The organism is Treponema sp. UBA6852 (assembly GCA_002449305.1).
In the GTDB taxonomy this organism is placed as follows: domain Bacteria; phylum Spirochaetota; class Spirochaetia; order Treponematales; family Treponemataceae; genus Treponema_D.
Genome location: DKDI01000039.1, coordinates 1 through 43,736 on the forward strand (window position 1 = coordinate 1; position 43,736 = coordinate 43,736).

Below are 43,736 nucleotides of genomic sequence, written 5' to 3' on the forward strand. Positions count from 1 at the left end.
AAACTCGAATTTTGACCTAATACTTCCTAAGAGGCTGAGAGAGTATCCCTAAGAGCCTAAGTGAGTATTCCTACGGGTCTTAGGAAGTATTACTTCAGGTCTTAGGGATATTCACTTAGGGAGTTAGGAAGTATTCCTTTTGGGCAAACATTCTATTCACGCCACTTTTCATCTTCTTCCTCTTCTTTTACGGAATCTGGAAGAACTGTTTTTCTTGCGGCGGCCGCATTTTCAGAAAAATCTTTTGACTTTTTAGGTGAACCGCCGAATTTTTCATCAAGTGAATATTTTTTTACAATTTTTGTCGTAATCTTTGAATACAAAAAAAAGCTTAATACAAGTCCGATTGTAAAACTTCCAAACAGCGCGTTTCCGTATGCTTCAAAACTAGTCGCATGAAAAACAAATTTCAAAAAGACAAAGCAAATTCCAAAAAGCGAGCCTATTATCAGCGCGGTAAAAAGAATATTCACAACACTTGAAATCAATATATATAGAAGATAAAAAACTTTTTTGTTCATGTTTTATTCCTTTTTGTTGTTTTCACGGTCAGATTTTACCTGAAACACAAACGTTATTACAAAAATAATTCCAAAGACAACCACAGCAGCGTCTGCAACATTGAATGTAGGCCAGCGTTCCATTCCAAAAAGCCCAAAGAAATAGCAATCAACAAAATCAACAACTCCTTCCGGCCGGAAAAAACGGTCAATCAAATTTCCAATTCCTCCGCCAAGAATTCCGCAGACAGCCCAACGCTGAAGCTTTGTAAATTCATTGTTTCTAAAATAAATCACATAAACTGCAATAATAACAAGAAGCGGAAGCAATGCAAAAAGGATTCCCCTAAGACCATCGGAAAGCCCCGAACCCATGCTGAACGCAATAGCATTGTTGCGGACATGAATTAAGCGCAGATATTTTCCAAAAATTTCAATTACGGCATCATCTGCAAAAACTGTAAGACGCGGAATAAATTTCACAACAAGGCACTTTGTAATCTGGTCAAGAAGAATCACCGCAAAAGAAAGTGTAAGCGGCAAAAGTTTATTTTTTGTGTTCTGATTCATAAAACGATTATAGTATAAAAACGCTAGACTTTACAACAATTCAAAATGCACTTGAAGCGGATTCGCATTTTCTCTATTATTTTGGCATGAAATGGCTGATTGCTTCTGACATACATGGCTCATCTTTTTACTGCAAAAAACTTCTTGAAAAATTCACCGAAGAAAAGGCGGACAGGCTTTTGCTTTTAGGCGATATTCTTTATCACGGTCCAAGAAATGAATTGCCAAAAGACTACAATCCAAAAATTGTAACTGCGCTTTTAAATGAAGTTTCAGAAAAAATAACTTGCGTAAGAGGAAACTGCGACTCGGAAGTAGACCAAATGGTTTTAAGTTTTCCAATCATGGCAGAATATACAATACTTGATGTTGGAAACAAGCTTATTTTTGCAACCCACGGACACATTTTTAATGAGGATAACCCTTTAAAAATGCCAAGCGGAAACGTTTTGCTCTGCGGCCATTTCCATGTGCCAAAAATTGTTAAGCACGAAAAATATCTGTACCTAAACACAGGGTCAATTTCGCTGCCAAAAGAAAATTCCTGGCACAGTTATATAGTTTTTGATGGGGACAGATTCTGCTGGAAAGACTTAGAAAGCAATGAAGAAAAGCTTAGTATCCGCTTATCATCTGAGTATTGATAAAATCTGTTAGAACTGTACCCAAATGATTTGACATATATCCGCTTCTGTCCGGCTGTACCCCAAGAACTGCACCCAAAACTGGCTCTGTATTTTCAACAGGGCCAAATCCTTTTGTAGTGTAGTCGTCTATGTAAGCCAAATCAAAACTGCCGAATATTTTCATAAAACTTTTTTGACTTATATATTGCATTGAGCCAGACAAATCTTCATCTGTAACCAAGAAAATTGTATCTTTTTCTGTAGGTTTGCATAAAGAAAGTAAAATCCAAAACTTTTCGCTTATAACATCAGAACTTTTTTGCGTCTGTTCATATTTGTCAGAATCAAAAATCTTTTGCCGTATTGCCAAAAATCGCTTTATCCACTTTAAATCTGCACCCTTTTTTGAGGCCAGATTAATTTCACTGTAAAAATCCAAGGAATAAACAGAAAACCCATTGTATGCAAGCTTGCAGAAAAATGACTTGTAAATTTCAGAATTGGCAGTTTCTGGCGGAGCAAAAAGAATTATTTTTCTTCCTGCAGGACTTTCTGTTTCCGGCTCAAAGTTATAAAGCTTTGCAGAAGGAACTGTAAAGGGCTCTTTTAGCTTAGAAAATCCTTTTTGAAAGTTGCCTGAATACAAAACTGTTTTTTGCTTTACCGGCAGCTGATTTTTCTTTGGACTCATCGGGCAAAAATAAATAACTGCAAAAATCATCAGCGCGGCAAAAAGAGCATTCAGCGAGCAAATCAAAATAAGTTTTAATTCATACTGATCCAAAATAACATCAGAGAACATTCTTAAAACGGAGCGAAAATTCCAAACAGCAGACAAAAATGCAAGCGCAAAAACAAAAAAATTTTCAACAGAAAGCGTAAAAACAAAAATGTTTACAATCGCAATAAAAAGCCCCACAAAAGGCGCAATCGACAGAGAATCTTTTTTTGAATGATTTACAAAAACAAATCTGGCGTTTCCTATAAAAAGCAGTGCAAGAACAAGCAAGTCTGCCAAAGTCTGGTTTGTCATTTTAACTTTTCCTGTGTTTCCTTGATTATTTTCTGAAACTGCTCCAGCGATTTTTCTATGCTGAACTGGCGCGCATGGCTGATAATTTTTTCCTTTTTGAAAGTGCCTTTTGAATCAAGCTGCTCAAATTCAAGAATTGAAGATGCAACGCTGTCTGTTTCCTGCTTGTCAAAGAAAATGCCGGTCTTTCCATCAACAACAGTTTCCAAAGCGCCGCCTTTTCCAAATGCAATTACCGGCCGGCCGCAAGTCTGAGCTTCCAAAGGTGTAAGCCCCAAATCTTCTTCCGCGCAAAAAATAAGAGCTCGGCAACGCTGAAGATATGAGCGGACTTCTGAATCCTCTGCTCTTCCTGCAAAAAGAATATTCTTGTCGTTTCCTGCAAGTTTTTTTAAGTTTTCCATTTCAGAGCCAGCGCCAACAACAACAAGTTTACGTCCAAGTTTTTTACAGGCGCTTACAGCCAAATCAATGCGCTTGTAAGGCACAAGACGCGAAAAGGCAACATAAAAATCTTCCGGCTCAACATCAGCAGGAAAAAATCGTTCAGTATTTATAGGGCAATAAACGACTTTAGCATCCAAATTCCAGAATTTTTTTATACGCCGGGCAATGTAATTTGAATTTGCAACAACAGCGTCAATTCTCTGGCTGGAAATAAAATCCCATTGCCGCAAAGCAGGAATCCAGCGGTTCATAAAAAAGCGAGTCAGTTTTCCGCTTCTCTTTCTGTAGTCAAAAAACAAATCCCAGGCATAACGCATTGGAGAATGAATATATGCAATATGTGGAACAGAAGGCGGCGTAATTACACCTTTTGCACAGCAAGACGAAGAGCAAAGCACCAAGTCATATCCTGAAAAATCAAACGCTTCAAATGCATTCGGCATGAACTTTAAAAGCTTTGTATAAATCCGTGAAGCAAAAGGAAGCTTTTGTATATATGAAGTGTATATTTTATTATTGGCAAAATGACTGCCCATCTTCTTTTTATTGTACACAAGAGTGTAAATATCAGCATCTGGATAAAGACGAAGCATATATTCAACCCAAGTTTCAGCTCCACCATAATTTACAAGCCAGTCATGTACAATTGCAACTTTCATTTTTTGTTTTCCTATGAGCGAATTTTAATGTAAATCTGAATTGTTTTCAATGAATTTTAATCTGAAAGCGACTGAACCCAAGCCTGCATAAGAATTCCAAAAGCAACGCCAACATTTAAAGACGCTTTTAATCCTGTCATCGGAATCGAAACCCTTCCGTAATCAGCTCTTTTTAACGCTTCAGGGCTTACGCCAAGTTCCTCTGAGCCAATAATTACAATTCCTTCTTTTGGAAAAGAAAATTCAGTTATTGGAGTTCCGCCTGTTTCCAAAACAAAAACCGGCTTGTCTTGCGGAAGTTCTTCTAGTGAACATCTTTTGTAGCCTAAAGTTTCTATGCAGCCCATTCCGCTTCTTAATGCACGAGGCTGATTTGGATCTGTGCAGTTCGGGGAAATAAAAACATTTTCACAGCCCATCGCTTCTGCAGTTCTAAAAATAGAGCCTATGTTAAACGGGGAGCGAATATCTTCTGCATAAACACTCACGCCTTTAAAAAATTTTCTGCTTTGGACACAAAGATTCGCATTTGAATGCGGCGCAATAACTAAATCCCATTCAGCAGGAAAAGTTCCTATGATAGCAAGCAAAGAATTCCGGGCAAAATTACAAACCCTTCGCTCATCAAAGTCTTTTGCTTCAATAAGTTTTTTTAGCTCTTCTGCGGCATTTTCTGGAAGCTTAGGATCATCCAGAACAATCTGCGCAACAGCTTTTGTATATTCTGCGCGTGTCATCCCCGGAAAATTATATTCAGTTCCGTGTTCCGCAATGCCGGCAATATCTCGTTCAAGCTCGCCAAAAGTAAGAGCAAGTTTTCGTCTTTTTTGTCCCGGTTCAAGCTGAAAAAGTTTTCCAGGGTTTATCATCAGTAAGCCTTTTTTATGATTTCAAACAAATCATCCGTTGTCATGCTGCGCTGAAGGCTGTTCATAAGCTCAAGCTCGCCTGCATCTTCCGCCGCAACAGAAAGCTGCTCTATAGAAAGCGAAAGGTCTTTTAAACGTGCCGGAATATTTATCTTCGCAATTTTTTGCCTTACATAGTCCGCAAGAGAAGCAACAGCCGAAGAAACTGAATCTTCCGGACGGGAAGCATTTAAAAGACGCGAAAGAACCGCAAGTTTTTCAGCCTTGAAAGAAGCCGCATCTTCAATAATATACGGAAGCAAAATTGCAGAAATCAGCGAGCGGGAAATTTTATATCTTGAATTTATTGCAAGCGAAAGAAGATTTGCAGCACCAAAAGAACTTGAAGCGGCTCCCAAAGAAGCCATGCAGCCGCCCTGAGCCAAAAGAACTTCCTGCGGAGTTGTAACAGAAAGATTCGGCGCGCCATCTTCGGCATAGCTCAAAAGCTGAACAGCTTTTTCAATAATCATATCGCTGAAAAATGTAGATTTCTGGCTCAAATATCCTTCAACCGCAAAAGACAAGGCTTCAATTGACATACAGGAAATTTGCTTTTCTGTCAAAGCCATCTGAAGATTCGGATCCCAAATAACAAGCTTGCAAAGTCCGTTTTGCGTTTTTATAAGCTTTACTTTTGTTGAACGCGCATCAGTTATAAAAGCTCTGTCTGTAAAAATAAAATTATCTCTGTTCGTTGAAGGCAGACAGATAAGCGGAAGATTTTTTTTAGGCGGAACTAAATTTTCATCAATGTAATCATAGATGCTCTTGGAATCTTCGTAATAAAGAGCACAGACAATGCGGGCAAGCGAAAGTGTTTTTCCGCCGCCAACAGCAATAACTCCATGAACTTTTGCATCCTGAGCAAGCTTTAAAACAACTTTTGCAGTTTCTGAGTCAGCTCCAAGCGGAATTTCGTCAAAAACAAAATAATCAACATTTCTTTCTTTAAGAGATGCCGTAACTTTTGAAGCTGTTCCAGACTCCTTTAGAACAGGATCCATTAAAACTAAAAAATTAGAGCCATACTCCAACGCATACTGACCAAGCCGAGTCGCAGTATAAGAACCAAGAACAATATTAGGTGAAATTTTGAATATAAAATCTGCCATATCAGAAAAAAACTCCTGCAAAAAAAAAGAGCGGAACTATTCCGCCCTAATTTATCCCCTGCAAAAAAATACGGAAATTACAAACCGTAAGCGCTAAGAATTTGATCCGCAGTAGCTGCAATCGTAGCTTCATTGAGGTAATTTGGATCTTGAATCTTGAGCTTTATCTGCTCCACTAGCTCTGAACGAACATCTGGAGTTTCCTCTGCCACTTTATTCATAAACATAGCTTCTGCCATAGCTTTGGCTTCATCGGAAACACTGATTTCATCAGACGCATACTGAGAACCTGCAACATTATTTGAACGCTTTGTGTTCTGCAATGTGTTTAGAGCATTAACCTCTGAAATCTTGTTTATCATCATATCTTGCCTCTCTTATTTTATCGGAAGATTCTTCTGAAATCTTGACATTTTTATTTCCTGAAATAAAAACAGCAAATTCCCCAAGAATCTTCTGACGGGAACTGTAATCTTCAAAAACTTCCTGCGCCGTGCCTTCTGTTATTTCCTCATGAAGCTTTGTAAGCTCCCTGCCCACAACAACATGACGGCTGCTTTCAATATCGGCAATATCCGCCAAAAGTTTTACAATTCTAAACGGACTTTCATACAAAATAACTGCATCGCCAGTTTCCAAAAGCTCTTTTACACGGCTTCTTCTTCTGCCAGGCTTTGGTGAAAGAAAGCCCTCAAAAATCAAAGTTTTTCCACCAGCACCTGCAACACTTGCCAACGCCGCAAAAGCACTTGCCCCTGGAATCGGAATAACGGAATGGCCCGCTTTGCGTGCAAGACCAGCAAGAACTGCACCCGGATCACTTATTCCAGGAGTTCCCGCATCGCTTGCATAAGCAACTTTCTGGCCTTCGTCAAGCAGCTTTATAATTTTTTCAGACGCAAACTGCTCGTTCTGCGCCCTGCAGCTAACCAAAGGCTTTCGAATTTCAAAATGATTCAATAATTGAAGCGTGTGGCGAGTATCTTCTGCCGCAACAACATCAACGCTTTTTAAAATCTCAACAGCCCTAAAAGTCATATCGCCCAAATTTCCAATAGGCGTAGCTACAATATATAATTCCGACACCGTATTTATAGTATACAATTACTAATATTTTTTTGCAATGTTTAAAAAGCAGCTTTGGAATTTTTATTAAAGCATCACGGCTTAACTTCGCAGAAAAAAAACCGATAATCAAACGAGGACTAGTTTTAAAATCTGCTTCTGCTAGAAACTAGCTCTTAAACTTATCAAAGCAAAATTAGAAGGTAAAAATACAATGACAAAAAAAGAAAGAATTGCCGCAACTCTTACAGGAATTGCCTTGTATTGCGTGGCGGCTTTATTTTCTATAGGTCTTTTTCTTGGCGCGCTGGACTTTGGACTTTCTTCAGGAAAAAATATTCTTTTTAAAATGGGAGAAATGCTCGTTTCTGTTTATGGAATTTGCTCCATTTTAATTCCTGCGTTTTTCTTTGTGGCAGGCTCTTTTTGTTTAAGCGCAAAATGGTCAGTTCAAAGAGCTTTTATCCTTTTAATAAGTATTGTTCCTTTTTTTACACTTGTAATCGCCGAGCGGACTTCCAAGGCTATTGCAGCTCAGGACACAAGCCCGATTGCCTTTGCTAAAATTTTCACATTGGTAGCCATTGCGTTTCTCCTTGTTGCGCTTGAGTATCTGCTTGCCGTAACTGCCGCAACTTACCTTGAAAAAGCAGTAGAACAAAAAATTTCCATCGACATAAAAAAAATCAAGATTAATCCCAAAAAAATAAAAACAATTATCAAGAGCAAACTGAATTTTCCAAAGCAAAAAATTTCTGTGCAAAAAGAAAAAATGCAGGAAGAGAAAGAAGAGGAAAAAATTCCTGAAGAAGAGCTTGATTTTGAAATTCCGCAAAAAAAAGTTCGCGGCGTCTGGTCAATTGATTCAGAAGGAAATGTAAAAGGCAAAGTTTCCGCGCCAGAAGAAAAACACGATGAAACTGTTCAGGAAGAAATTCAAATTCCTGAAAACGAAGATTCCGCCGAAAAAAATGAAGAAGACATAATCGATTTGTTTGAAAAAAATTCAATGGATTTGACAGAAGAAATTTCAAAAGCTGAGCAGGAAGAATTGGAAACTTCTGAGCAAATTGATTACGACATTGATTTTGAAGAGCCAGAAGATTTTTTAGAAGAACAAGACAACGAATATTTTGACATTCAAGATGAAAACGAGCCAGAGGAATCAGAATTTTCTGAAACAGAAACTCAAGCTGATGAAACAGAACTTTCGGAAGACGACTTTGAAATAAAAGACGAAACCGAAGAATATCCAGGCGAAAATGAAAACCATGAAACTGAAAACGATTTTGAAATAGAAGATTTTGATTCTGAAGAAAATTTTAAAGAGCCAGAAGAAACTCAAGAAATCTCTTTTGAAAATGCAGATTGCCAAGAAAATATTCCAGCTGAAAATTTCAATGCTGAAATAAATGAAGAGAATACTTTAGAAGAAAAATCCGAACCTTCAAATCTTGAAAGTGTTTTTTCAAAAATGGAAGAAGACGCTCGCATTCAAGTTGAAAAGGAAAATATTCCATCTCAAGAAAAAAATTCCGCGCCAATCGCATTTACAACAACAGAAGACGGCAACACAAAGCCAATTCCGCTTCCACCGAAAAAGAAAAACAACGGTCCTTATAAAATTTCCACAGACTTGCTCACAGCTTATGACGAAAACAAATACTGGATTATCGACGAAGAAACCGAGCAGGCTGCAAAAAGCCTAAAAGACACTTTAAGTGAATTTAAAATCGATGCAGAAGTTACAGGAATAAGAAAAGGTCCGGTTGTAACAATGTTTGAGCTTCTTCCTGCTCCTGGAGTAAAACTAAGCAGAATTGTAGCACTTTCAGACAACATTGCATTGCGTCTTGCGGCAAGTTCAGTCCGCATTGTCGCTCCAATTCCTGGAAAACGCGCTGTAGGAATTGAAGTTCCAAACAGAAACCGTGCGATTGTTTCGTTCAGGGAATGCATTGAGCAGCAAAGAAATGAATGGAAAAAAATGGCAGTTCCTGTTGTTCTTGGAAAAGATATTCAAGGCGAAACTCAAATAATGGATCTTGTAAAAACTCCGCATCTTTTGATTGCTGGTTCAACAGGAGCCGGAAAATCAGTCTGCGTAAACAGCATGATTCTAAGCATTTTGTACAAACGGAATCCGCATGAAGTAAAGATGATTCTTATTGACCCGAAAATAGTCGAGCTTAAACTTTACAATGGGATTCCGCATCTTTTAACTCCGGTCATAACGGAACCAAAAAAAGCAATGCAAGCACTTCAATATTGCCTTTGCGAAATGGAACGCCGTTACGCAGTTTTAGACAGCATGGGATGCCGCGACATAGCAAACTACAATCGGAAAATTGTTGAGCAGCACATAGCAACTGAAAAACTTCCGTATTTAATTGTAATAATCGATGAGTTTGCGGACTTGATGGCAACAACAGGAAAAGCTCTTGAAGGCGTTGTAGCTCGACTTGCAGCAATGAGCCGCGCAGTTGGAATTCACCTCGTTCTTGCAACACAGCGTCCTTCCGTAGATGTAATTACAGGTCTCATAAAGGCAAATATTCCAAGCCGAATTGCATTCATGGTTGCCGCAAAAATGGACAGCCGAATAATTATCGACCAAGTTGGAGCAGAAAAACTTCTTGGAAAAGGCGATATGCTTTATGCCAGCGCAACAGATCCTTTCCCAGTAAGAATCCAAGGAGCATTTGTAAGCGATCAGGAAGTTGAAAATGTTGTTGAAGCCGTAAAAGCCTGGGGCGAGCCGGAATACATTGACGATGAAATTTTCGTTGATGATGAAGATGACGAAAACGCAGACCAGCTTTCTCTTTTTGGAGAAGGCGCAGAAGATCCTCTTTATGAAAAAGCTCTGGACATTGTAGTTCAAGCTGGAAAAGCAAGCGCAAGCTATATTCAGCGCAGACTGAGCATTGGATATAACCGGGCAGCCCGGCTTGTAGAAGAAATGGAAGAGCGCGGAATTGTAGGACCTGCAAACGGCTCCAAACCACGCGAAATTATTCATATGCCATAAAAAGGCTAAATAAAATGAAAAAGATTATAACATTTATCGCATTGACAATTTTTGCAGTTCGCGCATTTTCTCAAAATAAAATCAAATTCAATGAAACTTGGAGCTACGTTCTTACAGGATATGAAAACGAATTTTCCGCGGACTTGCCGATAACTGACATTTGCTACTTTAGCGCAGAAATAAATGAGTACGGAGAAATTCCTTCAATCCCAAACCGGGAAACAATTCCGCCTGAATTCAACGGAAGAGTTCATCTTGTTGCAATTTGTGAAAGCCGTTCACTAAGCCACTTTGTAATCGACCCGAAATACAAAGTTTCGAAAAAAATAATTAAAACTCTGGCAGAAGCAACAAAAAATTTCGATGGCCTTCAAATTGACTTCGAGCTTGTTCCAAAACGCGATGCTGAAAATTTTAAGGCTTTTCTTAAAAAACTGAAAAAAGCAATCGGCAAAGACAAAATGCTTTCTGTATGTGTTCCTGCAAGAACAAAGTCAATTCAAGATGATGTCTATGATTACACAGAACTTGCATCTTGCGCAGACAGAATTTTTATAATGGCTTACGATCAGCACTGGGCAAAAAGTACGCCAGGACCTGTTTCCGGAATGGACTGGTGCAAAAAAATTGCGGATCACGCTTTAAATTCAATTCCTTCTGAAAAAATAATAATGGGCTTGCCTTTTTATGGAAGAAGCTGGGCTGAACCAAATTTTTCCAAAGCATGGTATAACAGCGGAATCAATAGAATCCTCAATGAAAATTCTGCATTGGAAAAAATTCAAAGAACTGAGGATATTCCGCACTTTGAATTTAAAACAGAAATCACTGTAAAAGGCTGGTTCGATGACAAGGAATCCTTAACAGCAAGATGCCTTATGCTTTCTGAAAAAAACATTGCAAATGCCGGATTCTGGAGAATTGGTCAAGAAGACAAAGAATTCTGGCAAATTCTTTCTGTTTCAGATTAATTTTTATCAATACCCATCACTCATGCTTCTGTTTATATCGCGCTGATAAAGTTCCTGATAAACAAGGCTGCGTTTCTTTAAATCTTCTTTTGTTTCCTGCGGGAAAGGAATATAACGCCAGAAAATTCCGCGGACTTCTTTTTCAAGTTTCTGTGTTCCCATAGATTCTTTTGTCATCCAAAGAATATAGTCCTCTATAAAGAACTGCTTTATGTCGCCCTTCATTTTGTGCTCTTCAAGATACTGATAATAATGTCCAGTAAGTCCGTCGCTCATCCAGTCAAAAGAAGCTTTTTCTTTAGCAACTTGCCATCTTAAATCAGCAACCGCAGTAAGGCACGCAATCTTTAAATCGCGCGGATACATTGGAATCGCAATACGCCCGCGGCTAGAAAGTCTATTGTAACGGTCAAACGGTTCCCAGCAAAATCCAACATCACCATAAGTTGGAACAAGCAAAACATAAGGAACAATTCTATGCGGAACATTCTTATGTATGCGACAAAAGCACTGCGGGTCAATCGATTCTATCCAAGACAGCTCGCGGATTACATTCTCGCGGAATCCAGTTCCTTTTTCTGTACAGTGAAAAAATTCCCTTGTAAAAATCGGATACTGATTTCCTTGGCGGCCACAAGTCATTTTTGCCATCTGGCGGATTGTGCTCATTTCACCAAGAATTTCTTCTTTTCCAACATTGACTTCTTCCACAAAATCAGTTGACTTGTCATTGAGGCTCTGCTCCGTCTGTTTTGCTTCCTTAAAATCCTCAAGATGCTTTGAAAGCTCTTTGTCTATTTTTTGAAGCTGCCGGAAATCATTTATAACATCAGAAAAAAGTTTTCTCTGTAAATCTGTATAAGGATTTTTATGAGGCTCAAGTCCAGGCAGTGAATCATGCTGAAAAATATCGCGGATTTTGCCTTCAACTGAATTTTCCAAATTAGCCCTTTCAGCTTCTTTTGCATTCAAAAGACTTTCTGAAGTCTGGATTTTTCCATTGTTCTTGCTTTTTAAAGCCATGATATGCTGTTGTTCTGCAACAGGTCCTTTTGCAACACCTCTTGTTGGAACTTCGTCAGTCGTACTAGGCTTCATGTGTCCAAGCGCAACAGAACGAATCCATTCATCCATATAAAGAATCGGCTCATAAGTATTGTTCTTGTCTATCGCACGGGCAAACATATTTTTTTGCTCTGGAGTTGCCAAGGACGGAAGCAAAATGCCAAATCTCATAGCCATTCTCTTGCAGTCTTCAATAGAAGAACTTGCCATTTTTGGAGCAAGATTTCTTAAAAATTCCCAATAAGCCGTGATTATCTGCTGGCGGTAAACTGTTCGGTCTTTTTTATCCTGGCAATTAAGATACTTTACCAAAAGTGAATGAAGCCTCTGGGAACTTGCGCCTTCTCCTGTAAGGCATTTTTTATAATACGCAGGATCATCATAGCATTTGCTCGGAGTATCTTCAAAATATTTTTCAATTGGAGCAAATGATTTTATATTTAAATCAACTTCAGGAACACAACCGTTCATTTTGGGCTTGCCTGATGCTTTTTCAGCTACAAAATTTTCAAAGTCTTTATTCTGCGGTCCGCTAAAAGAAGAAATTCCGTCTTTTTTAGGCACATTTAATTCCACTTCTGGAATTTCATCTTGAGTGTCAGCAAGCAAGGCAGCAATACTTGGATCAATATCATCATCAAAAGCCATGTTGTTCTCCAACTTTATTTAAATGCATTTTATAAAAACAAATCTTCATCTTATTATAACATGACTATCTTAGTATTGCAAAGCAATAAATGTTATAAACAAAATCTATAGCCAAATATAAAAATATAATAATTGACAGTTCAAGCAAGAAAAGATATTTTTAGTTTATCTTAAATATTTTTGGAGGAAGAAAAATGAAAAAAATATTAACATTGACTGCAGCAGTTTTTGCAGCAGCGCTTTTGTCTGCACAGGCAAAATTAAAAGTTGGGGCAACTCCTGTTCCTCACGCAGAAATGCTCAATCTTGTAAAAGATGATTTAAAAGCTCAGGGCGTTGACATTCAGGTTATTGAAATGACAGATTATGTTATTCTTAACGATGCACTTGAAAGCGGCGAGCTTGACGCAAACTTTGACCAACACATTCCTTACATGGAATCCACAAACAAGGAAAAAGGCTATCATCTTGTAAACGCAGGTGGAATCCACATCGAGCCAATCGCACTTTATTCAAAAAAAGTTTCAAAACTTTCAGACTTGAAGAAAAAGGCGACAATTGCAATTCCAAACGATCCTACAAACGGAGGACGCGCGCTTTTGCTTCTTCAGGCAGCAGGACTTATTGAGCTTAAAAAAGACGCAGGAATAACAGCGACAACTCTCGACATAGCAAAAAATCCGCTTAAACTTAAATTCAAAGAGCTTGACGCAGCTTCAATTCCACGCACTTTAAATGATGTTGATGCGGCTGTTATCAACGGAAACTACGCAATTCCAGCAGGACTTTCTGCAACAAAAGACGGACTTTTTGTAGAAGGAAAAGATTCGCCTTATGTTAATATTATCGTTGTAAAAGACGGAAATCAGAATGATCCTCGCGTAAAAGCACTTGTAAAGGCATTGCAGAGCGATAAAATCAAGAATTACATTTCTGAAAAATTCAAAGACGGCGAAGTTGTAGCCGCATTCTAAATCTACATTGAACAAAAAGGGCTTGCATTAACTGTAAGTCCTTTTTTATTTTAAATTGAAATCTGCTTTAATATTTTTGTAAGTTCTGTTTTTTCTATTAAATCAATTGGGCGGCCCTCAATGTATTTTTTGCTTTCCTCTGAAAAAATTCCTGCGGAAACACAAAATCCGCGTTCAGCATTTACATCGCTCATGTGCTCATGGAATTCCCTTATGTAAATTTCTCCGACAGAACCTGTTGTCCTAAAAAACCTGAACAAAACAACATCTTGCCAAGTTGCTGCAAAAATTTCAGTTAAAATATCAGTATAAAGCGAGTCGTTTTCTATGTTTTGAATTTTTACGTTTGAATTTTTATACTTAGTCAAAATAAATTTCCGGCAAAGCGTTACAAAATCATTGCTATTCGCGGAAATATAAATTTGCAAATTGCTGTTCTGGCTTAGCTCCTGATAACGGTTTATAAGTGAATTTACATCCTTGTAATTCTGAACAGAATTTCGAATTGACTTTAAAAGCGCAAGGCCTTTTGCAATCTGCTTCTTTTCAAAATAGCAGCGTGCAAGATTGTATTCAATTTCAACTCTTATGTCAGAAGGCTCGTTTTCGTGCTTAAGTCCGATTTCATAATCCTGAACCGCAGAATTCAAATCATTTATTTTTGTATGAAAAATTCCAGCTCTAAGACAAGACCTTGCGCCATAAACAGGATCAGCTCTAAGATGCATAAAAATTTTTATAGCACGATCTCCGCGTCCTTCTTGAAACATTGCATCCGACATATTAAAAAGCGCTTCTTTGTTTGAAGGATCTTCATCCAAGGCTTTTTTAAAGAAAGAAAGACATTCGCGGTATTTCTTGGCAAAATAAAGGCTTTGTGCAAGTAAAAAATAAACACCGCTAGATTCAGGCTTCGCAAGGATAGCTTTTTTAAACAAAGGCACAGCTTTTTCATACAGCTTTTGGCTGAACATTGCCTTGCCAAGGTAAAAATTATTTTCAAAGCTGACAGAATTTATTTTGTATGCGCTCACTAAAGCCTGGACTGCTTCTGGATTTTTTCCAAGCTGAAGCGCGCTAATTCCAAGCCGCAAAAAACACTCGCCTAGATTAACAACTCCAGATTTTGAATCAAGTTTTGAAATGTCGTTATAAATCAAATATGCCTTGTCCCAAATTTGGCTCGAAAAATAAACATCGCCAAGCGGAATAAGTCCTGCCGGGTCATGCGGATTTTTCGCAAGTTTTTTATTCGCCTCTTTTATAATCTGAGCTTTATTCCTATTGCTAGTTTTTTTCTCTTTGGTGCTGCCGCCATTTTTTCCCATGAACAAAGTAAGAACTGCAACAAGAGCAATCATTATAACACCAGCAATAAGATATGACATATTCTAAAACCTTCCTTATCAAAGCAAAATTATTTGAGGGAATTTCAAAAGTTCTTATGAACCCAAAAATTCCCCCGTTTATTATTTATCGGAATTTTTTAACCTTACCAAAATTTAATTTTTTCGGCATTCCTGAACAAAATCTGCAATTCTATCCAAGGCAACTTTTATTTTATCAATAGCAGTTGCATAACAGCATCTTATGTGTCCTTCTCCGCCCGCTCCAAAAACGCTTCCTGGAACAACAGCAACATTATGCTTTTGAAAAAGCTTTGTAGCAAAGTCTTCGCTTGAAAGCCCTGTTGAAGAAATGTCCGGGAACATATAAAAAGCTCCAGAAGGCTCTGGAACAGGGAGTCCCATATCACAAAATGCCTTGTACATCAAATTTCTTCGCTGCTGATAGCTTACACGCATTTTTTCAACTTCAGACCAGCCGTTGCGCAAACCTTCCGTAGCCGCATACTGACTGAAAATTGGCGCGCAAATTGTATTGTATCCATGAAGCTTTACAATCTGAGCAAGAAGTTCAGCAGGAGCCGCAATATATCCAATTCGCCAGCCTGTCATTGCAAAAGATTTTGAAAATCCGTTAAGAATAATCGTGTAATCTTTCATTCCGGGGAAAGAGCCAATTGAGACATGTTCCGCTTCATCATAAGCAAGCTCGCAGTAAATTTCATCGCTTATAACCCAAAGCTGATGTTTTTTTACAATTTCCGCAATTTTTTCAAGTTCCTCTTTTGGAATCATTGTTCCAGTCGGATTGTTTGGAGAACAAATCATAACAGCTTTTGTTTTTGGAGTAAGTGCATTTTCAATTTGCTGCGCAGTCGGATAAAATCCATTTACGCTTGTATCAACAGGAACAACATTGACTTCGCAAAGACGCGCCAAAGGAACATAATTTACATAGCAAGGCTGGCATACAATAATTTCATCTCCGGGATTAAGAATTGCACGCAAAGAAGCATCAACGCCTTCACTTGCTCCAACCGTTATAAGAATTTCTTTCTGCGGATTATAATGCATATTGTATTTTTGCATATATTTTGAAATTTCTTCACGCAGCTCAAGCAAGCCCCAGTTTGAAGTATAGCTTGTATGTCCTTTTTCAAGATGATAAAAAGCTTCCTCACGAATGCACCAAGGAGTTGGAAAATCAGGCTCTCCAACAGAAAGCGAAATTACATCGTCATGCCCAATCAGCATTTCAAAAAATTTTCGGATTCCGCTTGGTGGAGTCTGCACCATTGACGAACTGAATTTATCTTCTCTTGTATTCATTTAAGCCATTGCTCCTTCCCGGCTGTCGGAATTTTCTTCTATATAAACAATATCATTTTCTTTGTAAGTCTTTAAAATAAAATGGGTTTTTGTTGAGCGCACACCTTGAAGCGTAGAAAGTTTTCTTGCAACAAAAAGCGCCACTTCCTGCAAAGTTTCGCCTTCAATTATTACCTTTAAATCGTAGCCGCCGCTCATAAGATAAAGAGATTTTACCTGCGGAAACCTGTAAATTCTGTCAGCAATTCCATCAAATCCATGCTCGCGTTCTGGTGTAACTTGAATTTCAATTTCTGCGCAGACTTTTTCTTTTGCCTTGGAATCTTTTTCAGGATTTATAATTGCGGCATATTTCATAATAACGCCGTCATTTTCAAGTTGCTGGATAATTGACTTGACTTCTTCAACTGATTTTTTTGTCATCGCGGAAATATCTTCTACAGAAATACGCGCATTATCACGCAGCAAATTTAAAATTTCTTCTGTGCTGTCCATTTTTAACCTTCTATAAAATTAAAATTCTAAATTAGTCCTTTCGTGCTTGGAATTTCTCCGTTGCGTCTTGAATCAATTTCCACCGCCTGACGAATTGCCCGGGCTGCTGCTTTAAAAAGTCCTTCGATTTTATGATGATCGCTTCTTCCGCGGATTGTATCAAGATGCAAATTGCACTTTGCGCCGTTTACAAATCCCTGCCAAAAATCCTCAAAGCAATCAGTTTGAAACGAAGAAGATTTTTCGTCCTGTCCAATTGAAACAAGCGGAATATTGGAAAGAGCCGCATTTACAACGCAAAACGGACGTCCGCCAAAATCAACAGCAGCCTGCAAAAGACTTTCATCCATAGGATAAATTGAAAATCCGCTTCTATAAATTCCTGCGCAGTTTCCCAAAGCAGAAGCAAAGCATTGTCCAAGAACAATTCCTGTGTCTTCTATAAGATGATGCTGGTCAACTTCCAAATCGCCTTTTAATTCTCCGCTCAAATCAAAAAGTCCATGCTTGCAAAAAGAATTCAGCATGTGACCAAAAAAGCCTATTGGATTTTTTACAGAGCATTTTCCAGTTCCGTCAAGATTTAAAGAAAGTTCTATTTGTGTTTCGCCAGTTATGCGTTTTATGCTTGCAGTTCTTTCCATTTGAAAAATTCCTTACGACATGACTTTTCTAAGTTCATATTCCAAAATGTCTGTGGCTCCAAATTCTTTGAGCTTTGGAAGAAGAACTGGAACTTCACTTTTTTTAACAGCGGTTTTTACAGCATATCCTGAATCGCCAAAAAGCGGACTTACAGTCGGGCTTCTCATAGACGGAATTGCCTTTACAAGCGTGTCAAATTTTTCCTTGGAAACATTCATCTCAAGCATAACACGGTCGCGCGCATCAAGAACCGCAGAAAAAAGCATTTTGAGTTCAAGAATTTTTTGTTTTTTTTCTGAATCAGCCATCGCCTCTTTTGACGCATACATTCTTGTAGAACTTTCCATGAGAGTGTCCACAATTTTTAAACGGTTCGCCTTCAAAGAAGAGCCTGTGCTTGTATTGTCAATAAGAATCTGCGCAATTGAATCTTCTGTGTTTTGAACAAATCCTTCGCTTGTTCCCCAAGTACGGAAAATTGTTCCGTTGATTTTTTTTGCTTCAACCCATTTTTTGCTTAGATTCTGGTATTCAGTTGCAATTGTAACATTTTTCTTTGCAAGCTCTTCATAGTCAAAATCTTCTGGAATTGCAGCAACAACACGAACAGGATCAAATCCCAAATCCATTATTTCAACAAGTGAATCTTCGACGCCATTTTCAAAAACCCAGTCTTTCCCGGAAAAAGCAATGTCAGCTTTATTTGCCGCAAGAAGAACACTCGCAATCTGCGGCTTTACAACTTGAAATGCAAGGTCTTTTTGATTTGTTATAGGAAAATATGTTCTGTCTGGAAGCTTTAAAGAAATTCCAACATCGCTTAAAAGCTCATATACAGATTCGTAAATTCTTCCTTTTGCCAATAAAATTTTTAATTTTTCCATAATATACAATTATAAATTGAAGTTGCCTCTAAATTCAAGTTGCAGAACAAACATAAAAACTAGCGGCGCTCAACAGTTCCGTCAGATTTTGCAATAAAAACTTCTGGCTTTATCTTTGTAAAAAATCCGCATTCAACAACGCCGATTATTCTGTCGATTTTTTCTTCCATTTCCTGTGGATTAACAGGAGATTTCCATTTGCAGTCCAAGATAAGATTTCCGTTGTCTGTGATTACAGGACCGGCTTTTTTTACGCCTTCACGCAGAACACATTCCGCACCAAGTTTTTCCAAGGCTTTAATTACAGGAACTCGGGCTTCAGCTATAATTTCAACAGGAAGCGCAAAACCAGTTCCAAGGCTTTTTACATCTTTTGAGGAATCCGCAACAATAGCAAACCTTGCTGAATTATATGCAATGATTTTTTCACGGAGCAATGCCGCGCCGCCGCCTTTTATAAGATTGTTGTCAGGATCAATTTCGTCTGCACCGTCAATTGCAAGGTCAAGACTTCCATTTATTGCTTTGTCGTTCAATGTGTAAACTGGAATTCCAAGTTCTTCACAAGCCAATGTAGTCTGAAAACTTGTTGCAACGGCCTTTATGTCTTTTAAAGTTCCGTCTTCAATTCTCTGTGCAAGTCTTTTTACAGCCGGCATTGCAGTAGAGCCGGTTCCAAGTCCGATTTTCATTCCGCTGAAAATTTTCCCTTCTTTGATTAAAGAATCAACTGCGGTTGTTGCAGCTAAAATTTTTTGTTCGTCTTTAGAAATACACATCAGTATTCAACTCCTGTATACAATTCAAATTGCCTATATCCCTGATAAAGAAGCATGCTGAATCCATTGCAGATTTTGCAACCAGCCTCTCTTGCGCGCACCATTATCGGAGTGGCTTTCGGCATATAAATTATGTCAAACAAAGCTTCCTTTCCATTGAAGTCATAAAAATAAAGCGGATCATTTTCAGGATTAGAAAGTTCTTCGCAATGCATTCCTTTTGAGGTGGTCTGAATAATCACGTCTGAATATTTTCTAATCGTAGAAACTGATTCAAAATTCAGTGGAGCATATTTAAAATCGTATTTTTCAGCAAGTTCTTTTGCCTTTGACAAAGTACGATTAAAAATACAGGCTTTTCCGCCGGAATTATAAACAGCATACGCAACTGCTTTTGCAGCTCCGCCCGCTCCAATTATAGAAATTTTTTTATGCTTTAAATTTTTTAAATTCAGAAATTCAAGCAGCGCTTTTAAAAAACCTTCCGCATCTGTGTTGTACGCAAGCCATTTCCCATCTTTTTTTATCAGCGTATTGCTTGAACCAATTTCAAGCGCGGCATTGTCCACAAAATCAGCCCTTGCAAGAGCTGCTTCTTTATGCGGAACAGTTACAGAAAGTCCCTGCACTCCAACTTGCTCAGAAAAATCAATCGCCTGCTCAAATTTTTCAGCAGGAAAAGGAATATAAACAGCATTCATTCCGTGGCGGCAATAACCTGTATTATGAAGCTCAGGACTTGAAGTGCCAGAAAGAGGCCAGCCGGTAATTCCAAAGATTTTAGTTGCTTCATTTATAGATTTTGTTCTGTAAAGTCCGCCGAGTTTTACAGCATCCAAGTGAGCAATATTTGACGTATTTTGAATGGATTCCGGCGCGGAAGTGTATGTCAAAAAGTTTTTCAGTTTTGCACCAAGAACTCTAGTCGGAATTCCCATCGTGCCCATCGCAAGCAAAATATGATTGTTACCAGAAATTTTAGAAGCCTGCTCAAAAAGATTTGTAACATCATCAAGAGTGTGAGGCATAAATGCAATCTTTGGAATTTCAAGTCCGGAAGGATTCAGTTCTTTTAGCCGCTCCAAAATATTTCTTACGGGATTTTTCATATCATGGAAACTTCGGATTACTTTTGTCTCAAAGGCAAGAGTCGCATCTTCAAGGCTTGAAATATGAAAATCTTCCTCAAAATCAACATAGGCAAAATTTTTAGTTTTATCCTCATCGGCAAAAGAAAGCGCACGGGCAAAAAGAATTGTGCGGGCAGATTCTCCTTCTACAAATTTTCCGCCATCAATTTCACGCCTGATTGTCAAAATGCACGGCAAGCCAGCCATTGACGGAAACCGCCTTGCATAAAGCCGCTCATCTTGATTTAAAAAATCAACACGCAGCTCCGCCATGTCAACATAACTTCTATATTTGTTAAGAAGCTCCAAGTCTTCTGCAAGAGTTTTTTCAGTCAGCGTAAGACAAACTTTTGGCGATTCCATTTCAAGACTCCTTTGCAATTAAATTTAAAAATGAAGCTGAACTTCTGATTTTTTTTACTTTTGAAATCAAAGCAATTGAAACTTCGTATTCTTCAACTGAATTTGTTTCAGGATTTTTGCAAACTAAAAAAAGAATTTGATTTTTTACAACAGCTCTTGGAACGCCTATTAAAATTTCTTTTGTTGTAGACATTTCAAGTTCAACCAAATCTTCATTCTGAAGTGCGCTTTCCAAAACTCTGAGCTTTCCTGTAAAATTCATTCCGCTCGCCTCGGTAAGTTCAAACTTAACACTTTCAGGCCTAAGCTGATCCGAAGACAAAACCACGCGCCGTTTTATTCGATCCACAAGCCCTTCTTTTTGCTCTGCGGAAGCTGAAATATTTTCAAGTTGATTTTTAAAATCCTCAAGAATTTTAGAAACTTCTTTTTTTGAGCCAAGAGCCATAGAATTTTCTGTGGACAAAATTTCTGAAGAACAAGATAAAATTTTAGAATCAAAATCAATTTCCGGAAAACCCAAAGCAGGCGCAGTTTTTTTTGCGGATTTTACATTTCCAACAAAATCAAGCCCAAGACGCGCAACACAATTTTTTGCCTGCTCATCGGATGAAAAATTCATCAAAAAAATTCCAGGCGACAAAATTTCAATAATATACGATGAAAGTTTTTTTTCAATTACAATAGAATTTTCAGGGCGAATTTTTAAAACATAACCTTTATAAAGCGCAGCCGAATCATAAGAATCTGCCCATTCATCAAGCGAAACCAAAAGATTCTGCGGAATTTCGTAATGCGAATATTTTTTTAAAATTGCGGAAATCTGCTCTCTCGTCATTTCAAAATCAAAAGCTTTTAAAACAGACTGTCGCGTAATTTCAAAAACAGCAGCTGTGTCGCATTTTTTTGGACAAAGAAATTTTATAAGCGGAACAAGCTCCGAAAGCAAAAATCCCGGCAAAACTGTAACTGAAAAACCTGCATCAATGCTCAAAGAACCTTGCGATTTTTTTTCTTCAAAAATCTGATTCACACAAATAAATTCATTTTCACCTTCAGAAACTGAATCGACAATTCCAAGTTCAATCGCGCAGTCAAGCATCGCATCTAAAAAATTTGAATCAACACAAGAATTTTCTGCAGAAGCTCCAAACGCAACAATTCTTGAAAAACGGCTAAAAGAATTTTCGGAGTAACGAGAATTTTTATCTTTTAGCAAAAAAGCAATCTGAAGAATTTTCTGTCTTGTGTAAACTTCTTGCTTCAAAAATGAAAGCGTCTTGAAAAAAATTTCCGCGCTAGACAAAATCATGCTTCTTGAAAACGAACCTGTACAAGCGGCGCAAATATATGCAGATTGATTTCCAAAAGTCAAATTTGAAAAAAGCTCAAGTTTCTGCCAGTCAACAAAAAATCCTTTTCCTTCAGAATCTTCCTGAACAAGATGAAGATTTTTGAGGGCTTTAAAAAGTGTTTCAAAAAATTCCTTGTTGAAATTCTCCTGAAAAATTTCCGCCAAATCAGAAGCCGCTTTCTTTTTCAGCTCTCCGTTGTTTTTGCAAATATCAGGATGGCTTGAAATATAACAGATAAAAACTGCAAGAAGTTCAGAAGAAATTTTTAGCCGACGTTCAGGAAATTTTTTTGCGTTTTCTGGACTTATCAAATTTTGCAAATTCAACAAGCCGCTCAAATCATCTTCAAGATACGGATTTATTTTTATTAAGTTTTTTTCAGAATTTTTCCCACGGACAGAAAAAATCAAAAGACGTTCTTCAAGGCTTGCAACTGCGCTGTAAAATTCTCCTTGCTGAATTGAAGACGAAAAAAATTTTTCAAGTTTTTCAACATCAGGCTCGTTCAAAAATTTTATCGCCGTAAGAATTTTTATATCAGTGCTGTCAAGAAATTTTACAATTGATTCCCGGGTTTCTTTTTTGCGCAGAAAAGCTCCGATTTCTTCCGCCAGCTTTTGTTTGTTATAAGGAGTTTTTACTTCGCCAAGATAAATTCTGACTAACTCGAAAAAAAATTTGTCCGGCAAAGTACAAAAACTTTCTCGCCATTGAATTATCTTTTGAACTTTTGCATCTAAATTCATTGGCCACATCCTTCAATTTGAATCGGAACTTCAAGCTCGTCAAAACTATTTTCATTTTCGTAGCGGACAATTCTATACGAATATCCTTGCTCGGCTAAAAATTTTTGACGGTTGCTTCCAAAATCTTCTTCAACTGTTCCACGCGTAATCAAAGTAAAAAATCTTGAGGTTCTTTCTTTTGGGCGAAGAATCCTTCCAAGCCGCTGAGCCTCTTCCTGTCTTGAACCGAAAGTTCCGCTCACTTGAATAGCCATGCTTGCATCCGGCAAATCAATTGCAAAATTCGCAACCTTGCTGACAACAAGCACACGGATTTTTCCGTTTCGAAAATCATCATAAATTATATCACGTTCGGAATTTTTTGTTTTTCCAGTAATAATTGGAACATTTAAAAGATTGGCAATAATTTCAAGATGAGTTAAAAATTGCCCGATTATAAGGATTTTGTCATCCTTAAATTTTTCAACAAGTTCCTGAACAATTTTATTCTTCAAAGGATTTTCACTTGCAATTCTGTGCTTTTCTCTGTTTCCCGCAACTGCATATTCAATTTCTTTATTTTCCGGAAGCCCAAGACGAACTTCAATGCATTCTGCCTTTGCAATCCACTTTGCCTTTTCAAGCTCCTTCCAAGGAACATCATATCTTTTAGGACCAACCAAAGAAAAAACGTGGCCTTCACAACCATCTTCACGCACAAGAGTCGCAGTCAGCCCGACACGCCGCACAGCCTGAAGTTCTGCCGCAACTCTAAAAACAGGAGCCGGAATCATGTGAACTTCATCGTAAATAACAAGCCCCCAGTTGTTCTGCCTGAAAAGTGAAAAATGCGGATACGGACCATTTTTGTCAGGACGCCAAGTAAGAATCTGATAAGTGGCAACCGTTACAGGTTTTATAGTTTTATTTTCGCCAGTGTATTCAGCAATCTGGCCCGCATCCAAATCAGTTTTATCAATAAGCTCATCTATCCACTGATGAACAGCTGTAATATTTGTAGTTATAATAAGCGTATTGGTCTTTAAAAGGCTCATTATTTCCATGCCGACAATTGTTTTTCCTGCACCGCAAGGAAGCACAATAGTGCCGAATCCTGTTCCCGGTCCTTTATTCCCAACAAGCGCATTTGCCGCAGCTTTTTGATATTCACGGATTGAAAAAGGCCGTCCGCTCAAAGTTGTTTTCCGCAGATTTATTTCAAGAGGCGAACCATCTTGCAGCGGAACATCATCTTTTACAGGCCAGCCAATCTTTAAAAGATTCTGCTTAACAATTCCGCGGTCTGTAAGCAAAAGTTTAAAGCAAAAATTCTTCTCTTTTTCTGAAAGTCCTGCAGAAAATTCTTTTGCGCATTCACACGGAACAAGAAATTTTCTGGCAAAGGCATTAGCTTCAATCTGCTTAAAAACATGCGGAGAATTTGAAACAAGATAAAGATATTCTTCCTTTATTCCGTCAGAATTTTCAACGGAAGGACCTTGAACCAGCCTGAGTTTTCCAAAACGCCCGGAAGTTTCTTCAATCCAAACAACAACGCTCTGCGGAATTTCATAACGGGAAAATTTTTTTAAAGTTTCAACTGCCTGCTCGCCTGTAAACCCTGCGCTTTCAGCATTCCACAATGAAAGAGATGAAATTTGATATGTATGCAAATGTTCAGGAGAGCGCACAAGTTCCGCAAAAGGAATCAAGGCCGCCCTGCATTCTTCGGCAAGAGGCGCATGGACATCAAGCAAAAGAGTTCTGTCAGACTGAACAATTAAAGGATTTTCGCTTTCAGGCATATCAGCGTATTATATAATGAATCAGCAAGGCTTACAATATTTTACGACAGAGCGTATAAAAAAACCGGTCTGCCAACGACAAACCGGTTTTTTGAGGAGAGTCTATCTATGAAAAACAACAAGAGTTTTCCGACATTTTTTATTTTAAGCCCGGAATTTAAATTTGTCAAATTTTTGTTGACAAAATAAATTTATTATAATAATATCATTATTGTAATAAATACAAATTTATAAATAATCAAGTGTAAGGAACTTAGGAGGTTATTATGAAAAAATGGGTTTGCAAAGTATGCGGATATGTTCACACAGGAGACAATGCGCCAGAAGAGTGTCCAGTTTGCCATGCAAAAAATGCTTTCAATGAAATGGTTGAAACAAAAGGATTTGCATGCGAACATCAGGTTGGTTCTGCAAAAGGCTTGGATGAAGAAGTTGTAAAAGGACTTCGTGAAAATTTCGCCGGTGAATGCTCGGAAGTTGGAATGTACCTTGCGATGTCCCGTCAGGCAGATCGCGAAGGCTACCCGGAAATTGCAGAGGCATACAAACGCTATGCTTTTGAAGAAGCCGAACACGCAGCAAAATTCGCAGAACTCCTTGGGGAAGTTCTTACTGATTCAACAAAGAAAAATGTTCAGATGAGAGCAGACGCGGAAGCAGGAGCTTGCGAAGGAAAACTTCAGCTTGCAAAACGCGCAAAAGAACTTGGCTACGATGCAATTCACGATACTGTGCATGAAATGGCAAAAGATGAAGCGCGCCACGGAGCAGGATTCAAAGGAATAATGCAGCGTTATTTCAGCAAGTAAATTAAAAAAACACTGTGCTTTGAAAACATTTTCATTGCATGGTGTTTTTAAATTCCAAAAAGTTTCAAGAGAAAAAATGAACCACGAACAAATCGCAGCAAAACTAGAAGAAAAAAATATCCGCCCTTCAATTCAAAGAATGGCAATTTATAAATTTCTTGCGGAACATCCAGTTCACCCGACCGTTGACACAATTTACACTGCACTTTCTCCGCAAATGCCAACTTTATCGCGCACAACTGTCTACAATACGCTTAAGCAGTTTTCTGAATGCGGACTTGTGCAGACAATTACAATTGAAGATGGCGAGCTTAGATACGATGCGGACACTTCAAATCATCTGCATTTTAAATGTGTAAAATGCGGAAAAATTTTTGATATTTTTAAACCAGTCGAGCTTCCATCGCAATTTTTACAAGACGGATTTAAAGCAGAAAAAATTCAAACCAATATCTGGGGAATTTGCAAAGACTGCTCTTAATTCTACTGAAAAAGAATCAGTCCTTCCGGATTCATTGCTCTGTAACGAATCCGGCATTCAACAACAGCAATCAAAACTACAACAAGTGAAAACCAAAAGAACATGCTGTCCATTTTAAATCCCGCAAAATAATTGTAGATTCCGTGCAGCAAAACCGCCAGAACAAACGGATAAATTTTAAAGCTTCTATTCTTTAGATTGAAAACAAAAAGCCCCGAAAGTCCTGCGCAACAAGAATGAATAACAACCGCAGTCAAAAGTCTAAGTTCAAGATTTTTAATTCCAGATGCAATATAAATCAAAGTTTCAAAGCAGCCAAGCGAAAGTCCGCTCAAAACGGCGCAGGCAAAAAAAACTTTCATCGACATTTTTTTTGACGGAAAAAGAAAAAACACCGCCATTTTTATAGTTTCTTCAACAACGCCGTTTACAAGAATGCTTTTTATCAAAACGGAAAAAAGAGAATGCACGTTAACCAGCCTGAAAACTTCCAAAAAAAACTGAATTGCCACAATCGGAACAACAGCAAAAAGTCCGCAGAAAACAGCAATAAATCCAAAGCTAAGCTTGAATTCTTTTATAAGAACAACCATGCAAGCCAATGCCGCCAAAACAGGAATTGTGCAAATTAAAAACGGTGGAATCAAACCTATAAAATTCATTTTATTTTTTCTCCGCCCTAAACTGCTCTATTACAAACTGAACCGTTCCGCGCATTTCATCAAGATTTTCCTGATTAAGAATTCCAAGCCGGAAAATTGAAGTTTCCAAAAGACAGTAAAGCAAGCTGTTTATTTCCTTTATGGGAAGATTTTTTATTTCACCTTTTTTTTGTCCGCGGATTAAAACCATATTCATCAAATGCTGAATTCTGATAACGCGCCTTGTTACACGGTCGTTTATATCCACGCCGCTTTTTTCAAGCTGCATAAGATACATTTTTAAAACACGGAAAAACGCCCGGTTGCTTTCCGCAATGTCGATTATGCACAAAAAAATCTGCTTAAGGCATTCTATGGAATCAATCTGGCTGTTTTTTATAATTCCAATAAGTTCCTGCTCAACATCGTTTGTAAGCTGCTTTATGCTCCATAAAAAAATTTCACGCTTATTTTTAAAATATATATAAAGAGTTGTACGAGTAATTCCGCATTTGTCTGCGATTTTCTGGTAAGTAACATCTTCGTATCCATCTTCTATAAAAAGCTGAAATGACTTTTCAAGAATTTCCCTTTTGCGCTTTTCGTGCTCAACAACAATCGCCATATTTTACCTGTAAATATAAAAAGAAGTGTCCAAATTTCCAGCTTTTAAAGGCTTTACCGCGGAAGCTTTTTTTCCAAGACAGTTTTCAAAAGATTTTTGACTTGTAATAATTCCCATCTGCCAGTTTTCAAAATTTGAAATCAAGCTGCCCATTTTTCTATAAAGGTTTTCGGCCTGAATCTCATCGCCCAAACGCTCGCCATAAGGAGGATTGCAAAGTATAAGTCCATTTTCAAATTCTGAATGCAAAGCTTCAAAATCACTTACAAAAAATTCAGGACGTTCAATGCGCATATCGCTTCCAATCAGCTGCAAGGCTCTTCCTGCCATTGTGCAAGCGTGTTCCGCATTCATTTTTGCACGGTCAATTGCAAACGGATCTATGTCGCTTCCGGCAATATGGCATTCAACATCTGTGCGGATTTTTGCAGCTTCCTCTTTTTTTATTTCAAGAGCGCGGGAAGCATCACATATAGAAAGATTTTCATAGGCAAAATTTCTTCCAAGACCTGGAGCAACGTTGTGAGCATAAAGAACCGCTTCAATTGCAATTGTTCCGCTGCCGCAAAAAGGATCATGCAAAGGAGTTTTTCTGCGCCACATCATTTCCTGCAAGAGAACCGCTGCTGTTGTTTCACGCAATGGAGCTGCGCCTCCTTCAGTTCTGTATCCGCGCTTATGCAAAGACTGCCCGCTCGTATCAAGCAAAATCACAGCTTCGTCCCGTTCCATATAAACACGCACATCCGCCTGATTTCCAGATTCCGGCAAAGAATTCATGCGCCAGACATCTCCAAGCTTTGTATAAATCGCCTTTTGAATCATTCCCTGAATTGTATGCTCGCTGTTAATCCGGCTTTTATAAACACGGACTTTATCCACAACAACACGCACATCCTTTCTAAAAAAATCCTGCCAGTCAATTCTATAGCAGCCTTCAAAAAGAGAATCGAAGTTGTCAGCTTTATAACGAGCCATCTGAAGATAAACTCTGTCGCTCGTCCTAAGACAAAAATTTGAGCGGTACAAAGCATCGTTGTCGCCTAAAAACGAAACACGACCCGGAGCGTTTCCTGCAAGAGTATAGCCCAAATGTTTTATTTCATTTCCAAGAATTTTTTCTGCGCCAACTGCGCAAAGAGCAACAAAAGTATTCATAAATGACATTTTAACATTTTATGTTCACTTACACAAGAAAACATACAGATTGAATTTTTATCCACGGATGATTCTGGCACGGACACAGAAAACTACAGGGAATTTTAGAGTGTTTATTTTAGTCCAGCCATATCAAAATGCCTTCACTTTTTCTGCGAATTCCTTTCTGCCGCTTGTTTCGGTCTTTTCGTATATGTGGGTCAGGTGCTTTTTTACGGTCGCAAGGGAAATAAAGAGAGTTTCTGCAAGCTGAATATTTGAAAGTCCGCCTAGAACAAGATAGCCGATTTCACTTTCTCGCCGGGAAAGTCCGTTTCTAGCCGCAAATTCAAGGTACTTTTCTTTGGAAGGAATTTTTTTCTGCCCCTGCCCACAAGATTCCACTTTGCTTTCTTTATTGTCTTTCAGCCTGAAAATCAAAAAAAGCATCGCAAGAACTGCAAAAAACGAAATCAAGCTTCCAAAAGAGGATAAAAGCCTAAGCTTTTCGTCTGCAATTCCCGCCGCCTGGACAAAAATCGTAAGTGTAACCGAAAACGCATACAAAGCCAGACACAGAAGAAACACCCCTTTTTTCATCGCCCCGCCCCTATTCCTCGTCAAGGTTCATCGCGTCAATAAGAGCAGTCCGAACATTCGCATCCAAAGGAATAAGAATGAACTCAAGAGCCGCCGTGTAGAATGCCGAAATACAGACCACCGCAAGATTCTTTCCCAGCATGGAAAAATCTGAAACAAACGAAAGGCACACAATAAGCGCGATAAACACGCTGAAAAATCCGCCGATAAGAACAAACCGCTGCATCATTGAGACAGCCTTTTCACTGCGTTTGAGAAGAGCCACGCTAAAGTCCTTTTTTCCGGCTGAAAAAGCGCGCATAAAGTCGCCCCACATTCCGCTGCACACCATAGGCGGAACAGAAAAAAGCAGAAGAAACACAAGCGACGGCAAGTCCACGAACATAGGAACAAGCGACAAGTCCCCCTTTATCAGAAAAATCGACAAAACAAGAGAGCAAACCATGACAAGAAGCTCCACGCATACCACAAAACCGACATTCATTTTCTTTTTCATAAAAACCTCCGCTAGATTTTTGCAGACGGAAACACTGCCGCCTGTGTTAATAAAAAATCTACCACCGAAAATCCAGTTTGCATATTATACTTTTGCACTTTTCAGGTGGAATTTTTGGATTTCTACAGACACAAAAACTTTAACGACCTTCCCAACACGATTTCATCTCATTCAAAAACTTTTACACGTTTCCCAACGCAATTTTTAGTCATTCGAAAACTTTAACGACTTGCCCAGCGCAATTTCAGCTCGTTCGGAAACTTTAACGACCTTCCCGACACAATTTCTACTCATTCGAAAAACTTTATGCCTTGCCCAATGCAATTTCTGCCCGTTCGAAAATTTTTATTCGCTGCCCAAGCTGTTTTCGGCTTATAAAATTTTGGGAAAATGGCTGCCTGCTTGTTGCCGGTCCAGGCATTTTCCTTGTATCTTTTATGTACAGAGTTTAATTCCAATTCAATAAGGAAACGGAGGAAACTATCGGGATTGTACATTTTGGCTTCTTTTCAAAATGACCAATCGAATTCTTAGCCATTTTTTTCATATTCTAAAGGAGTCAAAATGAAAAAAATCAATTCTAATATGCGTGTAGCCGAATTGGACACGCTTTCTGACGTTCTTGTGCGTCTGTACAAGGACTCTTGTGCCGCGGAAAATGCCGTTTCTAAGGACGCAAACCTTTCGCTTATTATGGCGGAAGCTGAAAAGCTTTCTGCGGACATCACAACGGCGATTAAAAGCGAGCGCGTCTCAAGCATGCTTGACGAGGCGGACATTGCGCGCGACGAGATTATCCGGAACTTGGGCGACGCTCTTACAGGCTACGCTGCGATTCCTGTCGCGGCTAAAAAGTCGGCGGCGCAGAATCTTCTTGCGGTCTTCGGCAAATACGGAAGGCAGATTACGCAGAAAAACTTTGCCGAGGAGTCTTCTTTGATTGAAAGCATGCTTGAGGACTTCGGAGCGGAATCTCTCAAGGCTGACGTTGCGGCTTTGGACGGAGTTGGCGAGCTTGTTTCGGAACTGCGGGCAGCTCAGAACAGCTTCAACAAGGCGAACGACGACTACACCCATGCAAGCGTGAACAGGGGCGAAAGCGCGACTTCGGTAAAGAAGAGCCTGATTTCCGCCTTGAACGACAAGCTCGTGCCGTATCTTAGCGCGGTTGCCCCTCTTTCAGACTACAAGGACTTTGCCTCAAAGTGCGAGGCTGAAATTGCAAAGGCGAACGCGACTGTAAGCGGAAGAAACAAGACCGCAAAAGGCGAATAGCTTTTAAAAATGTAAAAAACTGACAGCAAAGCGGAGCGCAAAAGCTCCGCTTTGTTATTACACTTTTGTCATTCTCGTGCAAGTACGCCGTAAGGCGGACGCAGACACGGGAATCTTCGCATGAGATTATCGGGTCAAGCCCGATAATGACACAACACATTACACTCCTATGTCATTTCTGCAGTCCGTCCGCTGTCATTCCCGTGCACCGACACGGGAATCTCTTCCCCTACTCATACTTCCATTCGCTTGCCTTTAGCTGGGTGGAAATCATTTTGCTGTAGACTCCGCCTTTTTCGAGGAGCTCCGAAGGGCTTCCCTGCTCAGCCACAACGCCGTTTTTAAGCACTACAATCTTGTCCGCGCTGGCAACGGTTCTCATTCTGTGGGCGATGATCAAGACGGTCTTGTTCTTTATCAGCCGGGAAAGAGATTCCTGCACCAGAGTCTCGTTGTCAACGTCAAGGCTCGCGGTCGCCTCGTCAAGCAAAATTATCGGGGCGTTTTTCAGGAACGCGCGCGCGATCGAAAGACGCTGCCTCTCGCCGCCGGAAAGCTCCGAGCCGTTCTCGCCGATTACCGTGTTCCATTTTTCGGGGAGCTTTTCCACAAAGTCGTCGCAGCGCGCAAGATGGGCGGCCGCAATCACCTCGTCATCGCTAGCGTCCTTCCGCCCGATTCTGATGTTCTCCATTACCGTGTTGTTGAAGAGCGTTACGTCCTGAAAGACAATCGAGTACATTCCAAGAAGCGTTTCCGGGTCGGTTTTTGAGATGTCCATTCCGCCAACGCTGATTTTTCCACGGTTCAAGTCCCAGAAGCGCGCGGCAAGCCGGCTAACAGTTGTCTTTCCGCTTCCGCTCGGTCCGATAAGCGCCGTCACTTCGCCCTGCTTTGCCGTGAACGAAACGTCTTTAAGGATTTCTTTTCCGCCGTTGTACGAAAATCCCGCGTTCTCAAAAACGATGTCATAGCCCTTGTTTGAAAGCTTTGTTTTTCCGCTCTGCTCGCTGTGGCTTAGAATCTCGTCCATCCGCTCGCACCGAACGTCGCAGCTGATAATCGCCGCAAGATTCTGAAGCGAAACCTGAAGCGGGTCGTACATCCTGGAAACCACAAGCAGATACATGAAAAACGTTAGAATGTCGATTTCGCCCGAGGCAAGAAGAAACGCGCCCGTTACGGCAACAGTTCCGATTCCGAGCTTCAAGACCATCTGCGCCGAAACAACGAACGCCGCATTGGAAAATTCCGCCACAACCGAATGCTTTTCAATGTCGCGCACTTTTTTGTCAAAGCCTTCAAGATAGTTTTCCGCCGCGTTGTAGGACTTTAGGTCGCGCAAGGTTTCAAGACCTTCCTGAATTCCGTCTGCGCACGCAAGCTTGTATTTCATTCCTTTCTGGTTGATTTTTGCCATCACTTTTTTTGACGAGACAACAATCACAAACGCAACCGGCATTACCCAGACTGCGGCGAGCGTCATCTTCCAGTTGAAAAAGAAAAGGCTTAGCACGACAAGCGTCGTGGAAATAAGCGAGCCAATAAGCTCAGGAATCCAGTGCGAGGAAGCCGTCTCCAAAACCGCGCAGTCGCCCATAATCGTACTAGTCAAGTCCGCCAAATCCTTTTTTCCGAAGAACGAGAGAGGCAACTTGCGGAGCTTTTCCGCCAGAGTGCGCCGCCTGATTCCGCTTTCCACGTAAGTTGTGAGAAATGTCGAGCGGTACTGAAAAACCGTCGTCAGGACAATCAGAGCGCAGACAAAAGCAATTCCGCACGCAAAAAACGGCAGGGCAGAGGCCGAAAGCGAGCCTGAAAGCAAGTTCCGCACGAGCGCGTACAAAAGCCCCACCGGCAGCATAAGAACAAGATTCGCAAGCGTAACCGCCAGAAACGCCCGAACCATTCCCCGCACGCCATAATCCGAAAGCGCGTATTTATGTTTAAGTTTTTCGTTTAAAGCCATTTGTCGCCTCCTGCACACACTTTCCATTCCGCAGCCTTGTTGTATTCCGCCCACATTTTCGCGTAGATTCCGCTGCCAGAGACAAGCTCATCGTGCTTTCCCTCTTCCGCGATTTTTCCGCCGCTCAAGACAAAAATCCTGTCCGCATTTGTTACGGTCGAAAGCCGGTGCGCAATCATAATCACAGTCTTGTCCTTGGAAAGGTTTGCGAACGCCGCCTGAACTTTTTCCTCGTTGTCCGGGTCTGCGAACGCAGTCGCCTCGTCTAGAATCAGAATCTTTGAGTTTTTAAGGAACGCGCGCGCAATCGAAATCCGCTGTGCCTCGCCACCCGAAAGATAAACGCCCTTCGAGCCAATCACCGTGTCAATTCCGTCCGCAAGTTTTTCGATGATGTCCGCGCACTGCGCCTTTTCAAGAGCCGCCAGAACTTCCTCGCGCGAAGCCGCTGGATTTCCGAGCCGAACGTTTTCCAGAACCGACATTTTCAAGAGCTTTGAATCCTGAAAAACGTAGGAAACCTCGTTCATCAGCTCCTTGGAAGAAATGTCGCGCACGTCAACACCGCCGATTTTCACCGAACCTTCCGTTGCATCCCAGAATCGCGCCACAAGCGAAGCCAAAGTCGTTTTTCCGCCACCGCTGGGACCCACAAACGCAACGTGCTCGCCCGAAGTGATTTTAAGCGAAACGCCGTCCAACGCCTTTTTCTCCGAGCCGCCGTAAGAAAAGCTCACACCGTCAAATTCAACTGAAGAATCCAAAGGCAATTTTGGAGAAGACGTTTGAGCAAGCGGCTTGAACGCAAAAATCTCGTCCATGCGTTTCAGAGCGTCCGTCACAGCCATCGAAGCCTCGCCCGAATAAGCGATTTTCATCAGCGTCGTCGTCAGAATCGGAGTAAGAATTATATAGAAGAGAAGATTCAAAATCAGCGTGTCGGAAACGCCCTTTCCGCCTAAAATGTAAGATGCCGCAATCAAAAAAGCGAAAACAGAATTCGTTGCAAGCGTGAACAGAACCATCGGGCGCATCATGCTTTTTGTGTAGGCGACAGTCCATTTTTCATAGCCGTCAATCGCCGCCTTGAAGCGGTTGAACGAAAACACCGACTGCCCGAAAGTCTTTACAATAGGAATTCCGCGCACATATTCAACCGCCTCGTTCGACATCGTCTCAAGCGAATCCTGATATTTCGCCATGTCCTGCTGAAGCTTCTTCCCCATCATTCCGCCCATCGCCAAAAACGCAAGAACCGCCGGCACAAGGCACAAAAGCCCGATTTTCCAGTCGAAAAAAAGCATCATCGCCACAAGGCAGACCGGCGTAACGTAAGACACAACCTTGTCAGGAAGCGAATGCGCGATAAAAGTTTCGGTCGCCTCCGAAGAATCGTTCACAACGCGCCTTATTTTTCCGCTGCCTTCCTTTTCAATCAGCCCGAGCGGAAGCGTCATAATGTGCCTCATCAGAGAACTTCTAAGATTTGACTGAATCCTGAATGCCGCCTTGTGCGAGCACATCAAGCCGCCCACATAAACCAGAAGAGCCGCCACCGCAGAAACAACCGCCGCCCAGCCATAAAACTTGAGCGAAGGTGCCGCCGAAGCAAAATCCGGGCGAACCGCCAGAACCTCGCGAATCAGATTCCAAACAAAATAGAACGGCAGCATTCCCAAAACCGCGCTCACACCCGAAAGAACCCAGGAAGCATACACGAAAAACCTGTGATTTCCCGCAAACTTCATCAGCTCGCCAACCGAACTTTTCTTTTTTTCCATATAAAACCTCTTAAAATTGTTTTTTGTTTAATTGCCTTTAGTTACCAAAATTCAAATTTGATAACCGCATAAAAAAAGAGGCCCGAAAGCCTCTTTCTAAAATCCCATAAGTTTCTGCCAGCCGGGCATGAAAAATTCCTCCACCACCGAAAGGCAGTGCTCGGTTTCCGACTGCGTGTAGCCGTGGATGACAGGCTCAAGCATTGCAGTGTACGCCGCGCTCAGAATCGTGTGCATTTCCTTTTCGCTCACCTCCACCACATTGTTTCCGCGAGACTTTAAAAAATCCAGGACTTTCAGCATTTCCTTTTGGTCCTCGTTCACCATGTCGTGCAGAAAATTTTCGTAGCGCGTGCCTTTTGACTTTGTAAGAATCAGAGAGAAATCCTCGCGGCGCGGATAAATAATCTCGCGGATCATGTCGATGTCGTTGTTTTGCATCAGTTCTGCAACGGAAACGTTTTCTTCAATCTGCGCATATTTTGTTGCAATGTGATTTTTGCGCCATTGTCTGAATTCTTTAAGAGAAGGCTCGACCAGCTGAGAGAACAAATCTTCCTTGTCCGCGCAATGCCGGTAAAGTGCAGCCGAAGTAACGCCCGCCCGACTTGCAATATCGCGGATTGAAGCGTTTTCAAAGCCGTTTTTAAAAAATTCAGAGCGCGCGGCTTTTAAAATATTCTCGTGTGTTTCAGATTTGTCTTTTGCCATAGTTTTTATTCGGTTTGGTTATCAGTGATAACACAAAGACAATATCACGTCAAAAAGTTAGCGTCAACCAACATTGACATCTTTTTTATTGATTTTTATTTTACCGCTTGCCGCTTGACTTTTCTGCCTTTTAGCATGAAATTTAAAAAATCATTTGACTATGGAAGAAATAAATATGAACGAAACTTTAAAAATTCTTGAAACGCGCAGAAGCTGCCGCAAATTCAAGCCGGATATGATTCCGGAGGAAGATTTGAACGCCGTAATCCGGGCTGGAACTTTTGCGCCGACCGGCAGAAATCTTCAGTCGCCGATAATCATTGCGGTTACGAACAAGGAACTTCGCGACAAAATCAGCGAGGAAAACCGAAAAATCGGCGGATGGAACAAAGGCTTTGACCCGTTTTACGGCGCGCCTGTGATTCTGATTGTTCTTGCCGATAAAAGCGTTTCGCCGAACTACATTTACGACGGCTCGCTTGTTATGGGAAACCTGATGAACGCCGCGAAAAGCCTGGGGCTCGGCTCAATCTGGATTCACCGCGCAAAACAGGAATTTGAAAGCGATTTCGGCAAAAAAATTCTTTCAGACCTTGGAATAAAAGGCGATTTTGAAGGAATCGGGCACATTGCGCTTGGCTACGCGGCAGAAGGCGGAGAAGCAGAAGCCGCTCCCCGCAAAGAAAATTACGTTTACTGGGTAAAGTAGAAACTTGCTGCGGGAAAACGGAAAAATGGCGGAAAATCAAAATCCTTCACACGAAGCGTCGCGGCGTTTTGCATATCTTACAAACCAGATTGACGAGCTTTACCATAAGGTGAACGCAAAATCCTCTCTTTCAGACTGCGTTTCCTGGATTTTTTACTGTCTTTATGACATGGGCGGGCCGTGCAACCAGAGCGAATTTTCGCGTCTTTACGGAATAAGCCGGAAAACAATAAATTCCGCGCTTTCAAAGCTTGAGCAGCTCGGACTTGTAAAGAGGACTGCCGGAGACGGCCGCAACGTGATTGTATCTCTAACAGAAGAAGGGCTTGCGCTTGCCGAAAAGTCAGTTGAGCCGATAATTTCCGCCGAAGATTCAGTTTTTGACAGCTGGTCACCGGAAGAAAAGGAACAGCTTCTCTTTCTGACAGAAAAATACAGAAACGACCTTGAAAGTCAGTTCAAGAAAAGGGAGCTGATTTGAGGGGTGTGTAATAAACGGATTCTGCCGTATTGCCTCAATGATTTTTCTCTGATTTTTTATAAGTTTTACATTATTGTTTACACTGTTGTTTGCATTTCTGTTATTGCCGGAATTCCGATTGACATTTTTTCTATAAAAATGTACGTTTTTTAATTGTCCGATTTCGGACGAAATGTCATTTTCGGGTCAAGCCCGAAAATGACACAGCACCCCAATGTCATTGCCCGGCTTGACCGGGCAATCTGCTTAATTTTGGAAGAGTTTTTTTAACTGTATTTTGCAGAAATGCGCAAGGGATACGGAGGGCGCAAAGCGGACGGCGCCGAAGGCGGCGGCTGGAGGCGAAGGCCGGAACCCGGAGCAGCCCGGTACGGCGAGCTTTGCGAGCCGTATGCGCCCAGTTTTTTGTTTTGCTTTGTTTTTTTGAGGAATTTTTATGGATATTAAACTTTCGGATCACTTTACGTTCGGCAGGCTGATTCGTTTTACGCTGCCGTCGATTGGAATGATGGTTTTTACGTCGATTTATGGCGTTGTTGACGGGCTTTTTGTTTCTAACTTTGTGGGAAAGACAGCTTTTGCCGGGCTGAATCTTATTATGCCGGTGGTTATGATGCTTTCGTCGGTCGGTTTTATGCTTGGAACGGGCGGAACGGCTTTGGTGGCGCGTTTTTTGGGAGAGAATGACAGGAAGCGCGCGAACGAGACTTTTTCGCTTCTGGTCTATTTTCTGATTGGGCTTGGTGTTGTGATTTCCGCTGTTGCAATGATTTTTATGCGCAGGATTGCGGTTGCACTTGGTGCGGACGGCGAGCTTCTTGAAAATGCGGTTATATATGGAAGAATTTTGTGTGGAACTCTCACTCTTTTTATGCTTCAGACTTCGTTCCAGACTTTTCTGATTGCGGCTGAACGTCCGACGATGGGCTTTGCGCTTACGGTTGGCGCCGGAGTTACGAACATGGTTTTGGACGCGCTGTTTGTTGCGGTTTTTAAATGGGGGCTTGTGGGCGCGGCATTGGCAACCTGTATGAGCCAGGTTGTTGGAGGTTTTGTTCCGCTTATTTATTTTTTAAGTCCGAACAAGTCTCTTTTGCATCTTGGAAAGGCAAAATGGAACGGTGTGATTCTGTTCAAGACTTTTACAAACGGCTCTTCGGAACTGCTTTCAAATATCGCAATGTCGGTTGTAAGTATTCTGTATAATTTTCAGCTAATCCGGCTTGCAGGCGAGAACGGAATTGCGGCCTACGGGTGCCTTATGTACGTGGGATTTATTTTTGCGGCGGTTTTTCTTGGCTGGGGAATCGGAACTTCTCCGATTGTAAGCTACAACTACGGAGCGGAAAACCGGGCGGAACTTCACAATCTTTTTGTAAAGAATCTTATCGCGATGGGTGTTTTTGGTCTGGTTCTTTTTGCTGCCGCGGAAATGCTTTCGTTTCCGTTCGCAAAGCTTTTTACCGGCTACGATGCGGAACTTTTTGCGCTTACAAGACGCGCGTTCCATTTGTATTCGTTCTCGTTTTTGCTGACCGGATTCAATATGTTCGGCTCGTCGTTTTTTACCGCTCTGAACAACGGTTTTGTTTCCGCGCTGATTTCCTTTATGCGGACGATGGTTTTTCAGGTTGCGTGTGTCCTGGTTCTGCCGGTTCTGTGGGGAATCAACGGAATCTGGCTTAGCGGAATTATATATGAAGTGCTTTCCGCAGTGGTTGTTGCCGTGTGCCTTGCAAAATTCAAGAATCGTTACGGATATTAGAGAAATTACGGCGGTCCGGCAAAAACTTCTCAAGTATTTGCCGTCGCTATGTCCGCCCTTCGCTAACCGCTCATTCTGCGTCAGGTTTTGTACAAAACCCGCCGCAGAACTCCGGGGCTCCCAGCGCTACCGCATCCGCTGTGATTGCCATTAGAATCATTTTGGGGAAAACTATGTGTTTTATGAATTTTTTCGGACTGACGGTAATCGCCGCAATCATGGTTCCGAACTTTATTTTTGCCGCGACGCACAGGGACGGATTTGAAAATCTCTACAAGAACAAAGCGGTTGAGTTTTTGGAGCAGGCCGGAAGGTTCGGCTGTTTTGCGTTCATGATTTTTAACATTCCTGTTTTGTGCCGCGGATTCTGGTTTGACGGAGCAAAAACCACGTATTTTGCCACAAGTTCCGCTCTTACGGTGGCTTATCTTTTTGGCTGGATTGTTTTCTGGAAGGAAAATTCTTTGCGCAAGTCTGTTGTGCTTTCAGTTGTGCCGTCGCTGCTTTTTCTGGAAAGCGGATTTTTTGCGCTGAACATTCCGCTGACAATCTGCGCAGTGATTTTTGCGCCATGCCACGTTCTGATCAGCTGCAAGAATGCGAAGATGAGCTGATTGCAGGCTACGGCGGAATCGGAAAATATTACTGCAAACTGCAAGACAGCCGGAACAACCTCATATAATTGCAAGGTCATTCCGGCAGCCTCAATGAATATCACGCAGATTCTAGTTTCCGATTTCCTCAAGCACGATGTTGTCTACCGTAACTGTGTGCTTTCCGGTGATTCTTTTGCCGTTCACGGCTCCCATCGAAATGCTCAGGATTACAGAGTTGTCGGTCGGCTCGCCCATCGTGAATTCGCATGAGTATCTTTTGAATTCCTTTGAGACATCGATTTTCTGCGTTCCCGAATACGGAATCCAGTTGTTGTCCGAGGAGCCGTTGCGCTGAAGGGCGTACATTATCGTGCGGTCAATAGTTGACTTTGCATCAAACTCAATTCTGTACTTTTTGCCTTTTTCAAGAGTGATTCCGTTCTGCTTGAGCTGAATCATCCAGTCAAGATTTCCTGTGTCGGAAATATTCATGCAGAACGCGTTGTCCTCGGAAAGTGAATCAACTGCATAATCCGCGGATGCCGACTCGTTCAGGTAGATTTCGTAGCCTGTAAGCCCGGAGGAAAAATTTCCGTTCACGAGCATTGCGTTTTCCTGAATGCGCACGTTGTCAAGAAAAACCGTTCCGTCTGTGTCAAAGCTGAAGGAAAGAACGGATGATTTTTCCTTTTCCGCCGTGAACACGAACTTGAAATTCTTCTCATCGGAAGAAAGGGAAGCCTCAAAAGTCTTTCCTGAAATTTCAGCCTTTATTTTTCCGAAAGAAGCTGATGAGGCGTCAAAGCTCAGAAGATATTCTGTTCCCGGAACAAGCGGAATTCCTTCCTGAATAAGCCGGATTTCAGCGTCCTTGGGATTTTCTGCGCGGAACTTGCGGATGTTGTCCGTGTTTGTAACGTGGAATTTCGCGCCGTTTTTACCGAAGACATTCCATTCCGCAAGACGTTTTTCTCCCTCCTGGAATTCTCCGTTGTGAACAAGATTTCCGTCGGGAAGAACTGATTTTTTTTCGGCCGAATTTTGGGGCGCGCTGACCATCTCAAGCCGCACGCCAGAAATTCTTACCGCCGCGGTGGAATTCTGGTTTCCGAGGTTGAACTCAAGCCGTCCCATAGGATCGGCCGCGTCGTTCATTTTGAATGTGAACTCAAAATGCTTTTTCTGCGGCCCGATGTTTATCTTCGTGTCCTTGAAGTAGCGAATCCATCCTGCTTCTGGAGCTGTAACCGCGGTTATCATCGTGCGCTCCTTTTCCGCTGAAGCGTCGAACGAAAGCCTGTATTCTGCACCCTTGAGCATTGGAAGACTTGCCTGCACAAGCTGAACAGAATAGTCAACGCTTCCGGCCGCCTCGGAAGTTATGACGATGTTTCCGCTGTCGTAAGCAAAGCTGCCTTTTCCGCCCTGGGCAAGAAGGAATGTCCAGTAATCTCTGTCTGACAGAATGTAGTTTCCGTCCGGACCTGCCTCGCGGAATTTTGCCATTCCTGATTCGGGCTTCTTCACGTTCTCGTCGTAGCTTTTTTTCTGGTAAACTTTCACGTAGTCCACGAGAAGCTGCGCGTTTTTTCCGAATTTTGTGGAGCGGTCAGGATTTCCCGGCCAGTTTCCGCCCACCGCAAGGTTCAGGATTATGTAGAAAGGCTGATCGAACGGAGCCGGATAAGTCACCTCGCCGAACCCCTTGCGCTTTGTGTACCAGCTGTTCTCCTTGTGGTACATTTTTCCGTCGGCATAGAAGCGGATTTTGCCGGGTTCCCACTCGCAGGCCACGATGTGCCAGTCATCGGAGAAGCTTTTTCCATGCGCGGATGCCTTTCCTTGAGATTCCTTGTGGGGCTCGCCGTAATGGAGCGTTCCGTAGATTTCCTCTGTCCTGTCGCCGAGAACTTCCGCAATGTCGATTTCGCCGCACTTGGGCCACTGTCCGTAGAGATTCTCTTCCGTGGGCATCATCCAGAATGCCGGGAGAAAGCCTTTTCCGGAAGGAAATTTTATGCGCGCCTCAATGCGTCCGTACTTGAAGTCGTGCTTGCCTCTTGTGTTGATTCTGCCGGATGTGTACGCCGTTTTTCCGCCGCGTCCTTTTTTCTGCACGGCCTGAATTACGAGGTTTCCGTCCTTTACGTAGATGTTCTCCTTTGAGTCCACGTATTCCTGAAGCTCGTTGTTCACCCAGCCCGGCTCGTGGTACTCGTAGTTCCAGTCATTCATATTGAGTGAATTTCCGTCAAAATCGTCCTGCCAGACAAGATCCGCATCGCTGTAGCTGGTCTGCGCAAAGAATGGAGCTGCGGCGAAAATAATTCCCGCGGCAAATGCAACCGTCTTTTTCATGTTTCCTCCGTTATATATAAACTGCTATTCCGTCATCATTTTTATGAGACTGGCGCGGATTCCGTCATAGTGGCTTTCCGTAAGTCCGAAGTCCATCTCCTTGTACGTCCAGACCGCGTGTCCCACACCGAATTCCCTGAAAACTTTTTGAACATCGGCAAACCAGGCTTCAGTTCCGTTGACAGGCGCGCGGTCAATCACGCCGTACTCGCCGCAGTAGACGGGAACTCCGGCGTTTTCAGCAGCCGCGCAAGCCTCCCCAATCATCTGCCGCATAAGCTCGATTCCCGGAAGATTTCCGTCAGTGTCGGCGACATCCTTTCCCTTGTATCCGAGCGGAACAGACTCCTCGCGGAAATAAGACAGCGTGGCAGGATATTTTATCTCGCGGTCAGGACTCATTCCAGGAACCCAGGGCGCTTTCTGATGTGTGAAAATCAGCGGCTCATAAAAATGGAAGGTGAAAATCACATTGCGGAATTCCGGCTTCTTTAAAAGGCGGAGAGTGCGCGCGCTGTTCCACTGGATTCCGCCGTAAATCACCGGAGTTTCTGGCGCATTCTTTCTGATTGTCCTGAGCGTGCGGTCAATTAGGGCATTCCAAGAATCCGCCGCATCCTGCTCCACGACCTCATTCAGAAGCTCAAACGCGACGTTCCTTTTTCCGCAGAATCTTGACGAGACTTCATTCCAAAGCGACACGAAAAGCTCCTGAAGATGCGGACTTGAAAAAAGCGTGTTTCCCTTTTCTGTTCCAGCGTCGTTGAAGTCGTAGCCGCACGCCTTGTGAAGGTCAAGAATCACATCAAGCCCGGAAGTTTCCGCCCATCCGACAAATTTCTCCAGCCTCAAAAATCCTTCCTCAATAAAAGTTCCATCCGGATTCTGGACAACCTCGCTGTCGAACGGAAGCCTTATGTGGTCAAATCCCCAGCCTGCGGCACGGCGCACATCGTCTTCGTTTATAAAACTGTCGTAGCGTTCCTTTGTGTGGCAGCACTGCGAAAGCCATCCGCCAAAATTGATTCCCTTTAAAAGATTCATAGTTTCTCCGTTTTTCCTAAAAGCCGGATTTTGAATTTGCAGAACCGAAATTGCGCCGAAAACAATGCATTCCGCGCAAACCGGCCTGACAACGGAATAATATCATTGAATTTCAGTCGAATATATCATAATATTTGTATATATATCATAATATTCTTATTTTTTTGCGGACGATGGAAGGAAAACACAAAAAATGAAAAAGAACATGAACGATGAGCTTGCGCGGATAAAGTCCGAGCCGACACTTTCCGAGGAGCTTTTCAGAAGACGCGAGTATTCAATCTATCACCTGGAATACGACAAGGAACTTGCGTTCTATGATGCGGTAAAAAAAGGCGACTTTAATCTTGTTAAACAGCTCATGCTTCCCCTGCGCAACGAAAAGCTCGGAAAACTCTCGGAAAATCCGCTGCGGAACCTGAAATATCATCTTGTGATAACGGTCGCGATGATAACCCGGTTTTGCATTGAGGGAGGCCTTCCGCCTGAACCGGCATACACCCTGAGCGACATCTACATCCGCCAGATAGACTCCGCGGAGAACGAAGACACAATCACCATGCTGCACCGCGAGGCAGTTTTCGATTTCACCAGCCGCATGAAGGAGCTCAAGGAAGTTCACGGACTTTCGCACAGAACAACAGCCGCAATTGACTACATCTACGACCACCTGAATGAAAAAATCCAGCTTTCCCGGATGGCAGAGACGCTCGGTGTGAACAAGTCATATCTCTGCGCTCTTTTCAGAAGGGAGACCGGAATCACAGTCGGGCAGTATGTATTGAAGAAAAAAATCGAGGCGGCGGAAAAAATGCTTCTCTACAGCAAAAATTCATCCGCACAGATAAGCGCGCTCTTCTCGTTCAGTTCGGCAAGCCACTTCATAGAAATATTCAAAAAGGAAACAGGATTTACTCCGTCCCAGTACCGCAAAATCCGGCGCAGCGAAGCGTTCACCTCAATGGCTGAAAAATAGGAATCCGTCCGGAGGAAGGTCTTGCAACCGCGAAAAATCTTGTGGAGAAAATTGCCGTAAGTTTTGAATTTTTTGAAAAAACCATGTAGAAATTTGGTAAAACGCAATTGACGCTTTTTTACTTTTTATACGAGGAGAATCTAAGTGGAAGAAAACAAAAAGCATCTTCCGGTAATAGGAGTAGGTCCTGTTATCGTTGCGCCTCAAATTGTTCTTTCTGCGGCAGGAATTTTTGCCGGCACAAAAGAATTCCTTTCCTTTGCAAGAATTCCTGCATTAAGAATTCCGTTCACGATTTTTGGTGTTGTTCTTATTATTTTGGGAATGTATCTCTGGCTGTATGCGAATTTCAAGACGAAAATCGAAAGCCACATAAAGGAAAACACTCTTGCAACTGACGGCGTATATTCCATTGTAAGAAATCCAATTTACAGCGCATTCTTTTTGATCTGTACGGGCGTTCTTCTTTTTCCTGCGAATCTTATTCTGCTTATCCTGCCAGTTCTGTTCTATTTTTACATGACGGTTATGATTAAAAACACAGAAGAAAAGTGGCTGAAAGCTCTCTACGGACACGAATACGACGAATACTGCAGAAGCGTCAACCGCTGCATTCCAAGCCTTCCTAAAAAGAAATGAAAATTCTGATTCTGAACGCCTCGCTAAAGTGTTAGTCTTTTTAATCTGTGCGGCAGTTTTACCATGTAGATTTTTTTACTTTTTTTGCCGTTTAAGTTGTCATTTCAAATAAACTTACTATAATTATAGATATACAACAAATCTATCTTTTATGGAGGCATGATAAAAAAGTAAA

Annotated in this window: 41 protein-coding genes; 13 read left to right on the forward strand and 28 right to left on the reverse strand. The window is 41.4% G+C overall.

What is annotated here, in order from left to right:
• Positions 1–152: 152 nt before the first annotated feature.
• Positions 153–521 carry a hypothetical protein gene (locus B3209_RS08915; protein WP_295797701.1) on the reverse strand — a complete coding sequence of 123 codons (369 nt, stop codon included), beginning with the start codon at positions 519–521 and terminating at the stop codon, positions 153–155.
• Positions 522–524: 3 nt separating this feature from the next.
• A complete protein-coding gene (lspA, locus tag B3209_RS08920) occupies positions 525–1,070 on the reverse strand; it encodes a signal peptidase II (protein WP_296690496.1) in 546 nt (181 codons plus the stop codon).
• Between the two features lie 86 nt (positions 1,071–1,156).
• Here lspA and yfcE point away from each other — a divergent pair, with 86 nt between their 5' ends.
• Positions 1,157–1,714: a phosphodiesterase gene (yfcE, locus tag B3209_RS08925; RefSeq protein ID WP_296690498.1), complete on the forward strand. Its 558-nt coding sequence runs from the start codon at positions 1,157–1,159 to the stop codon at positions 1,712–1,714.
• On the opposite strand, the gene B3209_RS08930 is transcribed toward yfcE, so the two are convergent.
• From B3209_RS08930 to rsmI, 6 genes are all read right to left on the reverse strand, one after another.
• A complete protein-coding gene (locus B3209_RS08930; RefSeq protein ID WP_296690500.1) occupies positions 1,686–2,729 on the reverse strand; it encodes a hypothetical protein in 1,044 nt (347 codons plus the stop codon). The two genes, yfcE and B3209_RS08930, sit on opposite strands and share 29 nt — an antisense overlap.
• On the reverse strand, positions 2,726–3,835 hold the full coding sequence (locus B3209_RS08935; RefSeq protein ID WP_296690503.1) for a glycosyltransferase: 1,110 nt from the start codon (positions 3,833–3,835) through the stop codon (positions 2,726–2,728). The genes B3209_RS08930 and B3209_RS08935 overlap by 4 nt, the downstream gene beginning before the upstream one ends.
• Positions 3,836–3,891: 56 nt before the next feature.
• Complete coding sequence (locus tag B3209_RS08940; protein ID WP_296690505.1) at positions 3,892–4,704, reverse strand: TrmH family RNA methyltransferase; 813 nt, start codon at positions 4,702–4,704, stop codon at positions 3,892–3,894.
• Entirely contained in the window at positions 4,704–5,858 is a 1,155-nt protein-coding gene (locus B3209_RS08945; protein WP_296690507.1) for an iron-containing alcohol dehydrogenase, read from the reverse strand. Before B3209_RS08945 ends, B3209_RS08940 begins: the two co-directional genes overlap by 1 nt.
• Positions 5,859–5,935: 77 nt before the next feature.
• Complete coding sequence (locus B3209_RS08950) at positions 5,936–6,223, reverse strand: flagellar biosynthesis anti-sigma factor FlgM (protein ID WP_294015379.1); 288 nt, start codon at positions 6,221–6,223, stop codon at positions 5,936–5,938.
• Entirely contained in the window at positions 6,195–6,944 is a 750-nt protein-coding gene (gene rsmI / locus B3209_RS08955; protein ID WP_296690509.1) for a 16S rRNA (cytidine(1402)-2'-O)-methyltransferase, read from the reverse strand. Before rsmI ends, B3209_RS08950 begins: the two co-directional genes overlap by 29 nt.
• A 193-nt stretch (positions 6,945–7,137) precedes the next feature.
• Between rsmI and B3209_RS08960 the strand changes: the two genes are divergently transcribed.
• Complete coding sequence (locus B3209_RS08960; protein ID WP_296690511.1) at positions 7,138–9,954, forward strand: DNA translocase FtsK; 2,817 nt, start codon at positions 7,138–7,140, stop codon at positions 9,952–9,954.
• A 14-nt stretch (positions 9,955–9,968) separates the two neighbouring features.
• Entirely contained in the window at positions 9,969–10,925 is a 957-nt protein-coding gene (locus B3209_RS08965; protein WP_296690513.1) for a glycosyl hydrolase family 18 protein, read from the forward strand.
• Positions 10,926–10,931: 6 nt separating this feature from the next.
• Here the strand turns inward: B3209_RS08965 and B3209_RS08970 are convergent, their stop codons facing one another.
• The gene (locus B3209_RS08970) at positions 10,932–12,638 is read right to left on the reverse strand and encodes a hypothetical protein (protein WP_296690515.1); all 1,707 of its coding nucleotides are present in this window, start codon (positions 12,636–12,638) and stop codon (positions 10,932–10,934) included.
• A gap of 194 nt (positions 12,639–12,832) precedes the next feature.
• Between B3209_RS08970 and B3209_RS08975 the strand changes: the two genes are divergently transcribed.
• A complete protein-coding gene (locus tag B3209_RS08975) occupies positions 12,833–13,612 on the forward strand; it encodes a MetQ/NlpA family ABC transporter substrate-binding protein (RefSeq protein WP_296030254.1) in 780 nt (259 codons plus the stop codon).
• A 50-nt stretch (positions 13,613–13,662) separates the two neighbouring features.
• Here the strand turns inward: B3209_RS08975 and B3209_RS08980 are convergent, their stop codons facing one another.
• The 9 genes from B3209_RS08980 to B3209_RS09020 form a co-directional block, all read right to left on the reverse strand.
• Complete coding sequence (locus B3209_RS08980) at positions 13,663–15,000, reverse strand: tetratricopeptide repeat protein (protein WP_296662684.1); 1,338 nt, start codon at positions 14,998–15,000, stop codon at positions 13,663–13,665.
• Positions 15,001–15,114: 114 nt separating this feature from the next.
• Complete coding sequence (locus B3209_RS08985; RefSeq protein WP_296010581.1) at positions 15,115–16,287, reverse strand: pyridoxal phosphate-dependent aminotransferase; 1,173 nt, start codon at positions 16,285–16,287, stop codon at positions 15,115–15,117.
• Positions 16,288–16,782, reverse strand: a complete 495-nt coding sequence (locus tag B3209_RS08990) for an Lrp/AsnC family transcriptional regulator (protein WP_013702642.1) — start codon at positions 16,780–16,782, stop codon at positions 16,288–16,290. It lies immediately after the preceding gene.
• Positions 16,783–16,808: 26 nt separating this feature from the next.
• Positions 16,809–17,426: an imidazoleglycerol-phosphate dehydratase gene (locus B3209_RS08995; protein WP_296010585.1), complete on the reverse strand. Its 618-nt coding sequence runs from the start codon at positions 17,424–17,426 to the stop codon at positions 16,809–16,811.
• Positions 17,427–17,438: 12 nt separating this feature from the next.
• Positions 17,439–18,311, reverse strand: coding sequence for an ATP phosphoribosyltransferase (gene hisG, locus B3209_RS09000; RefSeq protein WP_296662688.1), 873 nt, complete (start codon positions 18,309–18,311; stop codon positions 17,439–17,441).
• Between the two features lie 59 nt (positions 18,312–18,370).
• Positions 18,371–19,090, reverse strand: coding sequence for a ribose-5-phosphate isomerase RpiA (gene rpiA / locus B3209_RS09005; protein ID WP_296662691.1), 720 nt, complete (start codon positions 19,088–19,090; stop codon positions 18,371–18,373).
• Complete coding sequence (locus tag B3209_RS09010) at positions 19,090–20,583, reverse strand: type I 3-dehydroquinate dehydratase (RefSeq protein ID WP_296662693.1); 1,494 nt, start codon at positions 20,581–20,583, stop codon at positions 19,090–19,092. The genes rpiA and B3209_RS09010 overlap by 1 nt, the downstream gene beginning before the upstream one ends.
• A gap of 1 nt (position 20,584) precedes the next feature.
• Positions 20,585–22,684, reverse strand: coding sequence for a helicase-associated domain-containing protein (locus B3209_RS09015; protein ID WP_296662696.1), 2,100 nt, complete (start codon positions 22,682–22,684; stop codon positions 20,585–20,587).
• Complete coding sequence (locus tag B3209_RS09020) at positions 22,681–24,468, reverse strand: DNA repair helicase XPB (RefSeq protein WP_296662699.1); 1,788 nt, start codon at positions 24,466–24,468, stop codon at positions 22,681–22,683. Before B3209_RS09020 ends, B3209_RS09015 begins: the two co-directional genes overlap by 4 nt.
• Positions 24,469–24,734: 266 nt before the next feature.
• Here B3209_RS09020 and B3209_RS09025 point away from each other — a divergent pair, with 266 nt between their 5' ends.
• Complete coding sequence (locus tag B3209_RS09025) at positions 24,735–25,277, forward strand: ferritin family protein (protein ID WP_013702649.1); 543 nt, start codon at positions 24,735–24,737, stop codon at positions 25,275–25,277.
• A gap of 76 nt (positions 25,278–25,353) precedes the next feature.
• Positions 25,354–25,758: a Fur family transcriptional regulator gene (locus B3209_RS09030; protein ID WP_296662702.1), complete on the forward strand. Its 405-nt coding sequence runs from the start codon at positions 25,354–25,356 to the stop codon at positions 25,756–25,758.
• Positions 25,759–25,760: 2 nt separating this feature from the next.
• Here B3209_RS09030 and B3209_RS09035 read toward each other — a convergent pair whose 3' ends face one another.
• The 5 genes from B3209_RS09035 to B3209_RS09055 form a co-directional block, all read right to left on the reverse strand.
• Positions 25,761–26,420: a PrsW family glutamic-type intramembrane protease gene (locus B3209_RS09035; RefSeq protein ID WP_296662704.1), complete on the reverse strand. Its 660-nt coding sequence runs from the start codon at positions 26,418–26,420 to the stop codon at positions 25,761–25,763.
• 1 nt (position 26,421) lies between these two features.
• Positions 26,422–27,024 carry a TetR/AcrR family transcriptional regulator gene (locus B3209_RS09040; protein WP_296662706.1) on the reverse strand — a complete coding sequence of 201 codons (603 nt, stop codon included), beginning with the start codon at positions 27,022–27,024 and terminating at the stop codon, positions 26,422–26,424.
• A 3-nt stretch (positions 27,025–27,027) separates the two neighbouring features.
• Positions 27,028–28,182: a THUMP domain-containing class I SAM-dependent RNA methyltransferase gene (locus tag B3209_RS09045; protein WP_296662709.1), complete on the reverse strand. Its 1,155-nt coding sequence runs from the start codon at positions 28,180–28,182 to the stop codon at positions 27,028–27,030.
• A 132-nt stretch (positions 28,183–28,314) separates the two neighbouring features.
• The gene (locus B3209_RS09050) at positions 28,315–28,761 is read right to left on the reverse strand and encodes a response regulator transcription factor (protein ID WP_296662711.1); all 447 of its coding nucleotides are present in this window, start codon (positions 28,759–28,761) and stop codon (positions 28,315–28,317) included.
• 10 nt (positions 28,762–28,771) lie between these two features.
• Positions 28,772–29,257, reverse strand: coding sequence for a hypothetical protein (locus B3209_RS09055; protein WP_296662714.1), 486 nt, complete (start codon positions 29,255–29,257; stop codon positions 28,772–28,774).
• Positions 29,258–29,821: 564 nt separating this feature from the next.
• Here B3209_RS09055 and B3209_RS09060 point away from each other — a divergent pair.
• On the forward strand, positions 29,822–30,532 hold the full coding sequence (locus tag B3209_RS09060; protein ID WP_296690518.1) for a DUF6261 family protein: 711 nt from the start codon (positions 29,822–29,824) through the stop codon (positions 30,530–30,532).
• A 229-nt stretch (positions 30,533–30,761) separates the two neighbouring features.
• Here the strand turns inward: B3209_RS09060 and B3209_RS09065 are convergent, their stop codons facing one another.
• From B3209_RS09065 to B3209_RS09075, 3 genes are all read right to left on the reverse strand, one after another.
• Entirely contained in the window at positions 30,762–32,501 is a 1,740-nt protein-coding gene (locus tag B3209_RS09065; protein ID WP_296690520.1) for an ABC transporter ATP-binding protein, read from the reverse strand.
• Positions 32,492–34,282: an ABC transporter ATP-binding protein gene (locus B3209_RS09070; RefSeq protein ID WP_296690522.1), complete on the reverse strand. Its 1,791-nt coding sequence runs from the start codon at positions 34,280–34,282 to the stop codon at positions 32,492–32,494. The genes B3209_RS09065 and B3209_RS09070 overlap by 10 nt, the downstream gene beginning before the upstream one ends.
• A 96-nt stretch (positions 34,283–34,378) precedes the next feature.
• A complete protein-coding gene (locus B3209_RS09075) occupies positions 34,379–34,993 on the reverse strand; it encodes a TetR/AcrR family transcriptional regulator (protein WP_296690524.1) in 615 nt (204 codons plus the stop codon).
• Between the two features lie 160 nt (positions 34,994–35,153).
• Between B3209_RS09075 and B3209_RS09080 the strand changes: the two genes are divergently transcribed.
• The 4 genes from B3209_RS09080 to B3209_RS09095 all read left to right on the forward strand — a co-directional run bounded on the left by B3209_RS09080 (position 35,154) and on the right by B3209_RS09095 (position 38,562).
• Entirely contained in the window at positions 35,154–35,702 is a 549-nt protein-coding gene (locus B3209_RS09080; protein WP_296690526.1) for a nitroreductase, read from the forward strand.
• A 25-nt stretch (positions 35,703–35,727) separates the two neighbouring features.
• Positions 35,728–36,183: a MarR family winged helix-turn-helix transcriptional regulator gene (locus B3209_RS09085; RefSeq protein ID WP_296690528.1), complete on the forward strand. Its 456-nt coding sequence runs from the start codon at positions 35,728–35,730 to the stop codon at positions 36,181–36,183.
• Positions 36,184–36,619: 436 nt separating this feature from the next.
• Positions 36,620–37,948 carry an MATE family efflux transporter gene (locus B3209_RS09090; protein WP_296690530.1) on the forward strand — a complete coding sequence of 443 codons (1,329 nt, stop codon included), beginning with the start codon at positions 36,620–36,622 and terminating at the stop codon, positions 37,946–37,948.
• 182 nt (positions 37,949–38,130) lie between these two features.
• Positions 38,131–38,562 (forward strand): hypothetical protein, encoded by a 432-nt coding sequence (locus B3209_RS09095; RefSeq protein ID WP_296690532.1) that lies wholly within the window; start codon positions 38,131–38,133, stop codon positions 38,560–38,562.
• A gap of 111 nt (positions 38,563–38,673) precedes the next feature.
• Here the strand turns inward: B3209_RS09095 and B3209_RS09100 are convergent, their stop codons facing one another.
• Positions 38,674–40,902: a carbohydrate binding domain-containing protein gene (locus B3209_RS09100; protein ID WP_296690534.1), complete on the reverse strand. Its 2,229-nt coding sequence runs from the start codon at positions 40,900–40,902 to the stop codon at positions 38,674–38,676.
• 24 nt (positions 40,903–40,926) lie between these two features.
• Positions 40,927–41,946 carry a glycoside hydrolase family 5 protein gene (locus B3209_RS09105; protein WP_296690536.1) on the reverse strand — a complete coding sequence of 340 codons (1,020 nt, stop codon included), beginning with the start codon at positions 41,944–41,946 and terminating at the stop codon, positions 40,927–40,929.
• Between the two features lie 193 nt (positions 41,947–42,139).
• Here B3209_RS09105 and B3209_RS09110 point away from each other — a divergent pair, with 193 nt between their 5' ends.
• A complete protein-coding gene (locus tag B3209_RS09110) occupies positions 42,140–42,922 on the forward strand; it encodes a helix-turn-helix domain-containing protein (protein ID WP_296690538.1) in 783 nt (260 codons plus the stop codon).
• Between the two features lie 144 nt (positions 42,923–43,066).
• On the forward strand, positions 43,067–43,561 hold the full coding sequence (locus B3209_RS09115; RefSeq protein WP_296690541.1) for a methyltransferase family protein: 495 nt from the start codon (positions 43,067–43,069) through the stop codon (positions 43,559–43,561).
• Positions 43,562–43,736: the final 175 nt, after the last annotated feature.

Excerpts from the sequence above, each read along its gene's own strand:
- B3209_RS09045 (WP_296662709.1), bottom strand. The coding sequence starts at position 28,182 with ATGAATACTTTTGTTGCTCTTTGCGCAGTTGGCGCAGAAAAAATTCTT.
- B3209_RS09070 (WP_296690522.1), bottom strand. The coding sequence starts at position 34,282 with ATGGAAAAAAAGAAAAGTTCGGTTGGCGAGCTGATGAAGTTTGCGGGA.
- B3209_RS09015 (WP_296662696.1), bottom strand. The coding sequence starts at position 22,684 with ATGAATTTAGATGCAAAAGTTCAAAAGATAATTCAATGGCGAGAAAGT.
- B3209_RS08945 (WP_296690507.1), bottom strand. The coding sequence starts at position 5,858 with ATGGCAGATTTTATATTCAAAATTTCACCTAATATTGTTCTTGGTTCT.
- B3209_RS09030 (WP_296662702.1), top strand. The coding sequence starts at position 25,354 with ATGAACCACGAACAAATCGCAGCAAAACTAGAAGAAAAAAATATCCGC.
- B3209_RS08940 (WP_296690505.1), bottom strand. The coding sequence starts at position 4,704 with ATGATAAACCCTGGAAAACTTTTTCAGCTTGAACCGGGACAAAAAAGA.
- yfcE (WP_296690498.1), top strand. The coding sequence starts at position 1,157 with ATGAAATGGCTGATTGCTTCTGACATACATGGCTCATCTTTTTACTGC.
- B3209_RS08990 (WP_013702642.1), bottom strand. The coding sequence starts at position 16,782 with ATGGACAGCACAGAAGAAATTTTAAATTTGCTGCGTGATAATGCGCGT.
- B3209_RS09075 (WP_296690524.1), bottom strand. The coding sequence starts at position 34,993 with ATGGCAAAAGACAAATCTGAAACACACGAGAATATTTTAAAAGCCGCG.
- B3209_RS08935 (WP_296690503.1), bottom strand. The coding sequence starts at position 3,835 with ATGAAAGTTGCAATTGTACATGACTGGCTTGTAAATTATGGTGGAGCT.
- B3209_RS08995 (WP_296010585.1), bottom strand. The coding sequence starts at position 17,426 with ATGGAAAGAACTGCAAGCATAAAACGCATAACTGGCGAAACACAAATA.
- B3209_RS09050 (WP_296662711.1), bottom strand. The coding sequence starts at position 28,761 with ATGAAAAAAGGGGTGTTTCTTCTGTGTCTGGCTTTGTATGCGTTTTCG.
- B3209_RS09040 (WP_296662706.1), bottom strand. The coding sequence starts at position 27,024 with ATGGCGATTGTTGTTGAGCACGAAAAGCGCAAAAGGGAAATTCTTGAA.
- B3209_RS09090 (WP_296690530.1), top strand. The coding sequence starts at position 36,620 with ATGGATATTAAACTTTCGGATCACTTTACGTTCGGCAGGCTGATTCGT.
- rpiA (WP_296662691.1), bottom strand. The coding sequence starts at position 19,090 with ATGTGTATTTCTAAAGACGAACAAAAAATTTTAGCTGCAACAACCGCA.
- B3209_RS09080 (WP_296690526.1), top strand. The coding sequence starts at position 35,154 with ATGGAAGAAATAAATATGAACGAAACTTTAAAAATTCTTGAAACGCGC.
- B3209_RS09110 (WP_296690538.1), top strand. The coding sequence starts at position 42,140 with ATGAAAAAGAACATGAACGATGAGCTTGCGCGGATAAAGTCCGAGCCG.
- B3209_RS08975 (WP_296030254.1), top strand. The coding sequence starts at position 12,833 with ATGAAAAAAATATTAACATTGACTGCAGCAGTTTTTGCAGCAGCGCTT.
- B3209_RS08950 (WP_294015379.1), bottom strand. The coding sequence starts at position 6,223 with ATGATGATAAACAAGATTTCAGAGGTTAATGCTCTAAACACATTGCAG.
- B3209_RS09085 (WP_296690528.1), top strand. The coding sequence starts at position 35,728 with ATGGCGGAAAATCAAAATCCTTCACACGAAGCGTCGCGGCGTTTTGCA.
- B3209_RS09060 (WP_296690518.1), top strand. The coding sequence starts at position 29,822 with ATGAAAAAAATCAATTCTAATATGCGTGTAGCCGAATTGGACACGCTT.
- B3209_RS08970 (WP_296690515.1), bottom strand. The coding sequence starts at position 12,638 with ATGGCTTTTGATGATGATATTGATCCAAGTATTGCTGCCTTGCTTGCT.
- B3209_RS09025 (WP_013702649.1), top strand. The coding sequence starts at position 24,735 with ATGAAAAAATGGGTTTGCAAAGTATGCGGATATGTTCACACAGGAGAC.
- B3209_RS08985 (WP_296010581.1), bottom strand. The coding sequence starts at position 16,287 with ATGAATACAAGAGAAGATAAATTCAGTTCGTCAATGGTGCAGACTCCA.
- B3209_RS09100 (WP_296690534.1), bottom strand. The coding sequence starts at position 40,902 with ATGAAAAAGACGGTTGCATTTGCCGCGGGAATTATTTTCGCCGCAGCT.
- B3209_RS09020 (WP_296662699.1), bottom strand. The coding sequence starts at position 24,468 with ATGCCTGAAAGCGAAAATCCTTTAATTGTTCAGTCTGACAGAACTCTT.
- B3209_RS09065 (WP_296690520.1), bottom strand. The coding sequence starts at position 32,501 with ATGGCTTTAAACGAAAAACTTAAACATAAATACGCGCTTTCGGATTAT.
- B3209_RS09010 (WP_296662693.1), bottom strand. The coding sequence starts at position 20,583 with ATGGAATCGCCAAAAGTTTGTCTTACGCTGACTGAAAAAACTCTTGCA.
- B3209_RS08965 (WP_296690513.1), top strand. The coding sequence starts at position 9,969 with ATGAAAAAGATTATAACATTTATCGCATTGACAATTTTTGCAGTTCGC.
- hisG (WP_296662688.1), bottom strand. The coding sequence starts at position 18,311 with ATGGAAAAATTAAAAATTTTATTGGCAAAAGGAAGAATTTACGAATCT.
- B3209_RS08915 (WP_295797701.1), bottom strand. The coding sequence starts at position 521 with ATGAACAAAAAAGTTTTTTATCTTCTATATATATTGATTTCAAGTGTT.
- lspA (WP_296690496.1), bottom strand. The coding sequence starts at position 1,070 with ATGAATCAGAACACAAAAAATAAACTTTTGCCGCTTACACTTTCTTTT.
- B3209_RS09055 (WP_296662714.1), bottom strand. The coding sequence starts at position 29,257 with ATGAAAAAGAAAATGAATGTCGGTTTTGTGGTATGCGTGGAGCTTCTT.
- B3209_RS08930 (WP_296690500.1), bottom strand. The coding sequence starts at position 2,729 with ATGACAAACCAGACTTTGGCAGACTTGCTTGTTCTTGCACTGCTTTTT.
- B3209_RS08980 (WP_296662684.1), bottom strand. The coding sequence starts at position 15,000 with ATGTCATATCTTATTGCTGGTGTTATAATGATTGCTCTTGTTGCAGTT.
- B3209_RS09105 (WP_296690536.1), bottom strand. The coding sequence starts at position 41,946 with ATGAATCTTTTAAAGGGAATCAATTTTGGCGGATGGCTTTCGCAGTGC.
- B3209_RS09095 (WP_296690532.1), top strand. The coding sequence starts at position 38,131 with ATGAATTTTTTCGGACTGACGGTAATCGCCGCAATCATGGTTCCGAAC.
- B3209_RS08960 (WP_296690511.1), top strand. The coding sequence starts at position 7,138 with ATGACAAAAAAAGAAAGAATTGCCGCAACTCTTACAGGAATTGCCTTG.
- B3209_RS09035 (WP_296662704.1), bottom strand. The coding sequence starts at position 26,420 with ATGAATTTTATAGGTTTGATTCCACCGTTTTTAATTTGCACAATTCCT.